This window comes from Pandoraea sp. LA3 (genome assembly GCF_022696215.1).
Classification (GTDB): domain Bacteria; phylum Pseudomonadota; class Gammaproteobacteria; order Burkholderiales; family Burkholderiaceae; genus Pandoraea; species Pandoraea capi.
Map to the genome: position 1 here is coordinate 1 of NZ_PTPY01000016.1, position 57,379 is coordinate 57,379.

A 57,379-nucleotide genomic window follows, 5' to 3' on the forward strand; every position below is an offset into this window, starting at 1 on the left:
CGTGCCTACGGTTACCAGTGCGTCGCAGATCGGTCCAATTGCAGCCATGTCACACCTCCAGTCGATTCGGTTCGGTTTGCGCTTCGTCGCGCGTTAATCAGAACAGCGCCAGCACGTCGTTGAAGAACTTCGCTACCGGTGCAGCGCGGCTTGCCCACGTGCCTACGGTCACCAGTGCGTCGCAGATCGGTCCAATTGCAGCCATGTCACACCTCCAGTCGATTCGGTTCGGTTTGTAATTCGTATCGGGTTATTTCAGAACAGCGCCATCACGTCGTTGATGAACTTTGCTACCGGGGCTGCCCGGCTAGCCCACGTTCCGACAACCACCAGTCCGTCGCAGATCGGTCCAATCAGAGCCATTTCACACCTCCAGTTTCGCTTCGTCGTTGTTAGGTCTTTGTTTCGTCGTTTCGCGTTTGCCGCGAGTTGTGTCAAAGATAAACCTCGGGTCCGGACCTGAAAACTGAGATAAATCACAGTCGATCCGCCGAACGATGAAAGTCAGCCACGACGTCCTCCAAAAGATGTCCAAATGGGCCCGCTTCACGCCCGTCAAGCCCCGGCATACCGGGCAGTCGGCCGTCGGAAGGCGCGCGCAGTGTAAACTGCTGGGTTTTCGACCCCCCAGTGGAATGGTGCAAGTGTCCCGGCGTCCCGTTATCAGCGCCCCAACACTCATACGCTCGCTGGCCCGCCTGAGCTCGTTCGCGCCCCCTGAGGCCGCGCCGTCGCTCTCGGACCGCATGAGCCAGTGGCTGGGCTGGACCGACGCCATCGCGCTCTCGTCGGCCCTGAAAGCCAACCCGCCGGCGGCAACGCCCGGCGCGCGTTCGGCTGCGCAGGACCCGGCGAGCGCGCTCGCCACACTCGCCCGTGTGCGCGCCGAGCTGGCCGCTGCCATCGCCCGCGATTGCGGGCTGGCCGCCGCCCCCGGCGGGCAGATCCGTGCCCTGAGCGCCGCCGAGCGTCAGCGCGCCGCGTCCTTCGCCGAATTTCCGGCGTATCGACAGCGCTACGCGACCTCGCAGCAGACGATGGATACGGCGATCAGCGCCCTGCGCACCCGCCTGCGGGCCCAATTGGCCACGCAGTCGCCGGACGCCGCCCGACTCGCCAGCGTCGACGCCGTCATGGAGCGCGTGATGGGCGCACGTGAGCGCACACTGCTTGCCAGCGTGCCGAATTTGCTCGAAGGGCATTTCGTGCGGCTACGCGACACGGAACAGGCGGCCATGGCCGCCCCGCGCGTGCCCGGCGCCCCGGCGCTGCCGCCGGCCGGCACGTGGCTCGACACCTTCCACCGGGATATGCAGAGCGTTTTGCTCGCGGAACTGGATATACGCCTGGAACCGATCGAAGGGCTGATCGCCGCCCTCGCCTCGGTAACTCCCGGCGAAAACGTTAGTGAACCCGGACAACATGACCCGTTACCTCGTTGATCTCGTTGCCTTTGTCGCAGGTCTGGCCGTCGTCGGCTGGATCGCCATCGGCTATGCCGGTACCAATACCCTCGCACTCGCCGTCGCGCTGCTGATCGCCGCCGTCTATCTGATCGGAGCGCTCGAACTCAAGCGCTTCCATCAGTCGACCAACGCCCTCGCCCGTGCCGTCGGCAGCCTGAACGCCGCCCCCGCCTCGCTGCCGTCGTGGCTCGACACGCTGCCGGCCGGACTGCGCACCGCCGTGCGTCTGCGCGTGGAAGGCGAACGCGTCGGCCTGCCCGGCCCGGCCCTCACGCCGTACCTCGTCGGCCTGCTCGTGCTGCTCGGCATGCTCGGCACCTTCCTCGGCATGGCCGCCACGCTGCGCGGCACCGGTATCGCGCTCGAAGGCGCGACCGATCTGCAAGCGATCCGCGCTTCGCTCGCCTCGCCGGTCAAAGGCCTGGGCTTCGCTTTCGGGACGTCCGTCGCCGGTGTCGCCACGTCCGCCATGCTCGGCCTGCTCGCCGCCCTCGCCCGCAAGGAACGCGCGCAGGTCGTCCAGTCGCTCGACGCCCGCATCGTCACGACATTGCGCGGTTTCTCGCAGCAACATCAACGCGAGACCACGCTGCAACTGCTTCAGCAGCAAGCGACGGTCATGCCCGCGCTCGTCGACCGTCTGCAAGACATGATGGCCGCGATGGAGCGCCAGAGTCAGGCGCTCGGCGAACGTCTGGTCGCGAATCAGGACGCGCTTCACGCCAAGACGGATGCCTCCTACGCGCAACTGACCAGCGCGATGCAGCAGTACCTGAAGGACAGCGTCGCCACCACGGCAAGTGCCGCCGGTGCCGCGATTCGTCCGGAAGTCGAGGCGACGATGGCCAGCCTCGCACGTGAAACCGCTACGTGGCACCAGACCGTCTCCGCCGCCGTGCAAGACCGCATGGACGGCCTGTCGGACCGCTTCGAAGCCACGACGGCGCGTGTGGCAAGCGTCTGGAAGGATTCGCTCGACGCTCAATTGCGCACCAATGAATCGCTCGCAACTGATCTGCGCAGCGCCCTCGGCGACTTCACGCAGACGTTCGAGACCCGTTCGTCGCGACTCGTCGACGATGTCGCTACGCGACTGGAAACGGCCACGGAACACGTCGGCAACGCCCATGCCGGTGTCGCCAAAACGTGGGAAGCGTCGCTCGTCACGCAACAGCGCAGCCACGATGCGCTGGCTGAAAAGCTGGACAGCGCCCTCACGCAATTCGCACAGACCTTCGAGACGCGCTCGGCCAAGCTGGTCGACGACGTCGCGGCCCGCCTGGAAACCACGACGGGTCAGGTCAACGCGGCACACGCAGGCGTCGCTCAGACCTGGGAGACGTCGCTCGCCGCACAGCAACGTGCCAACGATGCGCTGACCGACAACCTCGGCTCGGCTCTCACGCAATTCGCACAAACCTTCGAGACACGTTCGGCCAAGCTGGTGGACGATATCGCAGTGCGTCTGGAGACCACGACAGGGCAGGTCAGCACCGCACACGCAGGCATTGCGCAGACGTGGGAAACATCGCTCACCACACAACAGCAGACGAACGACGCGCTCGCCAAGGCCCTCAGCGCCACGCTCGCGCAATTCACCGAATCGTTCCAGACGCGTTCCGCCAGCCTGCTGGCCGACGTCACCACGCGACTCGACAACGCCACCGGCAGCATCGCCACCGCGCAGACCACCGTGGCCGAAGCCTGGCAACAGGCGCTCGGCCGGCAGCAACAGTCGCACGATACGTTCACGCAATCGCTCGGTGGCGCACTGGAGCGTTTCGCACAAACATTCGAAGCCCGCTCAAGCGCACTGCTGGCGGATGTGGCCACCAAGCTCGACGCAGCGAGCGGCAACCTGAGCGGCGCGCACGAGCGCGTGGCGCAGGCGTGGGACCAGTCGATCGCGTTGCAGCAACAGGCCAACGCCGCGCTGAACACCGAACTCTCCGCCGCGCTCACCCGCTTCACCGACACCTTCGAGCAGCGCGCCGTCCATCTGATCGACGGCGTGAGTCAGCGCACCGAAGGCGCGATGCACAGCGTGTCGGAGACGGCGGCTGTCGTATCCGGCGAATGGAAGCAGGCGATCACCGCGCAGCAGTCCGCCAACGACACCCTCGCCCGTGATCTCGCCGACGCCCTTGGCCGCTTCGCCGAGACGTTCGAATCGCGCGCGTCGCAGTTGCTGCAAAGCGTCTCGTCGCAAATGGATTCGACGTCCGCCAACGTCGCACAGACATGGCGCGACGCGGTCGCGGAACACGCCCGCACGAACGAGCGTCTGGCCGACGGCAACCAACAACTCGTGACGGCAACGACGCAGGCCTTCACCGAGCACAGCGCCTCACTGCTGCAAGCGCTCAGCGCCGCCAACACCGCGCATCACGACGCCACCGCCGAGCGCGAGACGCAGCGTCTGTCCGCCTGGACCGAAACGCTCGAAGGCACGCTCGCCACGTTGCGCTCGGAATGGCAGCAGGTCGGTGCGCAGACGGCAAGTCAGCAACAAGCGATCTGCGACACGCTCGCGCGCACGGCACTGGAAATGTCGGAGCAAACGCGCGCCAACGCGAGCGACACCATCGCGGAAATCTCGCGTCTGGTGCAGACCGCATCGGAAGCCCCGAAGGCGGCCGCCGAGATCATCGGTGAACTGCGTCAGAAGCTCTCGGACAGCATGGTGCGCGACAACGCCATGCTGGAAGAACGCTCGCGTCTGCTCGACACGCTGGGCACGCTGCTCGACACCGTCAAGCACGCGGGCAACGAACAACGCGCTGCCGTCGACGAACTCGTGACGACGTCCGCGCAACTGCTGGAACGCGCCGGTGCGAATCTGGGCGACGCCATCGCCGCGCAGACAGAGAAGCTGACGGAAGCATCGGCGCAGGTCACGGGCAGCGTGATCGAGATCGCCAGCCTCGGCGACGCCTTCGGGGCGGCCGTGCAGTCGTTCGGCGAATCGAACACGCAATTGCTCGACCATCTGCAACGCATCGAGGCCGCGCTCGACAAGTCGATGGCGCGCAGCGACGAACAACTCGGCTACTACGTCGCGCAGGCTCGCGAAGTCGTGGAGCTGAGCGTGATGTCACAGAAGCAAATCCTCGAGAACCTTCAGGACATGGCGCAAACGCGCGCACAAGCCGCGTCGCAGGCGAACGCACAACCGGGTAGCGTGGCAGCATGAGGGACGAATTCGACGCCGATATCGCGGACGGCGACGTCGGTGCCGCCGCGCCGACCTGGGCCGTCTTCGGCGATCTGATGTCGGTGATGCTCGGCGCGTTCGTGCTCATCATGCTGGGCGTGATCGGCGTGCAGATCGAGCTGTCCGCCAAGCTGGAGCGCGAAGTGAAGGAGCGTCAGGTAGAGACACAACGCCGCGAGACGCTGGAAAAGGCGCTTGCCGGGCCGCTCGCGGGCGGTCGCGTCACGCTCGTGAACGGTCGTATCGGCATCAGCGGGAACGTGCTGTTTGCGCTGAACTCGGACCAGTTGCAGCCGCAAGGCCGTGAAGTGCTGCGCAGTCTGGCCGCGCCGCTCACCGCCTATCTGCGCGCGAGCGACGAGATTCTCATGGTCAGCGGCTTTACCGACGACCAGCAGGTGCGTGAGACGAACCGTCGATTCGCGGACAACTGGGAGCTTTCGGCACAGCGCGCACTCACCGTCACGCGCGAATTGATCGCCGCGGGTGTGCCGCCGGCGTCCGTCTTCTCCGCCGCTTTCGGCTCGGAGCAGCCGGTGACGTCGAACGCCGACGAAACGGGGCGCGCGAAGAACCGTCGCGTGGAAATCGCGCCGATGCCGCGCAGCAGCGCCAGTAGCGCAGGCAAGCCGAAGGCCTGACATGCCCGATATCGCCAAGGCACAGCCTCCGATGCACGCAGCCGCAACGACTGCCGACGACACGGCGACACCCGATCGTCCGGACGATGTGCTGACGTCGGACACCGAGACGCCAGCGTGTGCGGACGCACCGATGTCGGACGATCAAGCTGTCCCCTTAGTCCCCTTGGTCCCCTTGGCCCCCCTCGCCCCCGACGCGATTGCCGCACAACTCGCCGCATGGCGCGACGGCGGTGTCGACAGACGCGATCCGGTGCGGTTTCATCGCATCGAAGCGCTCTCGCAGCGCTTGCAGGCCTATCGCGGAGATGTACGCCGCGTGCTGGAGGCCCGTCTGGGCATGCTGGCGGCGGAACTCGCGAAGTCGCTTGGCGACACGCAGGCGTCGTCTGCAACCAGCGAGGCACCTGACGCAGCCTCGCCGCTCGCCGTGCTGACCACGGAGATCACGCAACGCATTGGCGTGAGCGAGCGCCCTGCCCCGTCGACAGCCCCCCGTGCGGGGCGCCCCGCAGCGCCGGGCGTCGCGGCTGCGCACACGCCTGCACCCGCTCAAGCGCAAGCGAACGCAACGGCCTCTCCGAAGCGCCCCGTCACGCCGCCCGCGCCGGCGCCCGTGGCGATCACGCCCACGGTCATTGCGACCGACGACGCGTTCGAAGACCTCGACGTGCTCGAATACTTCCGCGAGACGTGGTCGAAGCTGAGTACCGACGGCAATCTGCGTCAATCGCTCGCACAGGTGCCCGAAAACGCCGGACCGCTCAATTCCAGCCATCTCGTACATCGTGCGCTATCGCTCATGCACGACGTTTCCCCCGACTATCTGCGTCACTTTCTGCGCCACGCCGACGCGCTCTCGTGGCTCGAAGACATGGAAACCACGGGCGTTTTCGGCAACAAGAGTGCTGCACGGGTGGCGGCGAGCGCCAAGCCGTCGCGCGCCAAGGCACGCTAAGCCACGACAGGCGCTGCGGCACGCCGAGGGCGGTGCTGGCCGTCAACTTGCCAGTCAAGGGGGTTCCGGTGGATAATCGAGCCCGTTCCCGATGCCGCAGAGTGACGAACCGCGCGGGAAAATCCTTTGAAAAATCATCGTGTTGGACGCTGCGCATCACGCGCGCCGCACGCAGCACTCCTCGACAAGCCGTCGTCCCAGACGGCTTTTTGTTTCCATGACGAACCACGGACAACCGCCGGCTGACGACGCGCTCCCGGCCCACGACGACGCCGATCTCGACGCCTCGTCGACCCACGCCTCTCCCGATTCGGAAGACGACGCGCACGACGAGCACGACTCGCACTACGTTGGCCCGGACGGCGTGGCCCATCCGCGCCGCATCCGCAGTTTCGTGCGCCGCGCCGGACGCAGCTCGGAAGCGCAGAAGCGCGCCTTCGACGAACTCGGCCCGAAGTTCGTGCTGCCCTACGCCCCCGAGACGCTCGACTGGCCGGCCGCATTCGAACGCGCCGATGCGCCGCGCATCCTCGAGATCGGCTTCGGCATGGGCGACGGCACCGCACACATCGCGAAGCTGCGCCCGAACGACGATTTCCTCGGTGTGGAAGTGCACGAACCGGGCGTGGGCGCACTGCTCAAGCTCATCGGTACGACCCCGCTGTCCAACGTGCGCATCATCCAGCACGATGCCGTGGAAGTCGTCCAGCACATGCTCCCGGAAGGCTCGCTCGATGGCGTGCACGTCTTCTTCCCCGATCCGTGGCACAAGAAACGCCACCACAAGCGCCGCCTGCTGCAACCGCCGTTCGTGGCGCTGCTCGCGTCGCGTCTGAAGCCGGGCGGTTATCTGCACTGCGCGACGGACTGGCAGGAGTATGCCGAGCAGATGCTCGAAGTGCTCGGCGGTGAAGCGTCGCTGGAGAACACCACCACCGACGCGAGCGGTTACGCGCCACGCCCGGACTATCGTCCCGTGACGAAGTTCGAGAACCGTGGGCTGCGTCTCGGTCACGGCGTGTGGGATCTGGTCTTCCGCAAGCGCGGCTGAACGCGACCGGACACCTCTCGCACACCACGAAAAAGGGCACCCCACCGGTGCCCTTTTTTCATGCATTCGACGCTCAGCGTCCGGAAACTCAGTCCGCCCAGACCACCAACCCGCTGTACGCCGACGCCAGCACCACCAGACCGAACACGATCCGGTACCAGGCGAACGCCGTGAAGTCGTGCGACGCGATGTAGCGCAGCAGCCAGCGCACGCAGATGAAGGCGCTGATGAACGCAAAGACGAAGCCGATGCCGAACAGGCCGAAGTCCGAGACTTCGAGCATCGAACGCGACTTGTAGAGTTCGTAGATCGTCGCGCCGAACAGGATCGGAATCGCGAGGAAGAACGAGAACTCGGTCGCCACGCGACGCTCCAGCCCGAACATCATGCCGCCGATGATCGTCGCCCCCGAACGCGACGTGCCGGGCACCAGCGCGAGGCACTGTGCGAAGCCGACCTTCAGGGCATCGATGGCGCTCAGGTCGTCGATCGAACGCACGCGCGGTGGCTTGCCGGCCTCGACGTTACGCCGGTTGTGACGCTCCACGAGCAGAATGATCACGCCGCCGACGATGAATGCCGTCGCCACCACCAGCGGATTGAACAGCACCGCCTTGATGTGCTTGCCGAACAGCAACCCCAGCACGATGGCCGGTATGCACGCGATGATGACGTTCACTGCGAAACGCCGCGCCTTCGCGTCGCTGCCCAGGCCGCACACCACCTGCGCGATCTTCGCGCGAAACTCCCAGCACACCGCGAGAATGGCGCCGAACTGGATCACGATGTCGAAGATCTTGCCTTTCTCGTCGTTGAAGTTCAGCAGGCTGCCGACAAGAATCAGATGCCCGGTCGAGGAGATCGGCAGAAATTCGGTCAGGCCTTCGACGACACCGAGAATGACGGCTTTGAGCGCCAGCAACAAGTCCATGCAATGCGTTCCTGAAGAGTGATGAGAGAGGGAAACCTGTGTGAGGGGACGGCGAAAGGACAGCGAAGTCTCAGCGCGTGTCGAACTTGACGTTCACGCCATGCGACAGCACGGTGATCGCCCCCGGCTGACGCATCGCGCCGCCGATGTTGAGCTGCTCGGGCTTGAACGTGTAGATCGGGGCGCCTTGCAACAACTGCGTCGCGATCAGCGCGCCCGCCGCGTTCAACTGACGTGCCCAGCGCTCCGGCAAACCGTCGATGGTGAAGGTCTCGACTTCCGGATCCTGCAACACGACGGATAGCGTGGCCGGGTCGTAGGCGAGCGCACTGTCGATGGCGAGCGTGCCCGTGAGTGGTGCGCCACCGAGCGGATGCGTGACGGTCGCATCGACAGCCACGGCCAGACGGTTGCGCTCGGGCAACAGCGTCAGGCGCGGATGCGACAGATTGACGTCGAGCACCGCCAGCACACGACGGTCGAACGGGAACTTGCGTTCGAGCGCGCGTTGCAACTGGCTCTCGGAGAAGGTGTAATCGTTACCGAACGGCAGGCCCGCACACGCGGCAAGACCCATGGCGAGCGCCGCAGCGCCGGTCATCGTCAACCAGCGGCGGCGGGCGTGGACGGTGTGGGACGCAGTCCCATCGCACTGCCGACGATCGTTCGAGTCTTGAGGAGTTTGAGAAGTGTTACCCGGCATGAGGCGTTCCGCTTCAGGGCGTCCAGCGCCCGACACGCGCGACTATAGCACTCGCCTGTGACACGGCTCCACGTCGACCTAAGCCAGCCTGATGTCGTCCTGATAACCACCAACGGTGCGCCAGAGATACGCTCAGGCGGCCATCGGCGCGGTCATCGCTTCCAGTGCCGATAACCAGGCAATGGCCTGCGCGCGATCCTCGCCGCACATCTCCCGCGACGGCTGCAACGAACCGCAAACGGCCGGACGCTGCGGGTTGCCGAAGATCCGGCAGCGGTCGTCGTCATCGAGCTGCACGCAACGCGTGTTCGCCGGCTTGCCGTTCGGCATGCCGGGAATGGGCGTCGAGATCGAAGGCGCGATGCAGCAGGCCGCGCAATGGGGTCGGCAGTTCATGAACAGTACAGGGGATGCTGGGCGGTGAGGCGAATGACGCCGTCCGCTCGGGACGACGTCTCAGGGCCGCGCATTTTACCGCGAGTGTTGCGTTGGACGTCGGAAGGCGGCAAATGCTGTCGCCACGGTCATGCAAGAACTTACCAGGGCAGATCGCCCTTGAGATCGAAGAAGCCTCCCGTGACCGCGCCACGCTCGCCGAGCGCGAGGATCACCACGCTGCGCACGCCGTCCGCGAGCCCCTGACGCGCGCGCTTGCCGCTCGCGTCCGTTGTCAGATCGGCAGGCGCGCCCGGATCGACCGAGTTCACCGTGATCGACGTCTCACGCAACGTCTGCGACAACTGCACCGTCAGCATGTTGAGTGCCGCCTTCGAGGCGTTGAACCCGATTTGCCGGAATGCCGCATGCTCCCACGCCGGATCGTTGTTTTGCGCGAGCGAGCCGAGACCGCTCGACACGTTGACGATACGCGCGCCTTCCGAGCGCGACAGCCACGGCAGCATGGCCTGCGTCACGCGCAGCGTGCCGAAGAAGTTGGTCTGGAAGACCCGCTCCACCGCTTCGATGGACGCCTTCTCCGGCGTGTCGTCGCGCGGATCGGTCACGCCGGCGTTGTTCACCAGCACGTCCAGACGCCCGTGATAGCGGCCGATTCGATATGCCGCCGCATGCAGCGTCTCCGGACGCAGCAGATCCAGCACCAGCGTCTCCGCCTGAAAACCCGCCTTGCGCAGCGGCGCGACGACTTCGTCGCCCTTCGCCTCTTCGCGTGCGCCCACCAGCACCGTCATGCCCGCCTCGGCCAGCTCGCGCGCGACTTCCTGCCCGATTCCCCGGGTCGCGCCGGTCACCAGCGCCACTTTTCCCACATGGCGTTCGGCGTCCTCGCGCACCACATTCTCGATAGCGTCCCGTTTCATCACTGCTCCCGTCGAATTCCCTTTGTTCTGCGCCCGATCGCACGCAAATTTGTTAGCATCGAGTTTATGAAGAATCCTTCAGATTTTCTATTCGCATATGAAACCGGCCGGCCGATCCCCCGCAACGCCCCGTAAATCACCGCAGCAGGCGCGTTCGCGCGTCACCATCGACGCCATTTTCGAAGCCGCGCTTCAGGTTTTGCTGCTCGATGGCGGGCGTCAACTGACCACGACACGCGTTGCCGAGCGTGCGGGCGTGTCCGTGGGCACCCTGTATCAGTACTTCCAGAACAAGCAGGTGCTGCTGTACGCCGTATTGGAGCGTCACATCGACCGGATCGTCGAGACGGTCGAGCAGACGTGTCAGGGTGCTCACGGCCAGGCGCTGGACGTGATGGCGCGCGAGCTGGCGACGGCGTACGTCGGCGCCAAGATGCGCGATATCGAGGAAGCGCAGGCGTTGTACCGGCTTTCCGAGGATCTGGACGGACGCGAGGTGTTTTCGCATGCGGCGGCGCGTATGCACGCGGCGGTCGTCGGCATGCTCCGGACAGCGCATAACGCGCGTTTCGACGATCCCGAGACGGTCGCCTTCGTCTTTCTGAACTCCATGACCGGCCCGATCAAGGCGATTCTGGAAAATCGTGCGCCGGCCGGCACCTGCCATGAGACGCTTTCCCGCCAGATCGCCGACCAGATGGCGACGATGTGCGGTGCTTATTTGCAGTGCGTCGCCCGCTGTGCCGCCGAGGATTCACGCGGTGTTGCGCCCGATGCGGGACCAACGGTGGCGCTTGAAGTGCCGCCCCTGCCCGAGCCTGCCGCCTGAGTCAGACCGTCACGTCATCGCCGTTGGTCAACCAGCAGATTCCCCCGCAATCGTTCCGAATTGCGGCAAAAGTTCACGCATCAACATGACCGCCGCCCGGAACTGGTAAAATGCCGAGTTGTGTTTGCCTCGTTTGCCATACTACCCACGAGTAATCGAAATGAATTACGAACAGGCCCGCTTTAACATGATCGAGCAGCAGATCCGTCCCTGGGACGTGCTCGACCAGGAAGTGCTCAAGCTGCTGGAAGTCGTCAAGCGCGAAGATTTCGTGCCGGCGGCACTGCGCGAGATCGCGTTCACGGATGTGGAACTGCCGCTCCCGGGCGCCGCGATTCCCAACGAAAGCCAGCATATGTTGTTCCCGCGCGTGGAAGCCCGCATTCTGCAAGCGCTCGCGCCGAAGAAGAACGAGAATGTGCTCGAAATCGGCACGGGCTCGGGCTACATGGCCGCGCTGCTGGCCTATAACGCGCATCACGTCACGACCGTCGAATTCGACGCGAATCTCGCCCAGACCGCCCAGCAGACGCTGCGCGCCAATGGCGTGACCAACGTGGAAGTCGTCAACGCCGACGGCGCACAGGGCTGGAGCGCTGCCGCACCGTACGACGTGATCGCCATCTCCGGCGCGCTGCCCGAACTGCCGCAAGCGTTCCTGAACCAGTTGAAGGTCGGTGGCCGTCTGGCCGCATTCATTGGCGGCAGCCCGGTCATGGAAGCGTTGCTGATCACGCGCGTGTCAGAGAGCGAATACCGCACCGACAACCTGTTCGAGACGCAAGTGACCTATCTGGTCGCGCCGCATCCGTCGAGCTTCAAGTTCTAAGCCCGGCGACCGGGCCGGCGGGCGGTTCGTTCACGGACTGCGCGCCCCCGGATGCCGCGAGCGGACCGGTTCCGCGTACCTTCGTTTGGGGACGAAAGTACGAGTGAACGAGAACCGGACGCCATCGATTCGTCACACGTAGAACATCATGCAAAACATTACACCGGCGCAATTGGCCCAGTGGCTCGCGGATGGGGAACGCGGCCAACCCACGCTCCTCGACGTGCGTGAGGACTGGGAAGTGCAGACCTGCCACATCGCCCAGAGCAAGAACGTGCCGCTCGGCGACGTGCCCGCCCGTCTGACCGAACTGGACGCCGACGCGCCCATCGTGTGCATCTGCCATCACGGCATGCGCAGCGCCCGCGCCGCAATGTTTCTGGAACAACAAGGCTTTTCTCAGCTGTTCAATCTGGACGGCGGTATCGATGCCTGGGCTCGCCAGGTCGATCCGTCGATGCCGACCTACTGAGCCAGGGCCGTGCGCCCCCCGAGGTTTGCCGCGCGACAGCGCGCGGCCAGCCGTGCGCCTGCCTTGCGCACCCGTTCTGCGAGCGCCGTCGTCTGCGCGATGGCGTTCTCGGCCTTCATTGCGTTCATGGGCCACGCCGCACCCGCCGGCGCCACCGACCTGCTCCAGCTCTACAGCGAAGCGCAAAATCGCGACGCCCTGATTGCCAGCGCCCGCTCGGCCTATCTCGCCAACCTCGAAGCATTGCCGCAAGCGCGTGCCGCCCTGCTGCCGCAAGTCACCGCGCGCTGGGGGTCCGTCAATACGCACTACGGCTCGGGCAACATCTCGAACACGTTTGGCAGCAGCGGCTACAGTCTGGCGTTGACGCAGCCCCTCTTCCACTGGGATAGCTGGCAGTCGTATCAGCAAGGCAAGCTGACGGTCGCGAGCGCCGAAGCGGCATTCGCACAAGCGCAGCAGGATCTGATTCTGCGCGTGGCGACCGCCTACTTCGACGTGCTCGCCGCACAGGACGATCTCGCGCTCGCCGGCACGCACAAGCAGGCCATTGCCGAGCAACTGGCGTCCGCGAAGCGCAACTTCGAAGTCGGCAACGCGACCATCGTCGACGCCAACGAAGCGCAAGCCAGCTTCGATCAGGCCACCGCGCAGGAAATCGCCGCGCAGAATACGCTCGACGTGCGCCGCGCGGCGTTCGCGCGCATCGTGGGGCATCAGGTCGGCTCGCTCGCCACGTTGCGCGCAGGTTCCACGCTGCCGTCGCCCGAACCGAACAACGTCGCCGACTGGGTTACGCAGGCCGAGCAGTCCAATTACGGCGTGCAGTTGCAAGCGCTCACGCTGGAGATTGCGCGACGCGAGACGTCCAAGGCCAAGTCGGGCTACATGCCGTCGGTCGATCTGGTCGCCGCCGGTGCGCACTCGAACGTCGGTAACGCCAACAGCCTGCTCACTTCCGCGATGTCGAGTCCGTCGAGTCAGGGAACGGGGCCGAGTTCTGCCGGGCAGATCGGCATTCAGATCAGTATCCCGATCTTCTCGGGCGGCTCGGTGCAGAGCAAGATGCGCCAGACGCTCGCGCTGGAAGACAAGGCGCAGAGCGATCTGGACGATGCGCGACGGCTCGCCGTGCTCGGTGCACGCACGTCGTATCTCGGCGTGTCGAGCGGGCTGGCGCAGGTCAAGGCGCTGGAAGCGGCCGAGCAATCGGCCCAATCGTCGGTCGCGTCGAACAAGCTCGGCTATCAGGTCGGCATTCGTATCAACGCCGACGTGCTCAACGCCGAAGACAAACTGTTCACCACCCGACGCGATCTCGCCAAGGCACGCTACAGCACGCTGCTCTCCAGCCTGCAACTGAAGGCCAGCGCCGCCACGCTCGTGGATACCGATTTGCAGTTGCTCAACGCGCTGCTCACGGAGAACCCGGACGCCTCCGCCGCCATGGCAGGCGCGCGTGGCGAGGCGACACCAGCCAACGCCGGTGCCGGATTGCCGGAACGCGGCGTGCGCCCCGGGACGACAGCGCCGCTGCGTCGCTGACAGTCGCACTGCCCCGGCGACGCTCCCCCGTCATCCGCACGCCGACAAAAAAGCCTCGCATTGCCATTGCGGCATGCGAGGCTTTTTTGATGCGCCGACGCCCGATGTGGCGTCGGCAAGGCATCACTCCTGCGGCACGACAATGCTTCCCGTATCGAGCCAGCGTCCGAGTGCGGTGACGGTACGCGCCGTCGCCCCCTGATGCTGCTTCGCGAACAACAACGCGGCCGTGCGCATCGCGAGCCGCTTGTCGTCGTCGATCAGCAGTTCGGCCATGGTCGACGCGAGCTCACCGGCATCGCTCACCCGGCGTGCCGCCCCTGCCGCCAGCGCATTGTCGCTGGCTTGCGTGAAGTTGAACATGTGCGGACCGAAGACGACGGGGGTGCCCGCCGCACAGGCTTCGATCAGGTTCTGACCGCCCAGCGGCAGCAGACTGCCGCCGATGAACGCCACGTCGACCGCCGAGAAGTACGCCGCCATCTCGCCCATCGAATCGCCAAGCACGACATCGACATCGGCGGGCAACGGCGTGTCGTCGTCCGGCCAGACACTGCGTCGCACATAGTTCAGACGCACCTTCTCGAGCATCGCCGCCACTTCGTCGAACCGCTGCGGGTGACGCGGCACCAGCACCAGCAACGAACGGCGACCCACGTCGGAAGCTGCGGAGAGCATCGCGCGCGCCTGAAGCACGAGCGCTTCCTCGCCGTCACGCGTACTGGCCGCGAGCCACACCTTGCGCTCGCCAAAGCGTTCGCGCCAGCGCGCGCCCAAAGCGAGCAGCGCGGGTGGCGGCGTCATGTCGAACTTGAGGTTGCCCATCACGTCGACGTCGCTCGCCCCCAGCATGCGCAGGCGTTCGGCATCGGCATCGCTTTGCGCCAGCACGCGGCTGAACCCGCCGAAGACAGGTCGCGCCGCACCGCCGAAGCGCGCGGCACGGCGAAACGAACGCGCGGACATGCGGGCATTGGTCAGCACCAGCGGTACGCCGTCTTCCTGACACGTGAAGATGAGATTCGGCCAGACTTCCGTCTCCATCACCACACCGACGCTCGGCCGCCAGTGCTTCAGGAAACGCCGGATCGGACCGACCATGTCGTAGGGCAGATAGCAACGCAACACGCGATCGCCGAACAGGCCTTCCCCCGTGGCGCGCCCCGTCGGCGTCATGTGCGTGAGCAGCACGCCGTGCGCGGGATAGCGTTCGAGCAGCGCGTCGATGAGCGGCTGCGCGGCGCGCGTCTCACCGACGGAGACGGCGTGCACCCAGATGAGCGGGCGCCCCGTGTAGGGCGGCGTGCGGTAAAAACCGAAGCGCTCCCCGATGTGACGGCGATAGCCCGGCTCGAAGCGGCCGCGCCACCACAGACGAATCACCGCCAGCGGTGCGACGATCCACCAGAGCGCGCGATAGACGAGACGCAGCAACATTCAGATCAGCGCCCGATGCGTGAGACGTTGCAGGACAGCCAGCGGCGAGCATTCGGGATGCACCATCGCGTCGGCCGGCAGGAAGAAGGTCTGCTCCATCATGAACTGCCCCGACATCACGGCGTGCGACGTCTGATCCGAGAAGCAGATCCACACGCTACCCGGCGGGAACGGCATGGTCTGCTGACCGGCGTCGCGCTGATATCCCATATCGGCCTTCATGCCATCGTGCAGATGCAGCATGATGTGGTCGTAGCCACTGCGCGGACGCTTGGTGATGCCCACGGCATTTTGCAGCCACGCCGAACCCGGCCATTGCGTCGGGACCTTCGGCAAGAAGCGCTTCGCCACATCCTCGAACGGCTCGCCCACACGCCACACGCGCGGTTGTCCGGCGGGATTGATGTTGGTGAACACGCGCAGAATGCGCTCGCCGTAATTCGGCCGCGACGGGAAGGCATCGACGTGCAGACGGCTGTCGTCCTTGCGCCACGACGTCTGACGCGTCTCGACCTGATGCAGCCGCAGGCTCGTCGGTGCCGCGCGCAGCTTGCCGCGATACTCCGGCATCAACCCGTCGATCAGACTGCACGCCTGCGTGTAGTAGCGCTTGACCAGTGCGTGCACGGCGCGCTGCGTGGCGTCGTCGGCGGCCACACCCACGAGCACGTCGGTCTTCGGATCCAGACTGATGTTCTTGCGCTTCGGGTCGGCAATGGCCGGGTCGAGCAGACGTTGCTCGGCGGCGTCGAGCGCGAAGGCCAGATGCGGAAAGTACAACACCTTGCCCGCTTCGACATCGGCGACCAGCGCCTCGCGCGAGACGGGGAGTTGTCCGCCCTGCCAGTCGCCGGACGCCACGGTCACGATCTGGCTACCCTCATCGGTCGAAACCGCCGGGCGCGCCTCGTTTTCCGTATTCACGTGTGGATTCATGCGAGTCAGTCCTCCTCGGACGCGGCGGCGCCAGCCGTTACCGGCGCAAGCGATGGCGCCAGCTCGCGCACGGCATCGCGCACTTGCGCGAGCGTTGGCTTGTGTTCGGCGTCGCCGAGATTGACGATGCGCGGCGACCAGAATCCCCCGGTACGCCACGCGGTGCTGAAATTGTATAGCTCGATGGTGGGACGGCTCAGCGCTGCGGCAATATGTACCAAACCGGTATCCACACCAACGGTGATCGCCCCGCGATCGATGAGGCCGACGACCTGCGACAGGTTCATCTTCGGCGGCACCCACGCCGCATCGCCCAGCGCCGCCGCCAGTCGCAGCGACACGTCACGCTCGGCGGCGCTGCCCCACGGCAGCACGATCAGGAAACCCTGTGACGCCAGATCGCGTCCCAGCGCGATCCAGTCGTCTTCCGGCCAGGTCTTGTCGTCGCGCGACGTCGCGTGCACGAACACCGCATACGGACGATCGGGGCACTGGCTGTGGTCCGCCCGCTCGGTCGCAATGCCGAAGTCGATCTCGCCCGGCACCTTGAAGCCCAGCGCCTGCGCCACGAGCAAACGCGAGCGCGTGACCACGTGCGTGTGCGGTTCGATGCGCACCATATGCTGGTACAGATACCGCACCGGCCACTCGTAACTGGCGCCTTCGGTGCGATTACCCAGTCCCCAGACGGCGCCGCGTGCGGTGCGCGCGATCCAGCCGGTCTTGACCAGACCTTGCGTGTCGATCACGTAGTCGTAAGGGGTTTCGCGCAGGGCACGGCGAAATGTGCCGATTTCCTGCCAGGTACGCGCGGCGAACGGCTGTTTGCGCCAGCGGCGTAGGGCAAAGGGAATGACCCGGCGCACACCGCGCACGAGTTTGACGAGGTCGACGAATCCCTCTTCCACGACCCAGTCGATCTGGGCATCGGGGTACTGGCGCAGGATGTCCTGCACCACGGGCATGTTATGGACGACGTCGCCGAGCGACGAGACTTTGACGATCAGAACCTGCAACCGAACGCCCCGGCGGTTCGGCCGGGCCTCGTGAGCAAAACCGCGATTTTACCCCGACCCGGCCTGCCGATCATGATTGTCCTCGCCGTCCGGCGGACGGCCTCAGAACGGCAGCTTGGCGTCCGGCTTGACGGCCAGGATGGCGCGGCGAAAATCGTCCTGAATGCGCTTGATCGCCGCATCGCTGTCGGCCTCGAAACGCAGCACGACGACTGGCGTGGTGTTCGACGAACGCGCCAGCCCGAAACCGTCCGGGTACTCGACACGAACGCCGTCGATCTTGACGACGTCCTGTGCGCCCTCGAATTTGGCCGTCTCGCGCAGCTTGTCGATCAGCGCGAAGTTCTCGCCTTCGGCCAGCGGAATCTGCAACTCCGGCGTCGAGATCGAATTCGGCAGAGCGTTGAGCACTGCGCTCGGATCGGCCGACTTCGACAGGATTTCGAGCAGACGTGCGCCCGTGTACAGGCCGTCGTCGAAACCGTACCAACGGTCCTTGAAGAACACGTGACCGCTCATCTCACCTGCCAGCGGTGCGCCGGTTTCCTTGAGCTTGGCCTTGACCAGCGAGTGGCCCGTCTTCCACATGAGCGGCTCGCCGCCATGCTGCCGCACCCAACTCGCGAGATTACGCGTGCACTTCACGTCGTAGATGATTTTCTCGCCCGGATTGCGGCTCAGCACCTCGGCGGCGAAGAGCATCAACTGGCGGTCCGGATAGATGATCTGGCCGTCCTTGGTGACCACGCCGAGACGATCGCCGTCGCCGTCGAACGCCAGACCGATTTCCGCGTCCGTCGTTTGCAGCGTGCGAATCAGGTCCTGAAGGTTTTCCGGATGGGCCGGGTCCGGATGGTGATTCGGGAAGGTGCCGTCGACGTCGCAGAACAGTTCGATGACTTCGCAGCCGAGCGCGTGGAACAGCGCCGGCGCGTAGGCGCCTGCGACACCGTTGCCGCAGTCCACGACGATCTTCATCGGACGCGCCAGATGCACGTCGTTGGCGATACGCGAGCGATACGATTCGCCGATCTCGTCAGCGGTGTAAGTGCCCTGCCCGGTCTCGAAGTCCTGTGCCTCGATCAGCTTGGCGAGGCCCTGAATCGCGTCGCCATAGATGGCGCGCCCGCGCAGGACCATCTTGAAACCGTTGTAGTCGGGCGGGTTGTGGCTGCCCGTGACCATGATGCCGGAGTCGACGACGCGGCCGTGCAGCGTCACGTTCGTCGCGAAATACACCATCGGCGTGACGACGACGCCGATATCGACCACATCGACGCCCGCTGCGCGCAGGCCGTCGGCCAATGCGCCGACCAGTTCCGGACCGGAGAGGCGACCGTCGCGGCCGACGACGACGGCATTGCCGCCCTCGCGACGCAGTGCGGTGCCGAAGGCGCGTCCGATCAGATGCGCGACGTTGGCATCCAGCGTCTTGCCGACGATGCCGCGAATGTCGTATGCCTTGAAAATCGCAGGCGAAACTTGCGTGGTTTGCGTCATGGGAAAGCGTCTCTCGGAAACGAGGGGGAGATTTTGGCTTGAAAAGTGCAAAGCCCGAAAAATGCAAGGACGTGCAAGGACGCCACAAACATCGAATCCCGGCGGGAAGCCCGGCCGGGAGCGGCTGCATTACGCTAAAATTATACGGGACTTCGCCGCACTGCGGCATTTCCCCAAACCCTTGTCAGCCTGCGCCTACATTCGCCTGAAGCGTCGTCATCCGACGAATGGCACAAGCCCCGACAGCCCGGTTTCGTGTCACCCCGCACCGGCCTCACCAGGCCGGTTTTGCTTATCTTGAGAACGAGTGAGACGCGCGAGCGCCGCATGCCCTACCGAACGTACCGGACCATCTTCCGCAACATCCTCTGGATGCTGACCGAGCGCGGCGCGCAGATCGCCGGCGGCATCGCGGTCTCCGGCCTGCTCGCCCGCAGTCTCGGCGCCGCACAGTTCGGCCTGTTTCAATACGCGCAATCGCTCGTCTTCCTCGCGGCCTCGCTCACCCTGCTGTGCGGCAGCGAAGTCGTGGTGCCGCGTCTGGTCGGCAAGTCGGAAGGTGAACAACGCACGGTCATCGCGCATGCGTTCGTGCTGCGTCTGGCGGCCGCGGCCGTCGCTTATACGATCCTCACGATCTACGTCGTCGGATTCGCCGAATCGAATCTCGTGGCCGTGACGCTGTGGCTCGGCGTCGCCCTCTGGTTCCGCGAACCCTCGGGCATCGTGATCGCCTGGCTGCAAGCGCGCACCTTCAACCGACCCAGCGTGACGGCCAACCTCTGTGGCCTCGGCGTAAAGCTCGCGCTCGTCGGCGTGCTGTTCGTCACCCATGCGGACGTGACGGCCTTCGCCGTCGTCTACGCCGTCGAGGCCGTCGTCGCCGCTGCGCTGCTCGTACGCTATTACCTCAAGCATTCGCCGAAGACGCCGATCGTCTGGCGTCGCTCGCTGCTGCTCGAACTGCTCACCAGCGGCGCCACGTTCTGGGGCGGGCTGATGCTCATGATTCTGTTCAAGCGTATCGATCAGCTCGTGCTCAAACCGATCATTCCGCTGGCCGAACTCGGCGCCTACGCCGCCGCCATGCAGATCACGGAAAACTTCGTGCTCGTGGCGCCGATCATCGCGAATTCGCTCGCCCCGCAACTCATCTTTCAGACGACGGACAACGCGACGGCCCGCCGTAACACCGTGCGCGCCGTATGGCTGATGGTCGCCGCAGGGGCAAGTCTGGCCGTGCCGATCGCCTTGCTCGCGCCGTGGATCGTCCATCTGATCTATGGTGCAGGCTTCGCCGAATCGGCGCAGATCCTGCGCATCTCTGCGTTGATGGGGATTCTCGTGTTCGCCGACGCCGCACTGAACCTCACGCTCATCCGGCGCGGCGCCGGGCGCTGGGTCATCGCGAAATGGCTGTGCGCCGCCGTGGTCGCGTTCGTGGTCGTGCGCAGCCTGGCGCCGCAGCTCGGCGCGTTCGCCGGGGCGCTGGGCTACGGCGCGGGCTATGCCGCTGCACTTGTGCTCGGCGTATGGCTCCTGCGACGGGACTGACACGATGACACCCATCGATTCGCTCAAGTCGCCGGACGGCCCCCGCACCCTCTGTCTGTTCACCGGCACGCTCGCGGCCTTTGCCGGTGCGGAACGCGCGACCGCCACGCTCGCCAATGCCCTCGCCGCGCGCGGACATCGCGTGCACGTGCTGTCGCTGTGGGGCAGTACGCCCGTCTTCCCGCTATCGCCCGGCGTTTCGCACCACGCGATGTTTGCCGAGCGGGTCGCGTTCAAACATCACTACCTGTCGATCGTGTGTCAGGTCAGGCGCTATGTGCGCGAGCAAGGCGTCGAGGTCATGGTGGACGTCGATCCGATGCTCGCCCTCTACACCGTGCCGGCCACGTTGGGCCTGCCGATCCGACGCATCGCCTGGGAACACAGCACGTATGCGAGCGACCTCGGCCGTCGCGCCCGTCGATGGGCGCGTGCGCTTGCGGCGCGTCGCTACGACGCCGTCGTCGTGCTCACCGACGCCGACCGCCATGCCTGGCAAGCGCATCATCCCCGCGCCCGCGCGCAATTCGTCACGCTCCCGAATCCCCTCGGCATCCCGATGCCGGAGGCCGCCCCCGAACATGGCGACGAACGCTGCGTGCTGGCTGTCGGTCGTCTCGTGCCGGAGAAGGGTTTCGACCGGTTGATCGACGCATGGGCGCGTATCGCGCACGACGTGGCGGGCTGGCAAGTACGCATCGTCGGCGACGGCCCGCTGCGCGACGCACTGCTCGCGCAGGCGCGCGACGCGGGCGTTGCCGACTCGGTGCAGGTGTTGCCCGCCGTGGCCGATATCGGGCAGCACTACGCGAAGGCATCGATCTACTGCCTGCCGTCGCGACGCGAGAGCTTCGGCCTCGTGCTGATCGAAGCGAAGGCCTATGCGCTGCCCATCGTGGCTTATGCCGCCGATGCCGGACCGCGCGCCCTGCTGCATCACGAGACCGACAGTCTCGTCGTGCAGGACGGCGATATTCCCGCGCTGGCCGACGCACTGCACCGGTTGACGGGCGACGCGGCACTGCGCCGTCGACTGGGACTGGCGGGATACGCGCACGCGCAGGACTTCCGCGCAGATGCCATCGCGGCACGCTGGGAAGCCTTGTGGCAAGACGCCGGACGCCCCTTCGCGGAGGCGCGATGAAAATCGTTCTGTTCGTGACCGGTCTGCAACTCGGCGGCGCAGAGACGCAGGTCGCCGATCTCGCGCGCGGCTTTCTCGCTCGTGGGCACGACGTCACGCTGATCTCCGTGACCGGCCCGTGCACGATCGCGCTGCCGCAATCGCCGCGCTTCACGCTCGTCGAGCTCAAGGCGGGCAAATCGCCAGGCGCACTGCTCGGCGCGATGTTCCGGTTCGTGGCCTATCTGCGCGAATGGCAACCCGATGTCGTGCACGCGCACATGGTTCACGCCAATCTGATGGCGCGCGTGGCGCGATGGTTCGTCAGGATGCCCGTGCTCGTGAGCAGCGCGCACAGCCGCAACGAAGGCGGTCGCGCCCGCATGCTGGCCTATCGGCTGACCGACCGGTGGACGGACCTGACGACCAACGTCAGCGACGACGCCGTCGCCGCGTTCGTCGCACAAGGCGCAGCCCCCGCCGAACGCATCGTGAGCGTGCCCAACGGCATCGACACGCGGCGTTACCGTCCGGACGCGCAAGTGCGCTCGCATTGGCGCGAAATGCTGCTGGGGCAGAAACAAACCGATGTCGATGTCGACGCCAACGCCGCAACGCCCATTGTCTTCGCCGCAGGCCGGATCGCCGAAGCGAAGGACTATCCAACGTTGGTCAAGGCCTTTGAACGCGTGCTCGACTTGATGCCCCAGGCCAGGCTACTCATCGCAGGCGACGGGCCATCGCGGGCGTCGGTGCAGACGCTGATCGACACCCGCGGGCTCGCGCGATCGGTCTCACTGCTGGGGCGTCGCAACGACGTTGCACAATTGATGTGTGCGGCCGACGTGTATGTCATGTCTTCCGCCTGGGAGGGTTTGCCGCTGGTTATCGGCGAAGCTATGGCCACGTGTCTGCCAGTCGTTTCCACGGACTGCGGCGGTGTCCGGGAACTGCTCGGGGATATCCAGGACAACACGCTAGTGCCCATCGGCGATGCCTCGGCGCTTGGCAACGCCCTGATTCGCCACCTGAGCCATACCGTAGACGAGAGCCGCGCAATCGGCACTGCGAATCGCGAGCGCATCGTTGCATGCTATTCCCTCGACGCCATTGTGGCGCAATGGCTGGATATATACGCCCGCCTGGCCGCACCGTGCGAAACTCTCCGTTGAATGCTATGCAAGCACCCGTTCTCTTTTGCTCGAACTCATTCTGGTCGATCCACAACTTCCGCGGCGGCCCGATCCGGGCCTTGCTGGCCGACGGACATCCGGTGCACGTCGTCGCCCCCGACGACGACTACGTCCCGCTGCTACGCGAGATGGGCTGCCATGTTCACCTCATGCCGATGGCCTCGAAGGGACAGAACCCCTTGCAGGACATCGCGCTGACGCTCCGCCTTTACCGTCTCTATCGCCGGATCCGTCCTGCCGTCTGTTTTCATTACACGATCAAGCCGAACATCTACGGCGCCGTGGCGGCGCACTGGGCAGGGATTCCCTCAGTCTCGATCACGACGGGCATGGGAACGGTGTTCATCAATAAGTCACTGATTACGCACATCGTACGTCTGCTATATCGCTATGCGTTCCGGCATACGCTCGAAAACTGGCTGCTCAATGACGCCGATTTCGACGCCATGGTGCGCGGGGGGCTGGTCGATATCCGCAAAGCGCGGTTGTTGCCCGGAGAAGGCGTCAATCTGGATCATTTTTCCCTCGCCCCCTGGCCGGAAGAGGACGGCACTTTCCGATTTTTGCTGATCGCCCGGCTGCTGCGTGACAAGGGAGTGCTGGAGTTCGTCGAAGCGGCCCGGACGATCAAGGCATCGATGCCCCATGTGCGCTTTCAGCTTCTTGGGCCGTCCGACGTCGAGAACCCCACGGCAATTTCGCGCGAGCAGGTGGCGCAATGGGAGCAGGAGGAACTTATCGAATATCTCGGCATCACGCAGGAAGTGCGTCCATTCATCGCGCAAGCCCACTGTATCGTGCTGCCGTCTTACCGCGAAGGGTTGTCCCGGACCCTGCTGGAGGCCGGCGCGATGGGACGTCCGGTCATCACGACGGACGTACAGGGGTGCCGTGAAGTCGTCGACGAAGCGTCCAGCGGATGGGTCGTCCCGGCACAGAATGCATCGGCGTTGGGCGCGCGCATGGCGCTTGTGGCCAAGATGCCGTCATGTGAATTAGCGGCGGTCGGGGGGGCCGGGCGTGCTAAAGTAGCGCAAAATTTCGACGAGCGATTGGTCATCGCCGAGTATTTCAGAATACTTGGCGAAGTTTATCGGGGAACTCCTTCATTTCCTACCCACGTTTAAACGGAGATGACGCGAGAGCGCCATTCGCTCATAAAAAACTAAGTAACGCGGTTAACTTGTCCGTACTATGCTGAACCTGACATTGGCATTGGTAGTTTCATTTATCACCACGCTGCTGATTGTGCGGTATGCCCATGTGCATGCCCATTTCTCCAGCGACAGTGATACGAAAGGGGTTCAGAAGGTCCACTCGCATCCGGTGCCTCGCATTGGCGGTTTAGGCATTATGCTCGGCCTGCTCGTGGCCGGCACGTTCGCAGCTTCTTATTATCCGGGCCGCCTGCGAGAAATTCTGCTGCTTGCCGCCAGTGCTGCGCCTGTGTTTATCGGCGGATTCATCGAAGACGTCACGAAACGGGTTTCGCCCCGGACCCGCCTGATCTGTGCGATGGTGTCTGCACTCGTCGCGTACTGGGTACTCGGCATTCACATCAATCGAATCGATATCGGCCCGATTGACCGGCTTCTCGCCATTCCGGCAATTTCGGTCGCATTGACAGTCATTTGCACCGCTGCCATGACCAATGCAGTCAACATCATCGACGGGTTTAACGGTCTGGCTGCAATGGTCAGTATTTTCATGTTCGTCTCGCTAGGCTACGTTGCATTTCAGGTTGGCGACGATGTCGTGCTTTCCGCTTCTCTGATAATGACGGGTGCCGTTTTCGGTTTCTTCATCCTTAATTATCCGAATGGCCTGATTTTCCTCGGAGATGGGGGCGCCTATTTCATCGGATTCATGTTGGCAGAACTCGCGATTTTGCTTGTCATGCGTAATCCGATGGTTTCACCCTGGTACCCGGCACTGATGTTGATTTACCCAATTTTCGAAGTCTGCTTCTCGATTTACCGTCGTCGGTTCGTGCGCGGTGTCTCGCCCAGCATGCCCGATGGTGTTCATCTGCACATGCTGATCTACAAGCGGGTGCTGCGCTGGGCGGTAGGTTCGAAGGTGGCGGCGCAACTGGCGCGCCGCAATTCAATGACATCACCGTACCTCTGGGTACTCTGTCTGTCGGCAGTACTGCCGGCTACGATTTTCTGGCGTCACAGCGGGCTGCTCGCGGCCTGCTGCCTGGTGTTCATCGTGGCCTATGTATGGCTTTATCAGCGAATCGTGCGCTTCCGTTCGCCGCGCTGGATGATTTTCACCAAAAAGTAAGCGGTCTACCGAATTCTCTTTTCGATAGTCAGGCCACCGGCTATCGCACCTCTCAATGCTGAGTCTCGCCATCGCCCTCGTCGTGTCGTTTGTCGCGACGCTGCTCATCGTCCGCTACGCGCACGTGCACTCCCGCTTCTCCGGCGATAGCGACGTTGCCGGGGTGCAGAAGTTTCACGTGCGGCCTGTGCCGCGCATCGGCGGCGTGGGCATTCTCGCCGGTCTGCTCGTCTCGGCCACCGCGCTCGGGCTGTCATACCCCACGGTGTCGCGTGACATCCTTCTGCTCGTGGCCTGCGGCCTGCCTGCCTTTCTGTCCGGCTTCATCGAAGATCTGACCAAGAAGGTCACGCCGACGGTCCGACTGGTCTGCACGATGTTCGCCGCCCTGCTGGCGTGGCTGGTGCTCGACATCCACATCACCCGCGTCGACATCGGCATGGCCGACCGGGCGCTGGTCATGGCCGCGATCTCCGTGCCGCTCACCGTGCTGTGTGTGGCCGGCATGGCCAACGCCGTCAATATCATCGACGGCTTCAACGGCCTCGCAGCGATGGTCGCGATGATCATGTTCGCCTCGCTCGGGTATGTCGGCTTTCAGGTGCAGGACCCGATCGTGCTCACCACGTCGATGATCATGGTCGGCGCCATCCTCGGCTTCTTCATCTTCAACTTCCCCGGCGGGCTGATCTTCCTGGGAGACGGCGGTGCGTATTTCCTCGGCTTCATGCTGGCGGAAATCGCCATTCTGCTGGTCATGCGCAATCCGCAGGTGTCGCCGTGGTATCCCGCGCTGATGGTGATCTATCCCGCGTTCGAAGTCTGTTTCTCGATTTATCGTAAGCGCTTTGTCCGGGGCATTTCGCCCGGCATTCCCGACGGCGTGCATCTGCATATGCTCGTCTACAAGCGGTTGATGCGCTGGGCTGCGGGCGCCCGCACGGCCAGCGCGCTGACCCAGCGCAATTCCTTGACCTCTCCCTATCTTTGGCTGCTATGCTTGCTGGCAGTGATCCCGGCGACGGTATTCTGGCGGCATAGCGTGGTGCTGGCACTGTGCTGCGTCGCCTTCATGGTGACGTACGTGTGGCTGTATCTGAGCATCGTCCGCTTCAAAGCGCCGCGCTGGCTGATCTACAAGAAATGAACGACCACGGGGGCGACGCACCGAAGGTGCGCGAGCGCGGCACACACCCCCCCCTGATCGGGACAACCAGACAAGACAGCGCCACCAACGCGATGCGTGACATCTATGCCATCGGCGACCTGCAAGGTTGCCAAACGTCGTTTGAACAACTGCTTGCGCGCCTGCCGCAGGAGGCAGATCTCTGGCTCGCCGGCGATCTCATCAATCGCGGCCCGCGCTCGCTCGACACGCTGCGTCAGGTCATCGCCCTGGGCGAGCGCGTCACCGCCGTGCTCGGCAATCACGATCTGCATCTGCTGGCGGTCGCCGCCGGGGTGCGTCAAGCACACGGCAGCGATACCCTCGACGACATTCTCAACGCCCCCGACCGCGACGCTCTCATCGACTGGGTTCGCCGGCAACCGTTGGCACACTTCGCACACGGGCACCTGATGGTGCACGCCGGGGTGCTGCCGCAATGGGATGCCGAGCAAGTCGTCTCGCTCGCACGCGATGTGCAGACGCAATTGCGCGGCCCGGACTGGAAGACGTTTCTCTCGCGTATGTTCGGCAACCAGCCGGATCAATGGCAGGCGGACCTCAGTGACGAAGACCGTCGGCGTCTCACGATCAACGCGCTCACGCGCATGCGCTTTTGCAGTGCCGACGGACGCATCGACTTCAAGATCAAGGAAGGCGCGGACGCCGCCACCGACGCCCTGAAGCCGTGGTTCGACGCGCCGGGCCGACGCACGTCCAACGTCACGATGGTCTTCGGCCATTGGTCGGCCCTCGGACTGGTGATGCGCGACAACGTGCTTGGACTCGATACGGGGTGCGTGTGGGGCGGCAAGCTCACGGCCGTGAAACTCACGGCATCCCCTGCGGATCGGGAGTTGATTCAGATCGACTGCCCGCAGATCCGCGATCCGCTCGCGTCGAGCGACAAGAAACGCAGCAAGATGAAGACGGCCGACAAGGCCGAAGACGCCTTCAAGGCCGCCAAGGCCGAGAAGCTCGACAAGTTTGGCAAGGCGGCGCGAAAGCAGGAAAAGCTGGAGAAGGCCGCGAAAGCGGATAAGACGGACAAGGTCCCGAAACGCAGGGGCGAGTGATCGACCATGGGCGCGGGTTGTCCATCAGACGATCAAAGCAAAATCGGCGCCTCACGAAACATGAGGCGCGTTTTTTTGCCGTCCCGACCATCCATCGCGCCGGGGCATCACTGTATTTCAGACCTGAAGCGCCCGCGCAGCGTCGTCTTCTTCGTCGCCCAGCGTCGACGTACGTGACCCGACAGCGCCCGTCTCCGGCAGCACCGCTTCGGGCAGGAAACCCTGCAACGCCGCACCGACTGCCTGCTGTGCGCCCAGCGTGAACTCGCGGCGATGCTGTCCCTCCTGCGGATACTGCGGTGCGCCGATCGACAGACGTACCGTCATCGGCGGCGCCTTCAGAATCATGTCGATGGACTCGATCAGGCTCGTCTCGCCGATGTACGCCGGCGCCATCGTATGACGTCCACTCGCCGCGTCGGTATAGAACAGGCACATCGGCTGCACCGGCTTGCCCGTCGACACCGGGGCTTGCAGCAAATTCGCGTGGAACGGCAACAGGCTGCGACCGTCCGTCGTCGTGCCTTCGGGGAAGACCGTGATGATGTCGCCGTCACGCAGGCAATCGGACAGGTAGTGCATGATGCGACGCGCATCCGCACGACGCTCGCGTTGCAGGAAGATCGTGCGCGTCTGCACGCACAGCCAGCCGACCAGCGGCCAGTGACGAATCTCGGCCTTCGCGACGAAGCGCACCGGTTGCCACGCATTGAGCGCGAAGATGTCGATCCACGAGACGTGATTGCACAGCAGCATCACGCCGCCTTCCGGCACCGGGGCATGTTGCTCGACTTCGAGACGCATGCCGCACAACTTCAGCAGCTTCTGCGACCACGCGCGAATGCGACGGTCCTTCTGCGCTTGCGACAAAAACGGGAACAGGATCGCCGCGGTCAACATACCGCGCGCGAGGTGCAGGCCCAGACGAAGTTTTTTGATCAACAGCACGGCAATCGCATCCTAGACGGCGAGGGCTTCGTACGCCACGCGGCCACCGACCAGCGTGAGCCGTACCTGGCCCGGTAATTCGTATCCCAGAAACGGGGTGTTGTGACCGGCGCTGCGCAACTGCTGCGCGGACACGGTCCAGTGCGTCGACGGCGCAAACACGCATACGTCGGCGGGCTGTCCGGGCGACAAGCGGCCCGCGCCCGGCGCGACTGCCGCAAGTCGCTGCCCCGGCCCATGCGTGACCCGCGCCAACGCATCGACCAGCGGCACGCGCGACTCCTCGGCCCACTTCAGCACCAGCGACAGGAGTAATTCAAGCCCTGTGGCGCCCGGTGCCGCTTCCGCGAAGGGAACGAGACGGGCGTCGGGGGCGAGCGGCGTGTGATCCGAGCAGATGGCGTCAATCGTACCGTCCCTCGCAGCGTCGCGCACGGCCTCGCGGTCACGTCCGGAGCGCAGCGGCGGATCGAGTCGGTACTGGGCGTCAAAATACCCGATATCCATGTCGGTGAGATGGAGGTGATGTGCGGCAACGTCGCACGTCACCGGCAATCCTTCGGCTTTCGCCGCACGTACCAATGCCAGACCGGCCGCAGAGGACAGACGACACAGATGCACGCGCGTGCCGGTCACCCGCACGAGTTCGAGAATCGTGTGCAGCGCGATGGTTTCGGCCGCCACCGGAATACCGGCCAGCCCGAGACGCGAGGCGACCGCGCCACTCGCGGCAACGCCTCCGGCAGCCAGTGCGGCATCCTGCGCACGCAGCCACACCGTCAGCCCGAAGGTGCCCGCATATTGCAACGCGCGCAGCAGCGTCCGGTTGTCCGCCATCGCGGCATTCGCCTGCGACAAGCCGATGCAGCCCGCACGCGTGAGTTGCGCCATCTCGGTGAGTTCGCGTCCTGCAAGACCGGCCGTGAGCGCGCCGAGCGGATGGACCTGCACGGCGTGCGTCGCGCGCGCACGTAGTTGCAGCATCTCCACGAGGTCCGGTTCGTCGAGCACCGGATCGGTATCCGGCGGACAGACCACCCGTGTGACGCCACCGGCGAGCGCCGCCGCCGCTTCGCTCGCCGCCGTCACCCGGCGCGCCGACAGATCGATCAGCCCGGGGGCGACCCACATGCCCTTCGCGTCGAAGGTGCGCTCGGCAGTGAAGTCGGCGGGCGCTGCGTCCAGCGCAACGATATTGCCGTCGGCAATGAAGATGTCCTGCACGCGATCGGCACGCGTTGCGGGATCGATGACGCGGCCACCCTTCAGATGCAGTTTCATGGCGCGCTTACCCGTTGTTCGCGGCGACGATACTCATCACCGCCATCCGCACGGCAATGCCGAACGAGACTTGTTCGAGAATGACCGACTGCGGCCCGTCGGCGACGGCCGAATCAATCTCCACGCCCCGATTCATCGGGCCGGGATGCATCACGATGGCATCAGGTTTGGCCAGCGCGAGCCGCTCCGGCGTCAGACCGTAATACTGAAAGTATTCACTCGCAGAAGGCAGCAATGCGCCGTTCATCCGCTCGTTCTGCAAGCGCAGCATGATGATCACGTCGACGTCGCGAAGCCCTTCGTCCATGTCGTGAAACACGCGCACACCAAGCTGTTCCAGCCCCGTGGGCAGCAGCGTACGCGGACCGATGGCACGCACTTCGGGCACGCCGAGCGTGGTCAGTGCGTGAATGTCGGAGCGCGCCACGCGCGAGTGCAGAATGTCGCCGACGATCGCGACCGTCAGGTTCTGGAATTCGCCCTTGTGATGGCGAATCGTGTACATGTCGAGCAGCCCCTGCGTGGGGTGCGCATGACGTCCGTCGCCCGCGTTGATGACGTGCACGTGCGGCGCACAATGCTCGGCGATCAGATACGGCGCCCCCGACTGCGCATGCCGCACGACGAACAGGTCCGCGTGCATCGCCGACAGGTTGCCGATGGTGTCGAGCAGCGTCTCGCCCTTGCTCGTCGACGACGCGTTGATATTCAGATTGAGCACATCGGCAGACAGGCGTGCAGCGGCAATCTCAAACGTCGTTCGCGTACGCGTCGAATTCTCGAAGAACAGATTGAAGACCGACTTGCCACTGAGCAGCGGCACCTTCTTCACATCGGCATCGTTCACGCTGACGAACTGCGTGGCCGTATCGAGAATGTGCATGAGCACGGCACGCGGCAAACCTTCCACCGTCAGCAAGTGCCGGAGCTCACCATTGCGATTGAGTTGAGGGTGACCGCGACGGCCGAGAATGCCGTTAGCCATGCCGGGGCTCCGAGGGGACCGAAGTCACGTGGTGCAAGGGGAAGTCAGGCGGGCACATGCTCGTCGAAATACTGCTGGAGGATGATGCGGGCGGCCTCGGCATCGAGCGATGTCTTCTGCGACACCTTGACGCCGGCTTCGGCCAGCGCCGCCGCCGCCGCGACCGACGAATAGCGCTCGTCGACCCAGACGACCGGCACGCTGAACCGCCCATTGAGCTGGTTACCGAAACGTTTGGCCTGCTGCGTCATTTCATGCGGCGTGCCATCGGGATGACACGGCAGACCGACGACGATCAGCTCAGGCTGCCACTCGGCGATGAGCTTGCCCATCTCGGCAAAACGCACTTCACGATTGAGGTTGGCGACGACGGTGAGTGCGCGGGCCTCGCGCAGCATCAGATTGCCCATCGCGACGCCGATGCGGCGCTCGCCGTAATCGAAGGCGAGCACCGTGCGACTGCCAGCCGTCATGCGTGACCCGCGTCGGCGGAGAGCATCGACGACGTCACGCCGAGCAGCGCCAGCGCGGCGTCGAAGCGTTCGGCCGGCGGCACGTCGAACACGATGCCCGGGTCGGCCGCGACCGTCAGCCAGCCGTTACGGCTGATTTCGTCTTCCAGTTGCCCTGCACTCCAGCCCGAATGACCGAGCGTGAGCAGGAAACGGTTGGGGCCTTGCCCATTTGCGACGGCTTCGAGCACGTCCTTGGACGTCGTCATCTCCAACCCGCCCGGCACCGACAGCGATGAACTATACGCAGTCCCTGTCGCCTCATGCAGCACGAAGCCGCGCTCGGTCTGCACCGGGCCGCCGAAGAAGACCGGTTGATGCGCCAGCGGATCGATTTCGAGCTTGAGGTCGAGCCGCTCGAAGAGCGACGCGAGGTCAATGTCGGTAGGACGATTGATGACCAGCCCGATCGCGCCTTTTTCACTGTGCTCGCACAGGTAGACGACGGTGCCGGAAAAGGTGGGATCGGCCATGCCGGGCATGGCGATAAGGAACTGATTCGTAAGGTTGATACGGTCGTTCGGCATAGGGCCAGAGTTTATCGGAACCTGTTTGACGGTCTGCCCGCCGGACCTCGTCCCGCAGCGGGCGTCGAGGCCCCGTGAGAGCCTCGCGTCACCTGCCGCCGGCCGGTCGGTGGACGAACTTTTTCCGCATCGTGATACGGCCATCGGCCGCCAGTGGCAGCCTTTGGGCCGACTGTATCACGGAACGTCGCGCCCGGTGACTAGCCGCTGCCCGAACACGCTGGCGTCCAGCGCCCGTTCTCGCCACATGGCCATCTCGGCGATCAGGTCAGGGCGCGCCTCGGGGTAAGTGTCCGCCGCAAACTGATGCAGCATGCCGCGCAACGCCCTGACCGTCATCGCCAGCGCAGCCGGGCCGCCCGGCTCCGCGGGGGGCGACGCCGCCAGACGCTCGCCCGTCGCCGCAACCGCAGCCGCCAGCCGTGCGACCGGCGCCAGCCCGATGGCCGCCGCATTTTGCGCCACCTGTGCCGCCACGGCCGGATCGTTCAAATTCGGAAGCGCCTCATCCGCAAGACTGAGGAATGTCTGGCAAACGTCCTGCCGCACCGACAACGGGCCGATGCGCAGCCAGTCGCGCGAACTGGTGCCGGCGCCCTGCTTCTGACCCGCTTGGGCGGCGTCCGCCAACGGCTCGGGCAAATGGCCGGGACGGCGCAATACGCCGAAATCGGCCAAAAGCGTTCCCAGCCAGGTGTCGGGCGCCTCGGCGTGCCACGTAGCGAGCGCTTCGAGCAGATCGTGTCCCGGCACCGCTTCGGCAGCCGTTCTGGCGGCGGCAGACGACGTGGCCGACGCGGTGCGAACGTCATCCGGGCCGCTCGGCCGGGTGAGTTGCTTGCGCAATGCCATGTTCATCCGCCCGATCTGACGCTTGTCGGCCAGACTCAGCGGTGCCCGGGCAAAGCGCAGCCAGGCAGCGGCCAGACGCCAGTAATCCAGCGGCGCAGTAGCCCCGGCACGGTGCAGGTCTGCCGCCAGATCGGCCAATTGGCCCAAAGCGGCCGTGGTATCGGTCGCGTCGGCGTCAGGGCGCAACAGGCGCAGCAGCACGCGTTCGACATCGGCGCGCAGCGGCGCAGTGCCCGCAGGCAGTCCGTGAAGACGCGGCTGTGCGATCACCCATCCTGCCATGCGAAGCTCGCCCGGCGTGGGCGCGCCGGCCCAGTTATCGGCAGTCGCGGCGGTCTGAGAAGACGGCGAAGACGCTAACGGGGCGGGCGCGACGCCCGCCTGCCAGATATCGCGCTCGAACTGTCGCAGCGCATTGCGCTGGGCGTCCTGACTGCCCGATCCGCCATACGCCGCCTCGGCAATCGCCTGAACGAGACGCTCACCCTGGAGCGCCCAGTCGGCATGACCGCTCGTCTGAAGCAGACGATTCGCTCGCCGCAGCGGCCCCAGCGCCGCCGCCGGGCCGTTCGACCATGCGTCGGACGCCTCGGTCAGCGCTTCGGCCACCTCCGGCAAACGCCACAGCGGCGCCTCACGCGTGTCGCGCGTGGCGCCGGCAGTCACGTTATCGGGGGAGTCGGGAGATGATTGAGATGCGCCGGGCACGCTGGGCGCACCAGACGATTCAGACATCACCATAGGGCGTCTCCTGGCCGTTCGGCCTCAGATCTGCACCATCTCGAAGTCTTCCTTGCGGGCCCCGCACTCCGGACAGGTCCAGTTGATCGGCACGTCTTCCCAGCGCGTACCGGGCGCGATGCCCTCGTCGGGCAATCCTGCCTCTTCGTCGTAGATCCAACCGCAAATGAGGCACATCCAGCTCTTGTATTCCATGCTTTCTTCAGCGACGAGCGTTCCGTTACAATGGCTTGTCAACCGCTTCGGGTCCCGTCGGCAGAGATGTCGAACGGTCTTGTGGGAACCCTGCCGGTGCATTGTCCGGCGGGCGCTGCCCACGGCGCTTTCAAGCGCTCCGAAACGGGCATTTAAGGCGTGATGGTACCAACGAACCCAAAGCCTGACCAGATCGCCGTCTATCCTGCTTCCATGCAAACTGAATCCCCACCCATTCTCCTGACCTTCGGGCTTTCCGACCCCACTTCGGCAACCGGCGTGCAGGCCGACCTGCTCACCTTTGCGAGCATGGGCGGCTACGGCGTGTCGGTGCTGACCGGCTACTCCTCGCAAGACTCGCGCGCGTGCGACGACGTGCAGCCCATCGACCCCGACTGGATTGCCGATCAGGCGCGCATGCTGCTTGAAGACATGCCGGTCGCGGCCTTCAAGGTCGGCAGCGCCGTGAATGCCGAGAACGTCGCGTCCATCGCCGAGATCGTGGCCGATTACGACGAAACACCGCTCGTCGTCGCCCCGGACTTCGGCCTGGCCGGCGAGCATCTGCTCTCGGCGGACGAATTACGCGAAGCCACGGCCAGCCTGCTGGTGCCGCAGGCCAGCGTGCTTGTCGTGAGCCCGGCCAGCGCCGTCGCGCTCGCGCAGACGATTACGGAGAATGAAAACCTTTCGCTCGACGAGGCCGTCTCGATCCTGCTGGAAAACGGCTGCGAGTTCGTGCTCGTGAGCGACGGCAACGCGCCGCAGTTCACGCACACGCTGTACAGCGACGGCGGCGTGGTCCGTGAAGACGCCTGGGACCGTCCGCCGCACAACGTGGCCGGGGCCATGGACACCCTGGCTGCGGCCGTTACCGCCATGCTCGCCAACGGTCTGGCCGTGCCGGAAGCCGTTCGCGAGGCCCAGGAGTATTTGCAGCAGGTGCTGGAAAACGCCTTCCGCCCGGGCATGGGACGTCACTTCCCCGATCGCTTCTTCTGGGCACGCACCGAAGACACCGAGCAGGACGGCAGCCCGCCGCAGGCCTGACGCTTCCTCCGGTTCGCCGATCGGCGCTGCAATGAAAATCGCCCGCGAATGTCGCGGGCGATCTCGTTTCTGGCGGATGTGTCGGATGCGACAGATGCGGTGGATGCGGCGGACAGGCGTGGCGTGATGCCTTCGTGCCGCTGTGCCGCGGCGTCGTTACACGTCGTTATGACAGCCGCCGCACATTACCTCGCGGCGCAGCCATCGCATCCGTGTCCGTCTCGCCCGTCGGCCGTCCATACGTATCGATGACCCGCTTGACGAACGGCTTCAGGTCATCGCCCTGCTCGCGCAACATGCGCACGAGTGCGGCATATTGCCCTTCCCAGATCAGCGTGTTGTAGTTTTTCAAACGTTGCACGTCCTGCAAGGCTTCGTCGTCGCGTCCAGCCAAAGCCAGCAGCACGACATAGCGCTTGATCATCGTCGGTCCGGCGCCCAGCGCCAGCGCTTCGCGATGCGCGGCGAGCTTCTCGTCGAGTTGATCCTTGCTGAGGTACAGCGCCCCCGTCACCGCGTAATCGCCGTAAGGCGCGAAGAACAACGCCGGATCAGTGCGATACGCTTCGATCTTGCCCGCGCGGTAAGCCACCTCGACGCGCTGATAGTCGCCGTACAGCCAGGGAATCGCGACGCATGCGAACAACACGATCACGCCGTTGATAGCGCCGGTGGCCGCCGACGACACGCTCTCGATCGGCTTCGTCTCGCAAAACCCGAGCAGGAACATCGCGGGCAGCAAGAAAAATGCATAGTGCTGTGGATATTCCAGCAGCGAATGAATCGCGAGCATGCCCAGCAACACGAAAGCGAGCGCAATCGGTGCCGTCTTGATATTGCGTACCGCACGCGCAAACCAGAACGCCAACGGCAACAACACAGCGAGCGCGCCGACAATACCAATCTTTGCCAGCAGGTCGATCAACACGTTATGCGCGTTGTCCGCCATCTCGACCGGGCCCAGCTTGTCCACCAGTGCGAATTGCGCATCGATGTAATTCGACCAACCTGCGCCGAAGAACCAGTGCTCGCGGAAGATGGTCAGCCCATACTCCCACAGGATCACACGGCCCGTTACCTGCCCCGCGTGCTGCATACGCGCAACCGCACTGCCTTCGAGATGCCATCCCCAGGCGATATTCGCCCAACCGACACACACCGTCATCAAGGCAAGCATCGGGAGTATCGCCGCCGGCACGAACCAGCGCATCGAGCGACGCATGTTGCGCGTCTCCTCGCTTCGCTCCATCCAGACGAGCCACAATCCGAACGCCGAGAGCAACGCCAGTTGCAACCACGGCGTACGCGAACCCGTCAGGCAGATGCCGATGTCGAAGGCCGCACACGCGATCAGAAATGCCCACGCGGGCAGCTTGCGCTGATACCAAAGGTAGAACGCACCGGCGCTCGCGAGCGACAGGTACGTCGCCAGATGATTCGGCTGATACATGTTGCCGAACAGACGCCGCGCCACGCTCACCGTGTACTTCGCGACGAGCCACGGCACATGCGCTTCGAGATGAAACGCCTGCACGAGCTGAGCGCCCACCGCATACAAACCGCCCAGCGTCAGCGCGACGGCACTCCAGCGCATGAGCACGCCACGCCAGCCCAGTTGCGCCAGCCAGTAGCCCGCATTGACGGCAACGATCATCGCCACGCCGTAGAGCAGCGCCGTCATCATCAGTTGCGGCAACTCGGTCGGCATCGTCGCGCGCTGGATGAGCACGACCGCAACGAAGGCGAGCGGCATCCAGGTCACGCGCGGCATGCGCAGCACGCGCGCATCGCGCTGCCACACGGCGATCATCGAGAGCACGCCGAGCAACGCGAAGAGCGAAAACGTCAACGCTTCCGAGTAAAACGTGGAGATCGGATAGGTGTGCTTGACGAGGTTGTAGGGCAAGGCCCAGATCAGGGCCATCGTGAGCCCGATCATCGAGAGAAGCAGAGGAGGAAACAAGGTCGCCGCCGTGCAATGCACCGGTTGGAAGATGCGCAAGCATAACGAAAAACGGCCGCCCGGGGGCAGCCATTTCATGCCTGACGCGCGTAGCTCGACGCCTGCGGATTCCAGCCCGTTTCCGGTCAGCAAATCCTCGGTGACGTCAGGGCCGGACGTGGTATCGCGTGATGCAACATCAGGTCATCCGGCCAACCGCTCATCGGACTCAGGCGCCCTTGGTCGCGGTCTCGCCACGGCACTCCGGCGGTGCCAGCTTGCCGGGCAGCGTGGCGCCGTTCGGTGCGCCCTCGCGGCCCTGTGCGTAGCACGTCCAGACGATCTGGCCTTCGGGGGCCTTGCCGACGGTCAGCGCCTCGGGCTTGCCGGTCACGCCGGTGCTCGTGGGCACCAGAACCATCGCACCGTCGCCGGCACGCTGCGTGTAGGCCACGGTCACGTTGCCGCTCACGGAATCGATGCTCACGCCGCTCACGTTGTCAGTCGCGCTCGGCGCCTGCCAACCGCTGTTGAACGGCGCGCCGTGCATGGCGTTCTCGCTCACGAGCGCCTTGGCCGACGCTGCTGCGCCCAGCCCTTCGACGACACGTGCGCGCACCAGATAATTCTGCAGATACGGAACCCCTGCCGTGACCAGCACGCCGATGATCGCCAGCACGATCATCAGCTCGATCAGGGTGAAACCCCGGGATTTGGCGAGACCGGTAGTCCGGTGGCCGAAACGACGCATTGTGTAACTCCCTGCAAAAGCAATGAAAACAAAAGGGACATCGGGGGGAAGTGGGCGGAGTATGCCATAGCCCTCCCGACGAATGCCCTGCCGCAGATCAAAATCGGGCGGCGCCGCATGGGGCCGTCGGAATCGTCCGAGCCGAAGCTGGACGATTCATCGATTGAGAAGGTCGATCGCAGCGCTCGCGATGTGTCCTGGTCCGCCATGACGTGCGGACATCGGAGCAAGACATCCCGCACCGGGATGTCCGGCCCCGCAATGGACCCGTTTATTTCGAAGAGGTTGCACGCGTTTGACGTGCCTCGCTTCGACGCTTGAGCACCAGTCCCACGGCGAGAACCAGCAGCGCGCCGATCGCGGACGCCACGTAGTGCGTGTATTGGGCAGCATTGCCCGGCAGGTGCAGCAGATGGCCGACGCCCGGATCCGACACGATCAGCCCCCCGGCAATCCAGCCGAGCAGCGCAGCGCCCGCCATCACGATGACCGGGAACCGGTCGAGGGCCTTGAGCACGAGCTGCGAGCCCCAGACGATCAGCGGAATGCTCACCAGCAGACCGAAAATGACGAGCGGCAACTGATGATGTTCTGCGGCGCCTTCGGCTGCCCCGGCAATCGCAATCACGTTGTCGATACTCATCACGAGATCGGCAACGATGATGGTTTTGACCGCCGTCCAGAGTTTGTCCGCCGGCTTCACGCTGTCGTGCGCGTCATGGTCAGGCACCAGCAGCTTGGTACCGATCCAGAGCAGCAGCAACCCGCCCACGGCCTTCAGATACGGCACGGCGAGCAGCGTCACGGCGAATGCGATCAGAATCACGCGCAGCACGATGGCCCCGGCCGTCCCCCACACAATGCCCTGCAGGCGTTGCTTGGCCGGCAAATTGCGGCAGGCGAGCGCGATCACCACGGCATTGTCGCCACCCAGCAGGATGTCGATCATGATGATCTGTGCCACGGCGGCCCAGTTCAGCTCGGCAAAAAACGCAAGCATGGCGCAAATATCCTTGGGAACGATGGAGACGAAACGACGGCGTCGGGTAAGACGAATACAGCAAAGGATTGCGCAAACGCAATAGCAAAAGAGGGAGCCCGATGCCCTGGGCTCCCTCTTTCATGACCGCTGACACCGCCGCCGGTTCCGGCGGCGATAACACGATCGTCCGGCGGGAATTACAGCACCGACTTGAGCAGGCGGCCCATTTCCGACGGGTTCTTGGTCACCTTGATGCCGCAGGCATCCATGATGGCCAGCTTGGCTTCGGCCGTATCGGCACCGCCCGAGATCAGCGCGCCGGCGTGGCCCATGCGCTTGCCCGGAGGCGCCGTCACGCCTGCGATGAAGCCGACGACCGGCTTCTTCATGTTGCCCTTGATCCACTCGGCGGCAGCGGCTTCGTCCGGACCGCCGATTTCACCGATCATGATCACGGCGTCCGTTTCCGGATCGTCGTTGAACATCTGCATGACGTCGATGTGCTTCAGACCGTTGATCGGGTCGCCACCGATACCGACGGCGCTCGACTGGCCCAGACCCAGGGCGGTCAGTTGACCCACGGCTTCGTACGTCAGGGTACCCGAGCGCGACACCACGCCGATGCGACCCTTCTTGTGGATGTGACCCGGCATGATGCCGATCTTCAGTTCGTCCGGCGTGATCACGCCCGGGCAGTTCGGGCCGAGCAGCAAGGTCTTGCGACCTTCGCGACGCATACGGTCCTTCACTTCGATCATGTCACGGACCGGAATACCTTCCGTGATACAGATCGCCAGATCCAGGTCGGCTTCGACAGCTTCCCAGATTGCGGCAGCAGCGCCTGCGGGCGGCACGTAGATCACCGACACGGTAGCGCCGGTTTGTTCCTTGGCGTCCTTCACCGAACCGTAGATCGGAATGCCTTCGAAGTCTTCGCCGGCCTTCTTCGGGTTCACGCCAGCGACGAACGCGTTCTTGCCATTCGCGTATTCGCGGCACATGCGGGTATGGAACTGGCCGGTCTTGCCAGTGATACCCTGGGTGATGACCTTGGTGTCTTTGTTGATCAGAATCGACATTGCTTGATTTCCTTCGTCCTGTTGCCTGGCGGTGCGCACTGCCCCTCTCGGAGTGGCGCGCCGCGACGGCTTCGACTGTTCTGGTTACTTGCCTGCGGCGGCCGCGACAACCTTCTGGGCAGCTTCTTCCATGCTGTCAGCAGAAATGATCGGCAGGCCGGACTCGGCGAGCATCTTCTTGCCCAGGTCTTCGTTCGTACCCTTCATGCGCACGACGAGCGGCACCTTCAGCGACACGGCCTTCGATGCCGTGATCACGCCTTCTGCGATCACGTCGCAGCGCATGATGCCGCCGAAGATGTTGACCAGAATGGCCGTCAGGTTCGGGTTCTTCAGCATGATCTTGAACGCTTCGGTCACCTTCTCTGCCGTGGCGCCACCGCCCACGTCCAGGAAGTTGGCCGGCTCGCCGCCGAACAGCTTGATGGTGTCCATCGTGGCCATGGCCAGACCGGCACCGTTCACCAGACAGCCGATGTTGCCGTCGAGCGAGATGTAAGCCAGATCGAACTTCGAGGCTTCGACTTCCGCCGGATCTTCTTCGTCCAGATCGCGGTAAGCCACGATTTCCGGATGACGGTACAGGGCGTTCGAGTCAAAGTTGAACTTGGCGTCCAGCGCCGTGACCGTGCCGTTCTTGCTCACGTTCAGCGGGTTGATTTCGGCCAGCGAAGCGTCCGTTTCCCAGAAGGCCTTGTACAGACCTTGCAGGATCGTGCGGGCTTGCGCCACCGAAGCGTCGGGCACGCTGATCTTCTTGGCGAAGTCATCGGCTTGTGCGTCGGTCAGGCCAACCGACGGATCGATCACGACGTGATGGATCAGTTCCGGATGCTTTTCGGCGACTTCTTCGATGTCCATGCCGCCTTCGCTCGAACCCATCATCACGATCTTCTGCGTGACGCGGTCAACCACCAGGCTGACGTACAGTTCGTTGTTGATGTCGGCGCCTTCTTCGATCAGCAGGCGATTGACCTTCTGACCTTCCGGACCGGTCTGGTGCGTGACCAGTTGCATGCCGAGGATCTGGCTGGCGTATTCGCGCACTTGCTCGATCGTCTTGGCAACCTTCACGCCGCCGCCCTTACCGCGACCGCCTGCGTGAATCTGGGCCTTAACCACCCAAACCGGACCGCCGAGTTCTTCGGCTGCCTTCACGGCCTCGTCCACGGAAAACGCCGGAATGCCGCGGGGCACCGCGACTCCGAATTTTCGGAGGATTTCCTTGCCTTGATACTCATGAATCTTCATGCGTGATTCCCTTCTTGCTGAGTTGGAAGTTTGGGTTCGAGCTTGCGAGTCGAGGCCTCATCGCGCACCGCTTCTGATGTGACGGGCGTCGTGGGCTCGTTCGCTCGATCGTTTGCGCGGCCGTTGAACCAGCGCGGGTAAAACCGGCGCACCGCCTCGCCATCGAACCGCAAGGCGTGACAATGTCCGAGTTGGAAAGGTGGCGCCGAATCGTTGGCGTCATTGGCGGCCTTGAGTGCCGTATCGGGCGTGTGGATCACCACCCCGGCAAAGGCCTGAATCGCTGCCGTGGGCAGGACACTGCAAAGTTCGGTCAGATGGGTACAGCCCGCCGCGCCGCCAAGGCGCTCGCGAACCCCGCGCCGGAAGCCCTGTCGCAGGTTAAGACCGATCAACTGACGATATTCGGGGCCGATCTGGTCGCAAATGCCCGGATAAGGCACCCAATCGGAAACGGCCTCGGCGTCATGCACCTCGAAGGACTCATCGATCGTCAACCGCAGCCAGAGCTCGTGAATCGGCGTGCCTTCCTTGCGAAGGCCCGTCGCCAATGCAAAATCCCGATCCTTATGATCGGTGAGACGGGCTTCGATGTCCCATAGGCCATCGTCGCGCGAAAACGCTTCAACAGCGATCGTGCGACGGTGACGCAAGGTACGAGAGGCAGGCGCGGAGAGCGGCATGCGGAAGTGTGCAATGCATGAACGCAGAAAGATCTTGATTCTAGCATAGGCGACAGCACCGTCTGCCGCAGCGCAGCAGAAGCCCACCGCATAAGGGCGAATAACCCGACCCAACGGTCGGGAAATCAATGTCGCCCGATTGCCGCGCGCATGGTGCGACGCCATAACGCGATAACCGAGTAATGACGCGTCACATGAGATTCATCGACGTGTCATGCCCGCGTTGAAGCGGATGACACGATGCAGCGTGTCATTCATCTGCTGACGATGAATGCGCCCTCATCCATGAGGAATGCGATGAGGCGCACCTCAGACATCGTCCAGAAACTCGTCGGCGCCTCTTACGATTTTGCTGATAACGGTACGAGAAAAGCCGCGCGCTGCAAGAAAGCGCATCTGCTTGGCGCGGGCCTCCGGCGTGGCGGCGACTTCCCCGAACTTCTTCTGCCAGACGGCACGGGCTCGCGTCATCTCGGTTTCGCGCAATTGCTCCGAAATGGCGGCAACGGTCTCCGCGTCGACCTGATGCTGCTTGAGCTCACCGATGATCCGCGTAGTCCCCATGCGCGACGCACGCCGGTTCACTACGCTCTCGGCAAAGCGCTCGTTGGATAGCCAGCGTTCCTGCTCCAGGCTGTCGAGCAGGCGATCGAGTGCTTCGGGGTCCTCGGCATCGGCGTAGGGCATGAGCTTGCGACGCAACTCCGCCCGGCTGTACTCACGACGCGCGAGATACGACAGCGCACGTCCTTTCAGACTGAGCACGGGCTTGCGCGACGGCTTGGCCGAAACGGCCTCATCCCCCGGCGGGGGCGGCGGTGCGTTCGGATCTCGGGGAGGACGACGGTGGATCATGGAGTCATCGTAACGCCATCGGCGGCAGGGCATGAGAGACACCGGCACCAAGGGCGAGCCTGGAAGCAAGTCGGAGAGTCAGCGGACAACACGTGAGACACGCGGATGACCGGCAAACCACGGTCAAACAACGCCCAAAGACGTCAAATGAAAACGAAAAGTGCGCGAGAACCGGTACAGATAGAAGAACTACCGAGAGAAAACAAAAACGGCAGCGCGACGCCGTCTGGCTTCGCGCTGCCGCTGCGACAACTCAGGCGCTCAACAAGCGCTTAAGCCTCGTCTTCTTCTTCGATCTCACCGGTTTCGTTGATCGCCGTAACCCCCAGCGATGCACGTACCTTGTTCTCGATCTCGTGGGCGATGTCTGGATTCTCACGCAGGAATTCGCGCGCGTTGTCCTTGCCCTGACCGATCTTCTCGCCGTTGTAGCTGTACCAGGCGCCGGCCTTCTCGACGATCTTCGCATTGACACCCAGATCGATGATTTCGCCTTCGCGCGAAATGCCCTGACCGTAGAGGATGTCGAAAATCGCTTCGCGGAACGGCGGCGATACCTTGTTCTTCACGACCTTGACGCGGGTTTCGTTACCGACCACCTCGTCGCCCTTCTTGATCGAACCGATACGACGGATGTCCAGACGCACCGACGAGTAGAACTTCAGCGCGTTACCGCCAGTCGTCGTTTCCGGATTGCCGAACATCACACCGATCTTCATACGAATCTGGTTGATGAAGATCACCGTGCAGTTCGTACGCTTGATCGTGCCGGTCAGCTTACGCAGCGCCTGCGACATCAGACGTGCCTGGAGACCCGGCAGCGAGTCGCCCATTTCGCCTTCGATTTCAGCCTTCGGCACCAGCGCCGCGACCGAGTCGATAATGATCAGGTCGATCGAACCCGAGCGCACCAGCGCATCGGCGATTTCCAGTGCCTGTTCGCCCGTGTCCGGCTGCGAGATCAGCAGTTCCGGCACCGAGACGCCCAGCTTGTTGGCGTAACCGACGTCGAGGGCATGCTCTGCGTCGATGAACGCGCAGGTGCCACCGATCTTTTGCATCTCCGCCACGACTTGCAGCGTGAGCGTGGTCTTACCCGACGATTCCGGACCGTAGATCTCGATCACACGACCGCGCGGCAGGCCACCGACGCCAAGCGCGATGTCCAGACCCAGCGAGCCCGTGGAGACGACCTGGATGTCCGCTTCGACCTCGCCGTCGCCCAGACGCATGATCGAGCCCTTGCCGAATTGCTTCTCGATCTGCGCGAGGGCGGCGGCGAGCGCCTTGCCTTTCTCGGCCGACAGATTGGCAGACCCTTTCTTGCTTTCTTCCATGAATCGTCCTTTGATATGATGAGCGAGACGGCTCGAGTGAGGCGTGACTGCCGGTACTGTATAAAAAACCAGTGCTCTTTGCAAGTGCCTGTTGTCCGAAAGCGCCGAAACGACAAAAAAGCCGCGAACCACGCGCCGCAACATCACAGGAGACACACCGCTGCCGTCAGGCGACGGTGCCTACACAAGCCTATCACGCCCATGCGAATTCTCATCGCAGAGGATGACAGCATTCTGGCCGACGCCCTGACCCGCTCGTTGCGTCAGGGGGGCTACGCCGTCGATCACGTCAAGACGGGGCTCGAAGCCGACTCCGCGCTCTCCGCCCAGACGTTCGACCTGCTGATTCTCGATCTCGGTCTGCCCCGCCTGCCCGGCCACGAAGTCCTGCGCCGGTTGCGCGCCCGCAATTCCCATCTGCCCGTGCTGATCCTGACGGCATCCGACAGCGTCGACGCCCGCGTGAAGGGCCTCGATCTCGGTGCAGACGACTACATGGCCAAGCCTTTCGCGCTCGCCGAACTCGAAGCGCGCGTGCGGGCCCTGACCCGGCGCGGCGCCGGCGGCGGCTCGACGGTCATCCGCCACGGCCCGCTCAGCTTCGATCAGGTCGGGCGCACCGCCTATATTCATGAGCAGATGCTCGACCTGTCCGCCCGCGAACTCGAATTGCTCGAAGTGCTGCTCCTGCGCACCGGGCGCCTCGTCTCCAAGGAACAGCTCGTCGACCACCTGTGCGGCTGGGGCGAAGAAGTCAGCAACAACGCCATCGAGGTATACATGCACCGGCTGCGCAAGAAGATCGAGCCGAGCGGCGTGCGCATCGCCACGATTCGCGGACTGGGGTATTGTCTGGAAAAGCCTGCGGCAACACCTGCGAACGCCGCCTGACAAAAGGACGTCGGGCACACACGCGAGGCCGGCCGCCCTTGCGGTCTTCACCGATGCGTGAAGCCGGTCACGCCCGAACCGACGCGTGATACCGGGCACGCCCAGTCGACCCGGCAAGCCCGCCGCCTCAGTCTCTTTAGCCTATCCGCCCGATGCGTCTGAGCTTTCGTCACCCCCATCGCGCCACGCCTGCGGATCCGGACGCGGCTCACCACGGACATGCCGGGCCGCCCCCGCACGCCGCAGACGCCACCGATCCGTTCGATCCCTACGCCGATCCTTTCGTGCGCCCGGGTTTCGGCGCGCCGCTGGAGCGCGAGGCCGAGCCGCCGCCGCGCTCGCTGTTCGGCGAGATTCTCGACTGGATGCTCGCGCCGCTGCTCCTGCTCTGGCCGATGAGCATTGCCGTGACGTACCTCGTTGCGAAGTCGATTGCCAACGGCCCGTTCGACCGGGCGCTGGAAACCAATACTTACGTGCTCGCCCAGCAAGTCCATTCGGATCGCGGACAGGTCACGCTCACCCTGCCGATGCCGGCACGCGATCTGCTGCGCGCCGACGCCACCGACAACATTTACTTCCAGGTCCTTGGTGCGAAGGGAGAACTCGTCGGCGGCACGGCCGAGCTGCCGCTGCCCCATGAAGATGACCGGCCGCAGCCCGGCGTCGTCCAGTTCCGGGACGAAACGGTCGGCGGCAACGACATTCGCGTTGCGTTCACGTACGTTGACCTGCCGCGCATGGAACCGCCCGGCAGCATGGCGCTCGTGCAGGTCGCCGAGACACTCGACAAACGCAGCCAACTGGCCAACGAGATCATCAAGGGCGTGATCCTGCCGCAGTTCGTGATTCTGCCGCTGGCCATCGTGCTCGTCTGGTTCGGGCTGTCGCGCGGCCTCGCACCGCTGCATGCGTTGCAGGAACATATTCGTGCGCGCCGGCCGGACGATCTGTCGCCACTCGAAGCGCGTCAGGCGCCGCCGGAGATCGCGCCGCTCGTCAACTCGCTGAACGATCTGCTCGGACGTCTCGAACAGAACATGAAACTTCAGCAACGCTTCATTGCAGACGCCGCCCATCAGCTCAAGACACCGCTTGCCGGATTGCGTATGCAGGCAGAGCTCGCTTTGCGCCAGACATCCCCCGACGAACTACGGCGTTCGCTCTCGCAGATCGCGGTCAGCTCCGAGCAGGCCGCACGCCTCGTCAACCAGTTGCTCGCATTGGCGCGCGCCGAGAACAGTGCGAACGACGCTGCCGCATTCACCCCCGTCAACCTCAGCCTGCTCGCGCGTAGCGCCATGCAGGACTGGTTCCAGGCCGCGTTCGCCAAACGAATCGATCTCGGCTTCGAGGAGCCGCCGTTTCCTGTGCATCTGTCCGGTCAGCCGGTGATGCTGCGCGAGTTGCTCAACAACCTCATCGACAACGCGATCCGTTACACGCCGGCCGGGGGCAAAGTCACGGTGCGCCTGCGTCATGAAGCGTCGGACGGCTTCGTGCATCTCGAAGTCGAAGACACCGGGCCGGGCATTCCCGCGTCGGAGCGGCCGCGCGTGTTCGAGCGCTTCTACCGCATTCTCGGCAGCGACAGCGACGGCAGCGGTCTGGGCCTCGCCATCGTGCGCGAGATCGTGCAGATCCATCGCGGCGACGTCAGCGTGCTCGACCACGTCGATGCACAGCACCCCGAAGCAACCGGCACGTTGATCCGGGTGACGTTTCCGCTCGCCGAGTTGCCTATCGAAAACCCTCATGCGTGACGCAAATGCGCGAAATACGGCCAATTTCGGGCCAAAGTCGAGGGTAAGTCCCTAGCCACGTAAGGTTCGAGTCAGTTTGGCGTCAGACGGCGGTAAGGTTGTCCTCCAATAATCAGTTGCAACGGCCCGGGTGCGTCCCAGGGGCGTGCTTACATTACAGGAGACAACCGCATGGCTACTGCAACGACAGCCACCACCCATGCACCGATGACCAAGGAAGAGCGGAAGGTCATCTTCGCGTCGTCGCTGGGCACGGTGTTCGAGTGGTACGACTTTTACCTGGCCGGTTCGTTGGCCGCTTTCATCAGCCGTCACTTCTTCTCGGGGATCAATCCGACGGCAGCCTTCATCTTCACACTGCTGTCGTTCGCGGCCGGCTTCGCGGTGCGTCCGTTCGGCGCCATCGTGTTCGGTCGTATCGGCGACCTCGTCGGTCGTAAGTACACGTTCCTCGTGACCATCACGCTGATGGGTCTGTCCACGCTGGTCGTCGGTCTGTTGCCCGGCTATGCGTCTTGGGGTATCGCGGCACCGGTGATCTTCATCGCCATGCGCCTGCTTCAGGGTCTGGCGCTGGGCGGCGAATACGGTGGTGCAGCCACGTACGTGGCCGAGCACGCACCGCACGGCCGTCGCGGCTTCTACACGTCGTGGATTCAGACGACCGCCACGCTGGGTCTCTTCCTCTCGCTGCTCGTGATTCTCGGCACCCGCATGGTGATGGGTGAAGAGGCGTTCGGTGACTGGGGCTGGCGCATTCCGTTCGTGCTGTCGATCGTGCTGCTGCTGATCTCGCTGTGGATTCGTCTGCAACTTAGCGAATCGCCGGCATTCCAGCGCATGAAGGCGGAAGGCAAGGGCTCGAAGGCACCGCTCAAGGAATCGTTCGGGGAATGGAAGAACCTGAAGATCGTGATTCTGGCGCTGGTCGGTCTCACGGCAGGTCAGGCCGTCGTTTGGTACACGGGGCAGTTCTACTCGCTGTTCTTCATGACACAGGTGCTCAAGGTCGACGGCAACACCGCCAACATCATGGTGGCGCTGGGTCTGTTGATCGGCAGCCCGTTCTTCGTGTTCTTCGGTGCCCTGTCGGACAAGATCGGTCGCAAGCCGATCATCATGGCGGGTTGCCTGCTGGCCGCGCTGCTGTACTTCCCGATCTTCAAGGCGCTGACGCACTACGCCAACCCGGCGCTGGAAGCTGCAACGGCGCGCTCGCCGATCACGGTCATCGCCGATCCGAAGGAGTGCTCGTTCCAGTTCAACCCGGTGGGTACGTCGAAGTTCACCAGCTCGTGCGATATCGCCAAGAGCTTCCTGTCGCGCGCCGGTCTGAACTATCAGAACGAAGCGGCACCGGCGGGCACGATGGCGACGGTGAAGATCGGCGACAAGGTGATCCAGTCGGTCGACGGCAAGGCGGCGGACGCGAAGGACAAGACCAAGGCATTCGAAGCGGATATGTCGGCCACGCTCAAGGCAGACGGTTACCCGCCGAAGGCCGACCCGGCGCAGATGAACAAGCCGATGGTCGTGATCCTGCTGGCGATCCTCGTGATCTTCGTGACGATGGTGTACGGTCCGATCGCGGCCATGTTGGTGGAGATGTTCCCGACCCGCATTCGCTACACCTCGATGTCGCTGCCGTATCACATCGGTAACGGCTGGTTCGGCGGCTTCCTGCCGGCCACGGCCTTCGCCATCGTGGCGGCCAAGGGCGACATCTACTCCGGCCTCTGGTACCCGATCGTGATCGCGCTGATTACCTTCGTGATCGGTATGCTCTTCATCAAGGAGACGAAGGACGTCGACATCTACGCCAACGACTGACGAAGGCGTGACCGGCCTCGTTACGGGGGGCCAGTCGATATGAATCGCAACGCCGGGGCTTTCGGGTCCCGGCGTTGTCGTTTGTGAGGCGGCTCTCGATCGACCACTTCAGACCCGGCCCGACGTCGACCGCGCTATTTTCATGATTTTGCAAAATACCTGTTGACAGCCTATAGGGGTCTACCTATAATCTTTCTTCTACGGCGAATTAGCTCAGTCGGTTAGAGCGACGGAATCATAATCCGCAGGTCCGGGGTTCGAGTCCCTGATTCGCCACCAAATTTGAGAACGGCTTCCAGCGATGGAAGCCGTTTTTTTTCGTCCATCCTTTGGCATTGTTCCCCCCGTTGACGGTCCGGGCGGGCTTTGGCCAGTTCACAAGTACGGCGCGCTTTTGTCGTACATTACTCAGAACTGCATGCCAATCTCCAAATGAAACACGACCTCTATCTTTTTGAGGGCCTTCTGACGGCCTCCTCTCGCGAAGATTTGCACAACGGCGTGGTGAAACTGGCAGACGAGTTCGGTTTCCCCAGCCTGTTCTTTTCCCCATTGGTCGATAGCGGCGGCGCCAGGAAATTCTTTCGCGATCACGGTCAGGTCGCGCCAGAACATTTGCCGACCCGAAGCATTTACACGACCTACCCGGAATCGTGGCTCATGCGGTATCAGCAAGCGGATCACATTCACCACGACCCGATCGTGCGGCAGGCAACACAATCGACGCTGCCGATTTATTGGCATCGGTTTTCCGAAGAACGCAATATCGTTTTCGACGAGGCCCGCGAGCACGGGCTGGCCAAAGGCATCACCATCCCGATTCACGGCGCCAATGGCGAATGGTCATTGTTCAGCGTAGCGTCCGACACGGCACACGAACACGACCGCTCGCATACGTCCGCCTTTGTCGGTCAGGTCCAGTTGGCCGCCTTCTACATGAACGAGGCCGCAAGACGTCTGGGCAAGCCGAGCGAGTTGTCGATCCGGGCGCTGACCCGACGGGAGAAAGAATGCCTGCTCTGGTCCTCGCGCGGCAAGACCTCGTGGGAAATCGGCAGCATCCTGTCCATTTCGGAATCGACGGTGGTTTTTCACCTGACCAATGCCAAGAACAAACTGAATGCGACGAACCGGCGTCAGGCCGTGGCCAAGGCGATCAGCCTTGGACTGATCGCACCCTGACGACAAAACCTGTAAGAACTTCCAGCTATCCTCCACGGCGTCGATAAGTAACCATGCGCCTCACGCAGAGGGGGAGCATCCATTGGAAGCATCCGCATGGAAAGTGATTTCCCCCATCGTCAGCGCAACACATCACGGGGGGCACGCATGCAGGTTTATGAAGGGGAGTTGCTGGAAGGCGGTGTAAGCAGCGCCGACGGACGGTGGAAGAAATATACCTACCTGAAAATCGGCAATCAGCAGGTCAACAACGTTCGCATCGATATGAATTTCGACCGTGTTCTGCACGGCCAAATCAATCGCGGGTCGATCAAGCTAACTGTCGATCGCTGGTTTTCCAAAGACATCATCATCGGCATCACACAGGCTGACGGACAAACGTTCCGCCCCGGTCTTGGACAGTTCTATTTGCAGTTGGCGATCCCGGGCGTCATCGGCATCGTTGCACTGCTCGTCACACTCGCCAGCGGTAGCGCATTGGGACTGATTCCTGCGGCGCTCATGTTTCTCGCCTGCTCGGTTCCCTGGAAGTTCATCAGCAAGGTCAAAGCCGTCAAGGCCGACCACGTGTACTGATCGGATCGAGGCTCCATCGAGAACGGCTTCCCGCATCGGAAGCCGTTCTTCGTTGAAGACATCGCCCGATCAATCGAAGTCGAACATCTCAAACAGCGATTTCTTTTTGCGCGGGCGGTCGTGATAGCGGCGACGGTCGTCGTAGCCATGGTGGCGCTCACGATTGTCGCGGCCCTCCCGATACTCGCGATCGTCATCGCGATACTCCTGCGCATTCGCGTGGCCGTTCGAGCGCCCGTCGGACTCGCGACGGCTCCGGTCATGGTCACCGCGCGCCGCCTGGGCCGATGCTCCCGCCCCGCCATCCGTGCGCTCGATCAACTTGTCCAGCTCACCCCGATCGAGCCACACACCGCGACAGCTCGGACAGTAATCGATCTCCACTCCCTGACGCTCCGTCATCAGCAGATCCGGGGTACCGCACACAGGACATTTCATCGTTTCGCTCCGTCACGTAAAAGACAACGCCTTCAATGTATCGGGCATGTGGCGACGGAAAAACCTGTATTTTCATTCACTTAACTTCGGTAATTTCGAACCGTCTTCCATGGGACGACATGCGCCGACTGCACCGTTTGCTGGCGTGCGACCGTGCGCACAACGTGCGTGCGCGAACCTCCTGAATGCGCGAGGGCGGCACTGAGCGCGTCTTTCCTCTGGACGTAAAAAAGCGGTGCCGACGTTTGCCGGCACCGCTGATTCCCTGCGCGATCACTAACTGACCGCATCCATCGACTTCGACCGCTTCTCGGTGCCCGGAGGCACCGGACCTAGCGCATGACTTAGTGCACCACCCGCGCCTTCTCCGCGTCACGACGTGCCTTCGCCCGGCGCGTGAGCATGTTCAACCCTTCGACGAAGGCCGAGAACGCCATGGCCGCGTAGATGTAACCCTTCGGGATGTGCGAGCCGAAGCCTTCTGCGATCAGCGTCATCCCGATCACCAGCAGGAAACCGAGTGCGAGCATGACCACCGTCGGGTTCGCCGCGATGAAGCGCGAGAGCGGCCCCGCCATGAACAGCATCGCTGTGACTGCCGCAATCACCGCAATGAACATGATCGGGATGTGTTCGGTCATGCCCACGGCCGTCACGATACTGTCGATCGAGAACACGATATCCAGCATGATGATTTGCAGCACAGCCGCACGCGCCGTGATCGTGGCAAGCGCGCCCGCCCCTGAGCCGCCCTCGCCATGCGCGTCGTCGTCACCGCTGCCCAGCGCCACGTGGTGATGCATCTCCTTCGTCGCCTTCCACACAAGGAAGAGGCCGCCGGCGATCAGGATCAGGTCGCGCCACGAGAATCCGTGTCCGAACATCTCGAACAGCGGCGCCGTGAGCTTGGCGATCCAGGCCACCGTGCCCAGCAAGGCCAGCCGCATGATCAATGCCAGCGCGATACCCATCTTCTGCGTGCGCGCACGCATCGACAACGGCAGTTTGTTCGTGAGGATCGAGATGAAGATCAGGTTGTCGATGCCGAGCACGACCTCCATGACCACCAGCGTGACAAGCGCCGCCCACACCGCCGGGTCAGCCGCCAAAGCAAGTAGATAGTCCATATATGCGCCAGAGTTTTCCGTATGGTTATTGGTGCATCCGTCAGCCTCGCCATTCAATGGGCTGCGGACCTCCCTTCATATCCCCCACCTGACGTGAATCCAGGGTGCGGGCTCAGGACAGCATCATCGTCGAACTCATGCTTCGCAAAAACCAGCTATATACTTCACTTCAGTTCGGTTTTTCCGAAGCACTCCAACTATGCTCAATTACCGCCATCTTTACTACTTCTGGGTGGTCGTCAAGGAAGGCGGCTTCGCCCGCGCCGCCGAGCGCCTCGACATGGCCGTGCAGACGATCAGCGCGCAAGTCCGCGAACTGGAAAAGTCGCTCGGCCACCAACTGCTCAAACCCCTCGGGCGCGGTGTGACCATGACCGAGCCCGGTCAGGCCGCCTTTCGCCGCGCCGAAGAAATCTTCCGCCTCGGCCAGTCGATTCCCGACGAAGTCCGCGAAGCGGCAAGCGGCCGGGTGGCGCGCCTGTCGGTAGGTCTCGCCGACGGCATCTCGAAACTCGCCGCTCACGCCATTCTCGCACCGGTGCTCGACACGCCCTCGCTGCGACTCGTTTGCCACGAAGGCGAGCACGAGCAACTGCTCGCCGAACTCGCCCTGCACAAACTCGACCTCGTCCTGGCGAGTCAGCCCGCGCCATACAACCCGACCCTGCGACTGGCGAGTGAGCGGCTGGTCGATTCGCCCGTCGACTGGTACGGACCGGCGTCGATCGTGCGTAACACCTCGCGTGACACCTTTCCGCAATGTCTGACGGCACTGCCCGTATTATTGCCGACGGGACACTCCGCCCTGCGCGCCCGGCTCGATCAGTGGTTCGAGGTGCAGGGCATTCGCCCGAATATCGTCGGCGAATTCGAAGACAGCGCATTGATGGCCGTGTTCGCCACCCGCGGTCTGGGCGTGTTTCCGCTCAGTGAAGCCGGTGCGGGAGATGTCTCGGTGTTGCGCGGGCTGCGCTGGCTGGGACGCCCCGACGGCGTGCACGAAGACATCCACGCCATTCGCTCGCGACGTGGCGAAGGACACCCGCTCGTAGCGCGCATCATCCATCACGCTCAGAGCGCCGTCGGGGAACCGACGTCCGGTTCTGCTATAAGAACGAGTGACGTGCCACCCGGTCCGTCGTCATCTGCAAGGAAGCCTCATGTCGAGTCGTAGCGACCAACGCAAGTTTTTCCACCTGATGTTGTTCGTGGTGACAGTCGCGTTCGGCTGGATTCTGTTTCCCCTGTTCGGCGCCGTCTTCTGGGGAACGATCCTCGCCGTGCTGTTCCAGCCGGTGCAGCGCCGCATGCTGGCGCGCATGCGCGGACGTCCCAACCTCGCCGCACTCACTACGCTGGCCCTGATTCTGGTAATCGTGATTCTGCCGCTCACGCTGGTCGTGGGCATGATGACGCAGGAAATCAGTACCGCACTCCTGCGCTTTCGCACCGATCTGCCGCAACTGACGGTCGACTTCCAGCAATTGCTCGACCGCCTGCCCGCCGGCGTTCACCGGATCATGGACCTGGCCGGCGTACAGGACGTCAACGCCATTCAGCAGAAGCTCGCCGACGGCGCCGCGCAGATTGGACGCCTCGTCGCCGTCTACCTCGTGAGCATCGGCCAGAATACGGCGCAGTTGCTCGTGAGCTTCGGCGTGATGCTCTATCTGCTGTTTTTCCTGTTGCGCGACGGCACCGCTCTCGGCGCGATGGTACGTCGCGCGCTGCCGCTCGACGAACGTCACAAGAGTCAGTTGATCCGCCAGTTCACCACGGTCGTGCGCGCGACGGTCAAGGGCAACATCGCCGTGGCCGTGGCGCAAGGGGTGCTCGGCGGCTTCATCTTCGCGGTGCTCGGCATTCAGGGATTCGTGCTGGCGGCCGTAGTAATGGCCTTCCTGTCGCTGCTGCCCGCGGTCGGCGCGGCAGTGGTCTGGGTGCCCGTGGGCATCTGGCTGCTGCTCTCGGGAGCGATCTGGAAGGCGGTCATTCTGTTCGCCTTCTGCGGCACCATCGTAAGTCTGGTGGACAACGTGCTGCGCCCGATCCTCGTGGGCAAGGACACCAAGCTGCCCGACTGGGTCGTGCTGATCTCCACCCTCGGCGGCATGTCGCTCATCGGCCTGACCGGCTTCGTGATCGGACCGCTCGTCGCCGCCCTGTTCATCGCCAGCTGGAACATCTACACCCGACTGCGAGATGACGACGACGCCGACGCGGGCTGAGCCGACGTCATACCTCACTGGCCACACTGGCCACACTGGCCACACTGGCCACACTGGCCACACTGGCCGCATTGGCCGTACTGGCTGCATCGGCTGCACCGCACCGGAAACTGGACGACGCCGCTCGGGATCGAACCGCGTCGTCGTTTCCGGCCGACGTCAGCCTTGCGAGATTCCCTGACTTCCCTTACGACGCGCCAACCACGTCGGACTCCCGCGCGGCAATCGCGGCGACGTCCTGGCCGACCTGCGTCATCACCGCATCCCAATCGCCACGCGCCGGCTGGCGATAAAGCGAAACGGACGGATACCAGTCGCTGTCGCGCCGCGACAGTTGCCAGCGCCAGTCCGGCGTGAAACTCAACAGCACCCACACCGGCTTGCCCAGCGCGCCAGCCAGATGCGCCACCGCCGTATCGGCCGTGATCACCAGATCCATCTGCGCAATGACGGCCGCCGTCTCGGCAAAGTCGCTGAGCTTCGCGCCGATGTCGTGCACGTTGGCGTGGGCCTGGCGATAGCTCGCCAGCTCGGCGTGCTCCTCGTCCGTGGCGTCGACCTGCAACGAATACCACTGCGCATTCGTTGCGAACAGCGGTGCCCAGTGCTTGAGGGGAATATCGCGGCCCGGCGGGAACGGGCGCGTACGCCACACGAAACCGATGCGCAATGCGCCTTCCGGCTTGTGACCGAGCATCGAACGCCAGATCATCTCGCGCCCGGCGCTCGCGCGCAGATAAGACGCGTGCGGGGAGGCATGCGCAGGCGAATGCGCTGCCACGTTGCCCCCCACCTTGAGCAGGTGCGGCAGGCTGAGCAGTGGCATCTGCCAGTCGAACGACGGCACCGGCATATGCTCGCCGAGCACCGTCACGCCGCGCGCGAAGCCACCCAGCAGCGTCACGAGCGGCGCCTGCACCGACAGCACGACCGTCGCCCCCATCGCGACCAGACGCGGCACGAAACGCACGAATTGCAACGTATCGCCGAACCCCTGTTCGCTATAGACAAACACGGTCTTGCCGGCCAGCGGCGCCTTGCCGTCCCACAAACGGTCGTTGAAACGCCGTTGCTGGCCGCCATCCTGCCAGCGCCATTCGTAATCGTGCCAGCCGTGCTCGAACTCGCCCAGCAGGAGATTCGTCTGTGCGCGGTTGGTACGCGCGCCAGCATGATCGGGGGCGAGCTTCACGGCTTGATGCAGGCATTGCAGGGCGTCGTCGAACGCATGCTGCTCGCGCAGCGCCACGCCGAGATTGACCAGCGGATCGGGCTGCGCCGGCGCGATGGCATTGGCGAGCCGGTAGGCGGCAATTTCTTCGTCGAAGCGACCCAGCGCGCCCAGTGCCCGGCCACGATTGAAGTGCGCTTGCCACAGGGCAGGCGCCTTGGCCGCCGTGCGCTCGAACCAGACGAGCGCACGGGCGTTGTCACCCGCCTGCGCCCACGTCAGGCCGATGGTGTGCAGCGTGCCGATGACGTCCGGCGATTGCTGCACCGTGGCTTCGAACAGCGCCTCGGCCCGCATCGGGCGGCCGGCCTGGAGACTGGCCATGGCAGCGTCGAACGTGGCCTGCGCCCCGGGGCGCGGCACGAGCGCCAGCAGCCGATCGAAGGCGTCTGCCGCCGATTCGAAGGCGCTCATGCGCAGCGAGACATAGGCGAGCCCTTCGAGCGCGGGCAGAAATTCGGGGGATTGTTTCAGAACTTGACGTAACTCGGCGATCGCCTCGTCGAGCCGGCCGGCGGCACTCAGTTGTCGTGCACGCTCGCAACGCGCGTCTAATGGCGTCGTCATGCGGCGCATCCTTGCTTGTCTGGGAATTGGAGGGAGACGGGCCGGCAAGCCATTCGAACGCCGGGGCGTGATCCCCCTCGGCAACAGGCGCCGTAGCCCGAGCAAGCGGTGCACACTACACGACCGCACGGCGCGAAGCAAGCCGCGGGAATTGGTCTGTGCAACGCCAATAAAGTTCACATCATCAACGTTCCATTTAGCGGTGTCCGGCACCGCGAATTTCTCCCTCGTTACCCGAGCGGGAAAGCGGCATTTTTTGGAGCGTTTTCCGAAAGCACGGGCACGAATCGCCTACGTCGTCCACCTCGTCCACCTCGGCCATAACGCCGATTCGGTATCGCTCGATGAAACCACCTCTTCCCGCAGTGCAGCATAAAAACCACAGTCGCCTGCCGGCGGCGAGGTTTGCCAACGTATGACACCGGCTTTAACATCTTTTTACGGGGCAATCTGGTAGCATCCGCTGCCGTCGCTGCACGTGCATCACATCGCTGGTCGCTTGCCGTTGCCGTGCTGCCGCGCCGCACACCGACGTTTCAGTCCTGTTGTCCGTCCGAACCCTCATCCAAACGAGGTCTTGATGACGCGCGTAGCCCGTCCGTTCATCCCCGCCACCGCGCGACGTCTGCTGCCCAATCGCTGGGACTTCATTGCGTTTCCGATCATCATCGGTTTTCTGATGGTCAGCTCGATGGGCATTCGCCAGACCTGGGCCCCGCTGGCCGATCTGCATACCGAAGTCATCTCGCTGGATCCGGCCAACCTGCCCGAGTATGCGTTACGCACCACGCTGCGCATGCTGGCCGCGATGGTGGCGTCGCTGGTCTTCACGCTGGTCTACGGCACGCTCGCCGCCAAGAGCCGTCGCGCCGAAAAGCTGCTGGTGCCGATGCTGGACATCCTCCAGTCGGTGCCGGTGCTGGGCTACATCTCGTTTACCGTGACGTTCTTCCTCGCCCTGTTCCCGGGTCGCGTGCTCGGCGCGGAATGCGCCGCCATCTTCGCGATCTTCACGAGTCAGGCGTGGAACATGACGTTCTCGTTCTACCAGTCGATGCGCACCCAGCCGCGCGACCTCTCCGAGGTCGCCGTGAACCTGCGCCTCTCGCCGTGGCAGCGGTTCTGGAAGCTCGACGTGCCCTACTCGATGCCGGGCCTCATCTGGAACATGATGATGAGCATGTCGGGCGGCTGGTTCTTCGTGGTGGCCTCCGAGGCGATCACCGTGGGCGACAAGACCGTGACGCTGCCGGGCATCGGCGCTTACCTCGCCACCGCCATCCTCCAGCGCGATCTGGGCGCCGTGGGCTGGGTGATTCTGGCGATGGTCGTCGTCATCGTCATTTACGACCAGTTCCTGTTCCGCCCGATGGTCGCGTGGTCGGACAAGTTCCGCCTGGAAGACACGGTCTCGCAGGCCGCGCCAGAATCGTGGGTGCTTAACGTCATTCAGCGTACGCGCGCGATCCAGTTGCTGTTGCGTCCGCTGGGCAAGCTGCTGCGCACGATCGCGCGCATGCGCATGCCGGTCTCGCTGCCGGCCGCCATCCACTCCGAGTCGAATTCGCCGCTCTCACGCGTCATCGACTGGCTGTGGGCCGCGCTGCTCGTGGTGCTGGGCGTGTCCGCCGCGTGGAAGATCTGCTCGTTCGTGCTGGCCGAAGTCGGTGGCCCCGAGATCCTGCGCGTGTTCGGCCTCGGTCTGATCACGCTGGTTCGCGTGATCGTGCTGATCGCCATTGCCTCGGTCATCTGGGTACCGCTGGGCGTGTTGATCGGGCTGCGGCCAAAGCTCGCCGAGCGTATCCAGCCGCTGGCGCAGTTCCTCGCCGCTTTCCCGGCCAACCTGCTGTTCCCGATCTTCGTGGTGCTGATCGTCCACTTCCGCCTCAACGCGGACATCTGGCTCTCGCCGCTGATCGTGCTGGGCACGCAGTGGTACATCCTGTTCAACGTGATTGCCGGGGCCACGGCCTTCCCGAACGATTTCAAGGAAGCCGCCACCAACTTCCGTATTCGCGGCTGGCAGTGGTGGCGTCAGGTCATGCTGCCGGGCATCTTCCCCTATTACGTGACAGGGGCGATCACGGCGTCCGGCGGCGCGTGGAACGCGTCCATCGTCTCGGAATACGTGCAATGGGGCGACGACAAGGTCGCGGCGCACGGGCTGGGCGCCTACATCGCGCAAATGACGGCCGCCGGCGACTATCCGCGCATTCTGCTCGGCATCGCGGTGATGGCGCTGTTCGTCGTACTGTTCAACCGTTTGCTATGGCGCCCCATGTACGCCATCGCTGAAAACAAGCTTCGTCTGAATTGAAGGGACCG

Annotated in this window: 50 protein-coding genes, 1 tRNA gene and 1 pseudogene; 26 read left to right on the forward strand and 26 right to left on the reverse strand. The window is 63.9% G+C overall.

Going from position 1 to position 57,379, the window contains the following annotated elements; all coding sequences use genetic code 11:
• The first annotated feature begins 635 nt into the window (after positions 1–635).
• The 5 genes from C5N93_RS01715 to trmB all read left to right on the forward strand — a co-directional run bounded on the left by C5N93_RS01715 (position 636) and on the right by trmB (position 7,330).
• The gene (locus tag C5N93_RS01715) at positions 636–1,442 is read left to right on the forward strand and encodes a DUF3348 domain-containing protein (RefSeq protein ID WP_069342538.1); all 807 of its coding nucleotides are present in this window, start codon (positions 636–638) and stop codon (positions 1,440–1,442) included.
• Positions 1,423–4,659, forward strand: coding sequence for a DUF802 domain-containing protein (locus C5N93_RS01720; protein ID WP_242558037.1), 3,237 nt, complete (start codon positions 1,423–1,425; stop codon positions 4,657–4,659). Before C5N93_RS01715 ends, C5N93_RS01720 begins: the two co-directional genes overlap by 20 nt.
• Positions 4,656–5,321, forward strand: a complete 666-nt coding sequence (locus tag C5N93_RS01725) for an OmpA family protein (protein WP_242558038.1) — start codon at positions 4,656–4,658, stop codon at positions 5,319–5,321. Before C5N93_RS01720 ends, C5N93_RS01725 begins: the two co-directional genes overlap by 4 nt.
• A 1-nt stretch (position 5,322) precedes the next feature.
• Complete coding sequence (locus tag C5N93_RS01730; protein WP_242558039.1) at positions 5,323–6,279, forward strand: DUF2894 domain-containing protein; 957 nt, start codon at positions 5,323–5,325, stop codon at positions 6,277–6,279.
• A 217-nt stretch (positions 6,280–6,496) separates the two neighbouring features.
• A complete protein-coding gene (gene trmB, locus C5N93_RS01735) occupies positions 6,497–7,330 on the forward strand; it encodes a tRNA (guanosine(46)-N7)-methyltransferase TrmB (RefSeq protein WP_242558040.1) in 834 nt (277 codons plus the stop codon).
• Positions 7,331–7,418: 88 nt separating this feature from the next.
• On the opposite strand, the gene C5N93_RS01740 is transcribed toward trmB, so the two are convergent.
• The 4 genes from C5N93_RS01740 to C5N93_RS01755 form a co-directional block, all read right to left on the reverse strand.
• Positions 7,419–8,261: an undecaprenyl-diphosphate phosphatase gene (locus C5N93_RS01740; RefSeq protein ID WP_242558041.1), complete on the reverse strand. Its 843-nt coding sequence runs from the start codon at positions 8,259–8,261 to the stop codon at positions 7,419–7,421.
• 70 nt (positions 8,262–8,331) lie between these two features.
• Positions 8,332–8,862 carry a DUF1439 domain-containing protein gene (locus tag C5N93_RS01745; RefSeq protein WP_069342547.1) on the reverse strand — a complete coding sequence of 177 codons (531 nt, stop codon included), beginning with the start codon at positions 8,860–8,862 and terminating at the stop codon, positions 8,332–8,334.
• A gap of 234 nt (positions 8,863–9,096) precedes the next feature.
• On the reverse strand, positions 9,097–9,360 hold the full coding sequence (locus C5N93_RS01750) for a YkgJ family cysteine cluster protein (RefSeq protein ID WP_242558042.1): 264 nt from the start codon (positions 9,358–9,360) through the stop codon (positions 9,097–9,099).
• A gap of 140 nt (positions 9,361–9,500) precedes the next feature.
• Positions 9,501–10,283: an SDR family NAD(P)-dependent oxidoreductase gene (locus C5N93_RS01755; protein ID WP_242558043.1), complete on the reverse strand. Its 783-nt coding sequence runs from the start codon at positions 10,281–10,283 to the stop codon at positions 9,501–9,503.
• A 97-nt stretch (positions 10,284–10,380) separates the two neighbouring features.
• Here C5N93_RS01755 and C5N93_RS01760 point away from each other — a divergent pair, with 97 nt between their 5' ends.
• The 4 genes from C5N93_RS01760 to C5N93_RS01775 all read left to right on the forward strand — a co-directional run bounded on the left by C5N93_RS01760 (position 10,381) and on the right by C5N93_RS01775 (position 13,958).
• A complete protein-coding gene (locus tag C5N93_RS01760) occupies positions 10,381–11,112 on the forward strand; it encodes a TetR/AcrR family transcriptional regulator (protein WP_242558044.1) in 732 nt (243 codons plus the stop codon).
• Positions 11,113–11,272: 160 nt separating this feature from the next.
• Positions 11,273–11,941 carry a protein-L-isoaspartate O-methyltransferase gene (locus tag C5N93_RS01765; protein ID WP_242558045.1) on the forward strand — a complete coding sequence of 223 codons (669 nt, stop codon included), beginning with the start codon at positions 11,273–11,275 and terminating at the stop codon, positions 11,939–11,941.
• A 148-nt stretch (positions 11,942–12,089) separates the two neighbouring features.
• Positions 12,090–12,413, forward strand: a complete 324-nt coding sequence (locus C5N93_RS01770; protein WP_069342530.1) for a rhodanese-like domain-containing protein — start codon at positions 12,090–12,092, stop codon at positions 12,411–12,413.
• A gap of 63 nt (positions 12,414–12,476) precedes the next feature.
• Positions 12,477–13,958 (forward strand): TolC family outer membrane protein, encoded by a 1,482-nt coding sequence (locus C5N93_RS01775; protein WP_242558046.1) that lies wholly within the window; start codon positions 12,477–12,479, stop codon positions 13,956–13,958.
• Between the two features lie 123 nt (positions 13,959–14,081).
• On the opposite strand, the gene waaA is transcribed toward C5N93_RS01775, so the two are convergent.
• From waaA to C5N93_RS01795, 4 genes are all read right to left on the reverse strand, one after another.
• Positions 14,082–15,392 carry a lipid IV(A) 3-deoxy-D-manno-octulosonic acid transferase gene (gene waaA, locus C5N93_RS01780; protein ID WP_242558093.1) on the reverse strand — a complete coding sequence of 437 codons (1,311 nt, stop codon included), beginning with the start codon at positions 15,390–15,392 and terminating at the stop codon, positions 14,082–14,084.
• 3 nt (positions 15,393–15,395) lie between these two features.
• Positions 15,396–16,331 (reverse strand): Kdo hydroxylase family protein, encoded by a 936-nt coding sequence (locus C5N93_RS01785; RefSeq protein ID WP_242558047.1) that lies wholly within the window; start codon positions 16,329–16,331, stop codon positions 15,396–15,398.
• 5 nt (positions 16,332–16,336) lie between these two features.
• Complete coding sequence (gene waaC, locus C5N93_RS01790) at positions 16,337–17,296, reverse strand: lipopolysaccharide heptosyltransferase I (protein ID WP_242558094.1); 960 nt, start codon at positions 17,294–17,296, stop codon at positions 16,337–16,339.
• A gap of 153 nt (positions 17,297–17,449) precedes the next feature.
• Complete coding sequence (locus C5N93_RS01795) at positions 17,450–18,847, reverse strand: phosphomannomutase/phosphoglucomutase (RefSeq protein WP_150719829.1); 1,398 nt, start codon at positions 18,845–18,847, stop codon at positions 17,450–17,452.
• Positions 18,848–19,174: 327 nt separating this feature from the next.
• On the opposite strand from C5N93_RS01795, the gene C5N93_RS01800 reads away from it, so the two are divergent.
• The 7 genes from C5N93_RS01800 (at position 19,175) to C5N93_RS01830 (ending at position 27,247) form a co-directional block, all read left to right on the forward strand.
• Positions 19,175–20,401: an oligosaccharide flippase family protein gene (locus tag C5N93_RS01800; protein ID WP_242558048.1), complete on the forward strand. Its 1,227-nt coding sequence runs from the start codon at positions 19,175–19,177 to the stop codon at positions 20,399–20,401.
• A gap of 4 nt (positions 20,402–20,405) precedes the next feature.
• Positions 20,406–21,545 carry a glycosyltransferase family 4 protein gene (locus C5N93_RS01805; protein ID WP_242558049.1) on the forward strand — a complete coding sequence of 380 codons (1,140 nt, stop codon included), beginning with the start codon at positions 20,406–20,408 and terminating at the stop codon, positions 21,543–21,545.
• Positions 21,542–22,696, forward strand: coding sequence for a glycosyltransferase (locus C5N93_RS01810; protein WP_242558050.1), 1,155 nt, complete (start codon positions 21,542–21,544; stop codon positions 22,694–22,696). The genes C5N93_RS01805 and C5N93_RS01810 overlap by 4 nt, the downstream gene beginning before the upstream one ends.
• Before the next feature lie 5 nt (positions 22,697–22,701).
• Positions 22,702–23,844 (forward strand): glycosyltransferase family 4 protein, encoded by a 1,143-nt coding sequence (locus tag C5N93_RS01815; protein WP_242558051.1) that lies wholly within the window; start codon positions 22,702–22,704, stop codon positions 23,842–23,844.
• A gap of 67 nt (positions 23,845–23,911) precedes the next feature.
• On the forward strand, positions 23,912–25,006 hold the full coding sequence (locus tag C5N93_RS01820; protein WP_150719833.1) for a glycosyltransferase: 1,095 nt from the start codon (positions 23,912–23,914) through the stop codon (positions 25,004–25,006).
• Between the two features lie 55 nt (positions 25,007–25,061).
• Positions 25,062–26,153, forward strand: a complete 1,092-nt coding sequence (locus C5N93_RS01825) for a glycosyltransferase (protein ID WP_069342523.1) — start codon at positions 25,062–25,064, stop codon at positions 26,151–26,153.
• Entirely contained in the window at positions 26,150–27,247 is a 1,098-nt protein-coding gene (locus tag C5N93_RS01830) for a symmetrical bis(5'-nucleosyl)-tetraphosphatase (RefSeq protein ID WP_347403283.1), read from the forward strand. Before C5N93_RS01825 ends, C5N93_RS01830 begins: the two co-directional genes overlap by 4 nt.
• 117 nt (positions 27,248–27,364) lie before the next feature.
• Here the strand turns inward: C5N93_RS01830 and C5N93_RS01835 are convergent, their stop codons facing one another.
• The 7 genes and pseudogenes from C5N93_RS01835 to C5N93_RS01865 form a co-directional block, all read right to left on the reverse strand.
• Positions 27,365–28,195 (reverse strand): lysophospholipid acyltransferase family protein, encoded by an 831-nt coding sequence (locus C5N93_RS01835; RefSeq protein ID WP_069342521.1) that lies wholly within the window; start codon positions 28,193–28,195, stop codon positions 27,365–27,367.
• A 12-nt stretch (positions 28,196–28,207) separates the two neighbouring features.
• On the reverse strand, positions 28,208–29,476 hold the full coding sequence (locus C5N93_RS01840) for a dihydroorotase (protein ID WP_242558052.1): 1,269 nt from the start codon (positions 29,474–29,476) through the stop codon (positions 28,208–28,210).
• Between the two features lie 7 nt (positions 29,477–29,483).
• A pseudogene (locus C5N93_RS01845) lies at positions 29,484–30,437 on the reverse strand (aspartate carbamoyltransferase catalytic subunit); the annotation flags it as partial.
• A 68-nt stretch (positions 30,438–30,505) separates the two neighbouring features.
• Positions 30,506–30,934, reverse strand: a complete 429-nt coding sequence (ruvX, locus tag C5N93_RS01850) for a Holliday junction resolvase RuvX (protein WP_150719837.1) — start codon at positions 30,932–30,934, stop codon at positions 30,506–30,508.
• Positions 30,931–31,500 (reverse strand): YqgE/AlgH family protein, encoded by a 570-nt coding sequence (locus C5N93_RS01855; RefSeq protein ID WP_069342517.1) that lies wholly within the window; start codon positions 31,498–31,500, stop codon positions 30,931–30,933. The genes ruvX and C5N93_RS01855 overlap by 4 nt, the downstream gene beginning before the upstream one ends.
• Before the next feature lie 177 nt (positions 31,501–31,677).
• On the reverse strand, positions 31,678–33,087 hold the full coding sequence (locus C5N93_RS01860) for a hypothetical protein (protein ID WP_242558053.1): 1,410 nt from the start codon (positions 33,085–33,087) through the stop codon (positions 31,678–31,680).
• Between the two features lie 30 nt (positions 33,088–33,117).
• Complete coding sequence (locus C5N93_RS01865) at positions 33,118–33,288, reverse strand: rubredoxin (protein WP_006400971.1); 171 nt, start codon at positions 33,286–33,288, stop codon at positions 33,118–33,120.
• 213 nt (positions 33,289–33,501) lie between these two features.
• On the opposite strand from C5N93_RS01865, the gene C5N93_RS01870 reads away from it, so the two are divergent.
• Complete coding sequence (locus tag C5N93_RS01870; protein ID WP_242558054.1) at positions 33,502–34,338, forward strand: hydroxymethylpyrimidine/phosphomethylpyrimidine kinase; 837 nt, start codon at positions 33,502–33,504, stop codon at positions 34,336–34,338.
• 166 nt (positions 34,339–34,504) lie between these two features.
• Here C5N93_RS01870 and C5N93_RS01875 read toward each other — a convergent pair whose 3' ends face one another.
• The 8 genes from C5N93_RS01875 to recA form a co-directional block, all read right to left on the reverse strand.
• The gene (locus tag C5N93_RS01875) at positions 34,505–36,379 is read right to left on the reverse strand and encodes an O-antigen ligase family protein (protein ID WP_242558055.1); all 1,875 of its coding nucleotides are present in this window, start codon (positions 36,377–36,379) and stop codon (positions 34,505–34,507) included.
• A 130-nt stretch (positions 36,380–36,509) separates the two neighbouring features.
• A complete protein-coding gene (locus C5N93_RS01880) occupies positions 36,510–37,031 on the reverse strand; it encodes a pilin (RefSeq protein WP_069342514.1) in 522 nt (173 codons plus the stop codon).
• 271 nt (positions 37,032–37,302) lie between these two features.
• A complete protein-coding gene (locus C5N93_RS01885; protein WP_242558056.1) occupies positions 37,303–38,031 on the reverse strand; it encodes a TerC family protein in 729 nt (242 codons plus the stop codon).
• 179 nt (positions 38,032–38,210) lie between these two features.
• Positions 38,211–39,092 carry a succinate--CoA ligase subunit alpha gene (sucD, locus tag C5N93_RS01890; RefSeq protein ID WP_069342512.1) on the reverse strand — a complete coding sequence of 294 codons (882 nt, stop codon included), beginning with the start codon at positions 39,090–39,092 and terminating at the stop codon, positions 38,211–38,213.
• Between the two features lie 84 nt (positions 39,093–39,176).
• Entirely contained in the window at positions 39,177–40,343 is a 1,167-nt protein-coding gene (gene sucC, locus C5N93_RS01895) for an ADP-forming succinate--CoA ligase subunit beta (RefSeq protein ID WP_242558057.1), read from the reverse strand.
• Positions 40,340–41,026, reverse strand: coding sequence for a DUF2889 domain-containing protein (locus tag C5N93_RS01900; protein ID WP_150720018.1), 687 nt, complete (start codon positions 41,024–41,026; stop codon positions 40,340–40,342). The genes sucC and C5N93_RS01900 overlap by 4 nt, the downstream gene beginning before the upstream one ends.
• A 309-nt stretch (positions 41,027–41,335) precedes the next feature.
• Positions 41,336–41,881, reverse strand: a complete 546-nt coding sequence (gene recX / locus C5N93_RS01905) for a recombination regulator RecX (protein WP_347403284.1) — start codon at positions 41,879–41,881, stop codon at positions 41,336–41,338.
• A 272-nt stretch (positions 41,882–42,153) separates the two neighbouring features.
• Positions 42,154–43,218, reverse strand: a complete 1,065-nt coding sequence (recA, locus tag C5N93_RS01910; protein WP_069342508.1) for a recombinase RecA — start codon at positions 43,216–43,218, stop codon at positions 42,154–42,156.
• A 201-nt stretch (positions 43,219–43,419) separates the two neighbouring features.
• On the opposite strand from recA, the gene C5N93_RS01915 reads away from it, so the two are divergent.
• The 6 genes from C5N93_RS01915 (at position 43,420) to C5N93_RS01940 (ending at position 49,460) form a co-directional block, all read left to right on the forward strand.
• Positions 43,420–44,109 carry a response regulator transcription factor gene (locus C5N93_RS01915; RefSeq protein ID WP_044457047.1) on the forward strand — a complete coding sequence of 230 codons (690 nt, stop codon included), beginning with the start codon at positions 43,420–43,422 and terminating at the stop codon, positions 44,107–44,109.
• A gap of 152 nt (positions 44,110–44,261) precedes the next feature.
• Positions 44,262–45,872, forward strand: coding sequence for a sensor histidine kinase (locus C5N93_RS01920; RefSeq protein ID WP_242558058.1), 1,611 nt, complete (start codon positions 44,262–44,264; stop codon positions 45,870–45,872).
• Between the two features lie 171 nt (positions 45,873–46,043).
• The gene (locus tag C5N93_RS01925; RefSeq protein ID WP_242558059.1) at positions 46,044–47,702 is read left to right on the forward strand and encodes an MFS transporter; all 1,659 of its coding nucleotides are present in this window, start codon (positions 46,044–46,046) and stop codon (positions 47,700–47,702) included.
• A 202-nt stretch (positions 47,703–47,904) separates the two neighbouring features.
• Positions 47,905–47,981, forward strand: a tRNA-Met gene (locus C5N93_RS01930).
• Between the two features lie 87 nt (positions 47,982–48,068).
• Positions 48,069–48,884, forward strand: coding sequence for a LuxR family transcriptional regulator (locus tag C5N93_RS01935; RefSeq protein WP_242558060.1), 816 nt, complete (start codon positions 48,069–48,071; stop codon positions 48,882–48,884).
• A 96-nt stretch (positions 48,885–48,980) separates the two neighbouring features.
• Positions 48,981–49,460 (forward strand): hypothetical protein, encoded by a 480-nt coding sequence (locus tag C5N93_RS01940; RefSeq protein WP_242558061.1) that lies wholly within the window; start codon positions 48,981–48,983, stop codon positions 49,458–49,460.
• Positions 49,461–49,529: 69 nt separating this feature from the next.
• On the opposite strand, the gene C5N93_RS01945 is transcribed toward C5N93_RS01940, so the two are convergent.
• Both C5N93_RS01945 and C5N93_RS01950 read right to left on the reverse strand, forming a co-directional pair.
• Entirely contained in the window at positions 49,530–49,898 is a 369-nt protein-coding gene (locus C5N93_RS01945) for a zf-TFIIB domain-containing protein (protein ID WP_242558062.1), read from the reverse strand.
• Between the two features lie 344 nt (positions 49,899–50,242).
• On the reverse strand, positions 50,243–51,025 hold the full coding sequence (locus C5N93_RS01950) for a TerC family protein (protein ID WP_150719856.1): 783 nt from the start codon (positions 51,023–51,025) through the stop codon (positions 50,243–50,245).
• A 199-nt stretch (positions 51,026–51,224) separates the two neighbouring features.
• Between C5N93_RS01950 and C5N93_RS01955 the strand changes: the two genes are divergently transcribed.
• Positions 51,225–52,199 (forward strand): LysR family transcriptional regulator, encoded by a 975-nt coding sequence (locus C5N93_RS01955; RefSeq protein WP_242558063.1) that lies wholly within the window; start codon positions 51,225–51,227, stop codon positions 52,197–52,199.
• Entirely contained in the window at positions 52,186–53,253 is a 1,068-nt protein-coding gene (locus C5N93_RS01960; RefSeq protein ID WP_242558064.1) for an AI-2E family transporter, read from the forward strand. Before C5N93_RS01955 ends, C5N93_RS01960 begins: the two co-directional genes overlap by 14 nt.
• A gap of 187 nt (positions 53,254–53,440) precedes the next feature.
• On the opposite strand, the gene C5N93_RS01965 is transcribed toward C5N93_RS01960, so the two are convergent.
• Positions 53,441–55,051, reverse strand: a complete 1,611-nt coding sequence (locus tag C5N93_RS01965; RefSeq protein ID WP_242558065.1) for a tetratricopeptide repeat-containing glycosyltransferase family protein — start codon at positions 55,049–55,051, stop codon at positions 53,441–53,443.
• A gap of 580 nt (positions 55,052–55,631) precedes the next feature.
• Between C5N93_RS01965 and C5N93_RS01970 the strand changes: the two genes are divergently transcribed.
• Positions 55,632–57,371 carry an ABC transporter permease subunit gene (locus tag C5N93_RS01970; RefSeq protein WP_242558066.1) on the forward strand — a complete coding sequence of 580 codons (1,740 nt, stop codon included), beginning with the start codon at positions 55,632–55,634 and terminating at the stop codon, positions 57,369–57,371.
• Positions 57,372–57,379 lie beyond the last annotated feature (8 nt).

Bases quoted from the DNA above. Each gene is read 5' to 3' on its own strand.
- C5N93_RS01805 (WP_242558049.1), top strand. From the start codon at position 20,406: ATGACACCCATCGATTCGCTCAAGTCGCCGGACGGCCCCCGCACCCTC.
- C5N93_RS01810 (WP_242558050.1), top strand. From the start codon at position 21,542: ATGAAAATCGTTCTGTTCGTGACCGGTCTGCAACTCGGCGGCGCAGAG.
- C5N93_RS01770 (WP_069342530.1), top strand. From the start codon at position 12,090: ATGCAAAACATTACACCGGCGCAATTGGCCCAGTGGCTCGCGGATGGG.
- C5N93_RS01915 (WP_044457047.1), top strand. From the start codon at position 43,420: ATGCGAATTCTCATCGCAGAGGATGACAGCATTCTGGCCGACGCCCTG.
- C5N93_RS01815 (WP_242558051.1), top strand. From the start codon at position 22,702: ATGCAAGCACCCGTTCTCTTTTGCTCGAACTCATTCTGGTCGATCCAC.
- recA (WP_069342508.1), bottom strand. From the start codon at position 43,218: ATGGAAGAAAGCAAGAAAGGGTCTGCCAATCTGTCGGCCGAGAAAGGC.
- C5N93_RS01740 (WP_242558041.1), bottom strand. From the start codon at position 8,261: ATGGACTTGTTGCTGGCGCTCAAAGCCGTCATTCTCGGTGTCGTCGAA.
- C5N93_RS01925 (WP_242558059.1), top strand. From the start codon at position 46,044: ATGGCTACTGCAACGACAGCCACCACCCATGCACCGATGACCAAGGAA.
- C5N93_RS01800 (WP_242558048.1), top strand. From the start codon at position 19,175: ATGCCCTACCGAACGTACCGGACCATCTTCCGCAACATCCTCTGGATG.
- C5N93_RS01870 (WP_242558054.1), top strand. From the start codon at position 33,502: ATGCAAACTGAATCCCCACCCATTCTCCTGACCTTCGGGCTTTCCGAC.
- C5N93_RS01945 (WP_242558062.1), bottom strand. From the start codon at position 49,898: ATGAAATGTCCTGTGTGCGGTACCCCGGATCTGCTGATGACGGAGCGT.
- C5N93_RS01755 (WP_242558043.1), bottom strand. From the start codon at position 10,283: ATGAAACGGGACGCTATCGAGAATGTGGTGCGCGAGGACGCCGAACGC.
- C5N93_RS01865 (WP_006400971.1), bottom strand. From the start codon at position 33,288: ATGGAATACAAGAGCTGGATGTGCCTCATTTGCGGTTGGATCTACGAC.
- C5N93_RS01785 (WP_242558047.1), bottom strand. From the start codon at position 16,331: ATGAATCCACACGTGAATACGGAAAACGAGGCGCGCCCGGCGGTTTCG.
- C5N93_RS01860 (WP_242558053.1), bottom strand. From the start codon at position 33,087: ATGTCTGAATCGTCTGGTGCGCCCAGCGTGCCCGGCGCATCTCAATCA.
- sucD (WP_069342512.1), bottom strand. From the start codon at position 39,092: ATGTCGATTCTGATCAACAAAGACACCAAGGTCATCACCCAGGGTATC.
- C5N93_RS01920 (WP_242558058.1), top strand. From the start codon at position 44,262: ATGCGTCTGAGCTTTCGTCACCCCCATCGCGCCACGCCTGCGGATCCG.
- C5N93_RS01745 (WP_069342547.1), bottom strand. From the start codon at position 8,862: ATGACCGGCGCTGCGGCGCTCGCCATGGGTCTTGCCGCGTGTGCGGGC.
- C5N93_RS01725 (WP_242558038.1), top strand. From the start codon at position 4,656: ATGAGGGACGAATTCGACGCCGATATCGCGGACGGCGACGTCGGTGCC.
- C5N93_RS01880 (WP_069342514.1), bottom strand. From the start codon at position 37,031: ATGCGTCGTTTCGGCCACCGGACTACCGGTCTCGCCAAATCCCGGGGT.
- C5N93_RS01750 (WP_242558042.1), bottom strand. From the start codon at position 9,360: ATGAACTGCCGACCCCATTGCGCGGCCTGCTGCATCGCGCCTTCGATC.
- C5N93_RS01730 (WP_242558039.1), top strand. From the start codon at position 5,323: ATGCCCGATATCGCCAAGGCACAGCCTCCGATGCACGCAGCCGCAACG.
- recX (WP_347403284.1), bottom strand. From the start codon at position 41,881: ATGATCCACCGTCGTCCTCCCCGAGATCCGAACGCACCGCCGCCCCCG.
- C5N93_RS01840 (WP_242558052.1), bottom strand. From the start codon at position 29,476: ATGAAACTGCATCTGAAGGGTGGCCGCGTCATCGATCCCGCAACGCGT.
- C5N93_RS01900 (WP_150720018.1), bottom strand. From the start codon at position 41,026: ATGCCGCTCTCCGCGCCTGCCTCTCGTACCTTGCGTCACCGTCGCACG.
- C5N93_RS01960 (WP_242558064.1), top strand. From the start codon at position 52,186: ATGTCGAGTCGTAGCGACCAACGCAAGTTTTTCCACCTGATGTTGTTC.
- C5N93_RS01885 (WP_242558056.1), bottom strand. From the start codon at position 38,031: ATGCTTGCGTTTTTTGCCGAGCTGAACTGGGCCGCCGTGGCACAGATC.
- C5N93_RS01795 (WP_150719829.1), bottom strand. From the start codon at position 18,847: ATGACGCAAACCACGCAAGTTTCGCCTGCGATTTTCAAGGCATACGAC.
- C5N93_RS01830 (WP_347403283.1), top strand. From the start codon at position 26,150: ATGAACGACCACGGGGGCGACGCACCGAAGGTGCGCGAGCGCGGCACA.
- C5N93_RS01950 (WP_150719856.1), bottom strand. From the start codon at position 51,025: ATGGACTATCTACTTGCTTTGGCGGCTGACCCGGCGGTGTGGGCGGCG.
- C5N93_RS01820 (WP_150719833.1), top strand. From the start codon at position 23,912: ATGCTGAACCTGACATTGGCATTGGTAGTTTCATTTATCACCACGCTG.
- C5N93_RS01765 (WP_242558045.1), top strand. From the start codon at position 11,273: ATGAATTACGAACAGGCCCGCTTTAACATGATCGAGCAGCAGATCCGT.
- C5N93_RS01965 (WP_242558065.1), bottom strand. From the start codon at position 55,051: ATGACGACGCCATTAGACGCGCGTTGCGAGCGTGCACGACAACTGAGT.
- C5N93_RS01855 (WP_069342517.1), bottom strand. From the start codon at position 31,500: ATGCCGAACGACCGTATCAACCTTACGAATCAGTTCCTTATCGCCATG.
- C5N93_RS01940 (WP_242558061.1), top strand. From the start codon at position 48,981: ATGGAAAGTGATTTCCCCCATCGTCAGCGCAACACATCACGGGGGGCA.
- waaC (WP_242558094.1), bottom strand. From the start codon at position 17,296: ATGCCCGTGGTGCAGGACATCCTGCGCCAGTACCCCGATGCCCAGATC.
- C5N93_RS01875 (WP_242558055.1), bottom strand. From the start codon at position 36,379: ATGAAATGGCTGCCCCCGGGCGGCCGTTTTTCGTTATGCTTGCGCATC.
- C5N93_RS01825 (WP_069342523.1), top strand. From the start codon at position 25,062: ATGCTGAGTCTCGCCATCGCCCTCGTCGTGTCGTTTGTCGCGACGCTG.
- trmB (WP_242558040.1), top strand. From the start codon at position 6,497: ATGACGAACCACGGACAACCGCCGGCTGACGACGCGCTCCCGGCCCAC.
- C5N93_RS01955 (WP_242558063.1), top strand. From the start codon at position 51,225: ATGCTCAATTACCGCCATCTTTACTACTTCTGGGTGGTCGTCAAGGAA.
- ruvX (WP_150719837.1), bottom strand. From the start codon at position 30,934: ATGACGGCTGGCAGTCGCACGGTGCTCGCCTTCGATTACGGCGAGCGC.
- C5N93_RS01715 (WP_069342538.1), top strand. From the start codon at position 636: ATGGTGCAAGTGTCCCGGCGTCCCGTTATCAGCGCCCCAACACTCATA.
- sucC (WP_242558057.1), bottom strand. From the start codon at position 40,343: ATGAAGATTCATGAGTATCAAGGCAAGGAAATCCTCCGAAAATTCGGA.
- C5N93_RS01760 (WP_242558044.1), top strand. From the start codon at position 10,381: ATGAAACCGGCCGGCCGATCCCCCGCAACGCCCCGTAAATCACCGCAG.
- C5N93_RS01720 (WP_242558037.1), top strand. From the start codon at position 1,423: ATGACCCGTTACCTCGTTGATCTCGTTGCCTTTGTCGCAGGTCTGGCC.
- C5N93_RS01970 (WP_242558066.1), top strand. From the start codon at position 55,632: ATGACGCGCGTAGCCCGTCCGTTCATCCCCGCCACCGCGCGACGTCTG.